The following is a 57,173-nucleotide window of genomic DNA, read 5'->3' on the forward strand; positions in this document are numbered from 1 at the left end:
ACGGCTCGACTGACCTTCGGTCGGCAGAGGGGCCGTCCTCCGGCCGACGGGTCGCTGAACTCCGGGCCACGGCTCGACTGACCTTCGGTCGGCAGAGGGGCCGTCCTCCGGCCGACGGGTCGCTGAACTCCGGGCCACGGCTCGACTGACCTTCGGTCGGCAGATGGGCCGTCCTCCAGCCGACGGGTCGGCTGGCCTTCGGGCGGCAGGTGGGCTGGACTCCGGGCGGCAGGTCGGCGGTCCTGCCGCCAGGGGGCAGCTCCCGGGCGGTGGGTCGACCGTCGCGCCGTCGGCGCAGTGGCCGGGCTCCGGGCCGCGGTCCCGTCAGCCCTCGGGGTTCTGTGGTGTGGTGTCGACCTCGCGGAGTGCCTCGTCGCGTGCGGCGACCCGGGCCTCCGTGCGGTGGCCGCGTTCGATGTAGTCCCGGACGACGAGTTCGACGGCGTCCTGGGGGTTGCCCACGCCGGAGAGAACCATGACCTCGACGACCAGCTGGGCGTCGAGGGAGACGGTGACCTTGGCCATGCCCGGACGGTAACACCCGGGCCTGCACCCGCACATCCGGCCGGCGAACAAGCTCCGAGCAACAACGGGCGTCGACAGCGCACGCGTCATGCGCCATGATCGGCCGACAGCGGCCGTCCGTGTCAGGGCCGGGGCGTGGCCCCAGGGGGTGACGGGCCCGTGGACCCGGCAGGAGTGAGCGGCCGGACAGGGCCTAGTCTGTTGCCCCTTGAACAGCTTTTCGAAGCCCGGCACTTGGAAAAGGTGACGCGCGATGTCGCTGAGCCCAGGCGATCCCGAGTCCATAGGCGGCTACACACTGGTCGGCCGACTCGGCAGCGGCGGTATGGGCGTCGTCTATCTGGGCCTCTCGGACTCGGGGCGACAGGTCGCGGTCAAGGTCGTGCACCCGCCGTACGCGCAGGACGAGGAGTTCCGGACGCGCTTCCGGCAGGAGGTCACGGCGGCCCGCCGGGTGAGCGGGGCCTTCACCGCCCCCGTGGTGGACGCGGACCCGGACGGGCCACAGCCGTGGATGGCGACGCTGTACGTCCCGGGCCGCACGCTGTCGGACATCGTGGCCAAGGACGGCCCGCTGCGCGGACGCGCGTTGCGGGTGCTCGCGCTGGGGCTCGTCGAGGCGCTTCGGGACATCCACCGGGCCGGTGTGGTGCACCGTGACCTGAAGCCGAGCAATGTCCTGATGGCCGAGGACGGCCCCCGCGTCATCGACTTCGGCATCTCGCACGCCGTCGACAACGAGGCCCTCACCATGACCGGCCGGCTGATCGGCACCCCGCCCTTCATGTCGCCGGAGCAGTTCACCGCGCCGCGCGAGGTCACCGGCGCCTCGGACGTCTTCTCACTGGGGTCGCTGCTGGTCTACGCGGCGACCGGCAACCGTCCGTTCGACGGCAGCAGCCCGTATCTGACGGGCTACCAGGTGATGTACGAGGCTCCGGCCCTGGACGGAGTCGCCGAACCGCTCCGCGGCATCGCCGAACGCTGTCTGGACAAGGACCCGGCCGCCCGCCCCGACCTCGACGAACTGCGCCGTACGCTGCGGACGTTGCCGGATTCCGAGGTGCCGGTGGAGCCCGAGGGCCCCGAGGGGCCGGGAATGCCGGGTGCGCCCGGGCCTGCGGACGAAGGGGCGGACCGGCCCCGCGCCCGTCACGGACACCGGAATCGGCGCGTCCTCGTCGGCCTCGCCGCGGCCCTGGCGGTCACCGGGCTGAGCATCGCGGCGGTGAAGATCACGTCGCGACCCCAGAACAGCGCTTCCCCCACCACCGCGCAACCCCCGTCCTCATCCCCGTCCCCGTCCCCGTCCCCGTCCTCATCCTCCTCCCCCACCCCCTCCGCGTCCCCGTCCGCATCGGGCGTCGCGGTGACGCCGCCGCCGAAGCATGTGCGGTGGGACTACCAGATAGGCGGCGCGTACGCCCCCGCGCCCGGGGTGAAGGTGGTGAGCCGCAGCCACGAGAGCGCCCCCGCGGCCGGTGTCTACAACATCTGCAACATCAACGCCTTCCAGGCGCAGGAGGGCGCGGAGGGCGACTGGGACGCCGACCTGCTGCTGCGCGACGCCGACGGGAAGGTCGTCTACGACACGGACTGGAACGAGGCGATCCTGGACATCCGTACCGACGCCAAGCGGCGACGTATCGCCGCCGAGCTGAACACCTGGATCGACGGGTGCGCGGCCAAGGGCTACCGGGCCGTCGAACCCGACAACTACGACACCTTCACCCGCTTCCCGTCCTACCTCCGGGCCGACCAGGCCGAGGCGCTCATGAAGCTGCTGGCGGCGCACGCCCACGCCGACGGCCTGGCCATCGCGCAGAAGAACACCGTCGAGCTGGTGGCCGACCGGGCGGCCGTGGGCCTGGACTTCGCCGTGGTGGAGGAGTGCGCCGAGTACGACGAGTGCGGCGCGTTCGCCGAGGCCTTCGACGGCAACGTGCTCGTGGTCGAGTACACGGCGAAGGGTCTGGCGCAGGCGTGCTCCGGCTGGGGCGACACCCTCAGCGTGGTGCGCCGCGACGAGGAGGTCGTGCCCGAGGGCTCCGCCGGCTACGTCCACGAGACCTGCTGACGCCCCGGCCGGCGTACCGGATATCCGTTCGCCCCGACCGGGCGGGCACCCTACTCTCGGGCCCATGAACAGGCCACTCGTCGCCCTCCTCAGCGGTGCCGGCATCTCCACCGATTCCGGGATCCCCGACTACCGCGGTCCGAACGGCCTGTGGCGACGGGACCCCGAGGCCGAGAAGCTCGTCACCTACGACTCCTACATGCGGGACCCGGAGATCCGGCGGCGGTCCTGGCTGATGCGGCGCGAGACCGGGGCGCTGCGGGCCGAGCCGAACGCCGCGCACCTGGCCGTCGCCGAGCTGGAGCGGTCCGGGATCCCGGTGCGGGTGATCACCCAGAACGTGGACGGGCTCCACCAGCGCGCCGGCCTGCCCGAGCGCAAGGTGCTGGAGCTGCACGGCACCGCGCACGGGGTGGTCTGTACGAAGTGTCACGCCCGCGGCCGGATGGTGGACGCCCTCGCCCGCCTGGACGCCGGCGAGGCGGACCCGCCCTGTCTGGAGTGCGGCGGGATCCTCAAGGCGGCCACCGTCATGTTCGGCGAGCGGCTCGACCCGGTCGTCCTCGGCGACGCGCTCGCGATCACCAAGGCCTGCACGGTGTTCATCGCCGTCGGCACCAGCCTCCAGGTCCAACCCGCCGCGGGCCTCGCCGGCGTCGCCGCCGACCACGGCGCCCGCCTGATCATCGTCAACGCCGAGCCGACCCCGTACGACGAGATCGCCGACGAGGTCGTCCGCGATCCCATCGGCACGGCCCTGCCCCGGCTGCTGCGGGAGCTGGAGGCGCGACCGGCCTGAGTTCACCGTTCGCCGCGGGCGCGGGCGGTGGCGTGGGCCGTTCGCAGGAGCCGCAGGACCGTCTCCGTCGTCCGGTCGGCGGGGTTGACCACCGAGATCCAGCCGAGCGCGCCGTACACGGGGTGGGGCAGCACGGTGTCGGCGGCCGTGTGGTCGCGGGGGAGGACGAGGGCGCGCGGTTCCTCCCCGGTGAGTTCGAGGAACGTCGGCCGGTCGACCTTGATGTTCACGCGCCAGCGGCCCGGCGCATCGAGGGCGGAGGCGGTGTCGCCGGGGTAGTCCTTGGTGACGATCGTGCCGTATGGCTGGGTCCGCTCGGGCATCCGGCCGTCGGGGGCGTGGTAGAAGAACGCGTCGCCCCAGGCGATCTCGGGAAGGCCGCCACCCGGGGCCGGGACGACCACGAGCGCGCCGTCGAAGGATCGCACGGTCGCGATGATCTGCTCCATACTCATGGTTCGAGCATGACCTTCAAGTGCTTGTGTGGGGTTTGGCGGGTGGAGGGGGAGGGAGGGGGGTGGACGGGGTGGGGCCGTTGCGCACGGTCGACGTCGCCCGGGAGTCGGGGTACTCGGTGCAGCAGGTGCGGGATCTGGAGCGGCTGGGGGTGATCCCGCCGGCCGCCCGCTCGGCCAACGGCTACCGCTCCTACACACCGGTCCATGTGCACGCGTTGCGCGCCTACCGGGGGCTCGCGGGGGCCGTCGGGCCCGTCGAGGCACGGGAGTTGCTCGCGCGGGTGCGGACGGAGCCGCTCGTGGAGGCGGCCTCGGCGATCAGCGCGGTGCACGTCCGGCTGGCCCGGGAACGCGAGGAGGTCCTGCGCGCCCAGGAGGCGTTGCGGGCGATCCGGCGGGAGGCGGGGAACGGTGAGCCGGAGGCCGGGAGCGACGCGATGACGATCACCGAGCTGGCGGCGGCGCTGGGTGTCCGGCCCTCCACCCTGCGGTTCTGGGAGCAGGAGGGGCTGGTCGCTCCCGAGCGGGTGACCTCGCTGCGGGCCCGTCGCTACGGTGTCACGGCGATCCGGGCCGCCCGTGTCGTCGCGGCGCTCCGCGGCAGCGGGTACGGCATCGCCGCCGTGCGCGAGATCACGGGTTCCCTCGACCGGCTCGACGGGCTGGAGGAGACCGGGCTCCTTCTGCGGCGGCGCCTCGACCGGATCGCCGACAGGACCGTGGCGCTGCTGCGGGCGGGCGCGGACCTGGCGGCGATCTGCGGGCGGTGAGCGGTCAGAACAGGGCCGTGCCGTTCTCGAAGTCCAACAGGCGCTGTTTGCGGTCCAGGCCGCCGCCGTAGCCGGTGAGGCTGCCGTTCGCGCCCACGACGCGATGGCAGGGCACGATGATCCCGATCGGGTTCTTGCCGTTGGCCAGGCCCACGGCCCGGGAGGCGCCCGGGTTGCCGAGGGCCTCGGCGAGATCGCCGTAGGAACGGGTCTCGCCGTACGGGATCATCCGGAGCTGGTCCCACACCGAGCGCTGGAACGGGGTGCCCGCCATGCGGAGGGGCAGGGTGAACTCCTTCAACCCGCCCTCGAAATACGCCTCCAGCTGGTCCACCGCCTCGCCGAAGAGGGTGTCGTCGCGCGGGCCGAAGCTCTCCTCGGGCGGTCGGTGGCGCTGGCCGGTCATGTAGAGGCCGCACAGCACGCCGTCGTCGTCGGCGACGAGGGTGAGGGGGCCGTACGGGCTGTCGGTGACGGTGTGCTTCTTCATGGAACGTCCCCACGGGCTTGCGTCGTACGTGCTTACACAGGAAGGAAGTTGATCGGGTGACCGTCGGTCGCCCACAGGTACTGGACCGCGTACGCCCGCCAGGGACGCCAGGAGGCCGCGCGGGCCGTGAGGGCCGCCGGGGTGGACGGCAGGCCCAACTCCTGGGCGGCGCGCCGGATTCCGAGGTCGGTCGGGAGGAAGCCGTCGGGGTCGCCGAGAGCCCGCATGGCGATGACGTCGACGGTCCAGGGGCCGAAGCCGGGGAGGGCGAGGAGCTGGGCGCGCGTCGCGGGCCAGTCGCTCTCCGGGCCCAGGTGGAGGGTGCCGTCGGCCAGCCGGCGGACGAGGGTGGTGAAGGTGGTGCGGCGGGTGCGGGGCATCGCCAGGGACTCGGGGTCGACGTCGGCCAGGGCCTCGGGGGACGGGAAGAGATGGGTGAGGCCGCCCTCCGGGTCGTCGACCGGCTCGCCGTACGCGGTGACCAGACGGGCCGCGTGGGTGCGGGCGGCCGCCGTGGACACCTGCTGGCCCAGCACGGCGCGGACGGCGAACTCGGCCTCGTCGACCGTGCGCGGCACCCGGCGGCCGGGCGCCTTGTCGACCAGGGGCGCGAGCAGCGGGTCCGTGCGCAGCTGGTCGTCGACGGCGACCGGGTCGGCGTCGAGGTCGAGCATGCGCCGGCAGCGGCTGGTGGCGACGGTGAGATCGCGCAGGTCGGTGAGGGTGAGCCGGCAGCCGATGTGGTCGGGGTGCGGGGTGAGCGCGACGACTGCGTGGCCGTACGGGAGCCGCAGGGTGCGCCGGAAGGCGCCGTCCCGCCACTCCTCCACACCGGGGACGCCGGTCGCGGCGAGGTGTCCGAAGAGGTTGTCGGGGTTGAGCGGGGCCCGGAACGGCAGCCGGAGCTGGAGGGTGCCGCCGGTGGCCGGTGCCGTCGGACCGGTGGCCGGGGGCCGGCCCTTCTTCGGGGTGCGGGCGCGCAGTTCGCTCGGGGAGAGCGCGAACACCTCGCGCACGGTGTCGTTGAAGGTGCGCACGGAGGCGAAGCCGGCGGCGAACGCCACGTCCGCCAGGGGCAGTGCGGTCGTCTCGACCAGCAGGCGGGCCGTCTGCGCGCGCTGGGCGCGGGCCAACGCCAGGGGTCCCGCGCCGAGTTCGGCGAGGAGTTGGCGTTCCACCTGGCGGGTGCTGTAGCCGAGGCGGGCGGCGAGTCCGGGTACGCCGTCCCGGTCGACGACCCCGTCGGCGATCAGCCGCATGGCGCGGGCGACCAGGTCGGCGCGTCGGTTCCACTCCGGGGAGCCCGGGCTGGTGTCCGGCCGGCAGCGCTTGCAGGCGCGGAAACCGGCCTGCTGGCAGGCGGCCGCGCTCGGGTGGAAGACCATGTTCTGCGGCTTGGGCGGCACGGCGGGACAGCTCGGGCGGCAGTAGATCCCGGTGGTGAGGACCGCGGTGAAGAACCATCCGTCGAACCGTGCGTCCTTCGACTGCACGGCGCGCACACAGCGCTCGCGGTCGGTGTGCATCGCGTTCTGCATGCGTCCAGCATCGACCACCGGCCGCCCCTGCGCTGGCGAGAATCCGACATGGACATCGCCGGCCCCGGGCTGCCGCGGCGCACCTATGCTGCCCGCATGGATCAGGGAGCCGTCCGCCGGCCGTGGCCGCTGTACGCGGCCGGGTTCACCACCGCGTTCGGGGCGCACGGCATCGCCGCGAACCTGGGCGGCGGCTCCGAGGACGCCGTCTCCTCGCTGCTCGTCCTCGGCGGGCTGCTGGCGTTGTACGACGGTGCCGAGGTCGTGCTGAAGCCGGTGTTCGGCACGCTCGCCGACCGAATCGGGGCGCGGCCGGTGCTGCTGGGCGGGCTCGTCGCCTTCGCGGTCGCCTCCGTGTCGTACGTCCTCGTGGACTCCCCCGGCTGGCTGTGGGTGGCGCGGCTGGGGCAGGGGGCGGCGGCCTCGGCGTTCTCGCCGGCGGCCGCCGCGCTGGTGTCGCGGCTGAGTCCGGCGGCGGGGCAGGGGCGCGCGTTCGGGCGGTACGGCTTCCACAAGTCGATCGGCTACACGCTGGGCCCGCTGCTGGGCGGGGTGCTGGTGTGGGCGGGCGGGCTGCGGCTGCTGTTCGGGGTGCTGGCGGTGCTGGGGGCGGGGGTGGCCGTTTGGGCGTGGGCGGCGGTGCCCGTCGTACCGCCGCTGCCGAAGGCCCGGCAGACGGTGGTCGATCTGGCGCGGCGGCTGGCCGATCCGGTGTTCCTGGTGCCGACGGCGGGGCTCGCCGGGGCGACGGCGGCGCTGTCGGTCGGGGTGGGGTTCCTGCCGGTGTCCGGGGCGGCGGCGGGGCTCGGGACGGTGGCGACGGGTGCGGCGGTGTCGGTGCTGGCGGCCTGTGCGGCGGTGGTGCAGCCCCGGGCGGGGCGGGCGCTGGACGCCGGGCGGATCGGTGCGCGGAGCGGGCTGGCCCGGGGCACTGTGGTGACGGCGGCCGGGCTGGGGTGCGCGATGCTGCCGGGGCTCACGGGGGTGCTGTCCGCGGCGGTGCTCATCGGAGTCGGCACGGGGCTGATCACCCCGCTGGGTTTCGCGGCCCTCGCCTCCTCGACGCCGAAGGAGCGGCTGGGGCAGACCATGGGCGCGGCCGAGCTGGGCCGGGAACTGGGCGACGCGGGCGGGCCGCTGCTGGTGGCGGGGGTGGCGGCGGCGACCACGCTGACGCACGGGTACGCGGCGCTGGCGGTGCTGCTGGTGTGCGGGCCGCTGGCCGTGCTGGGCCGACGGGCGGTGACCAGGGCCCGCTGAGGCCCTCGGCTCAGCGCGTGGTCGGTCCCGTCCGCTCCGGGAGCATGGCCAGGGACCAGATCACGAAGACGTCGATCGCCATCACTGTGACCGACCACGGCGGTTCGTACGGCAGGAACAGCCACTGGGCGACCAGGCTGAGCGCGGCGAGGAGGATGCCCGGGAAGCGGGCCCGGGCCGCGCCCATGAGGAGGGCCACGCCGGTCGCGGCGGCGAGGGCGCCGAGGACGAGATGGATCACGCCCCAGCCGGTGAGGCTGAGCTCGTAGACATAGGAGCCGACGCGGGCGTAGACGTCGTCCCCGGAGAGGGCGACCACGGCCTGGAGGACGGCCAGGAGGCCGCCGCAGAGCATCAGGACGCCGGCGAAGACGATCCCGCCGGAGGCGAAGCTGTCCCGCGCGGCGGCCGGGCCGGACCGGCGCGGACCGCCGGGCGGGACGGACCAGGCGGTGCCGATCTCGCCCTCGGTGTGGCCGGTGGGGCCGTGGGGAGAGGGGTGGGAGGTCATGGGGGCGTCCCTTCCGCTGCCGCGCCGGCGTCCGTCGCTCGGATCCTGCCGCTGCTGCCAGGACACCGCGGGCGTCGGGAGGCGGCGAGCGCGGCGGGGCCGTTCGAGCGGCGGCCTCGCCGGCCCACCGGGTTCCGCCGGGCGCGTCCGGGTCTCGGCGGGCGCGTCCGGGGCTCGGCGGGCACGTCCGGGGCTCGGCGGGCACGTCCGGGGCTCGGCGGGCACGTCCGGGGCTCGGCGGGCACGTCCGGGTCTCGGCGGGCACGTCCGGGTCTCGGCGGGCACGTCCGGGTCTCGCCAGGCCCATCGGAGGCTGGGCAGGCCCGTCTGGGGCTCGGCGGGCGCCGGAAGACCGCGAGCGCGGCGGGACCGTCCGGACGAGCGGCACCACCGAAAACCCCCGAGCCCCGCCAGGCCCCACCGGGTCCCGCCAGGCCCCACCGGGTCCCGCCAGGCCCGTCCGGGGCTGGGCAGGCCCGTCCGGGGCTGGGCAGGCCCGTCCGGGGCTGGGCAGGCCCGTCCGGGGCTGGGCAGGCGCCTAAGGGCGGCGAACGCTGCTGGACCGTTCGGGCAAGCGGCCCACCGGACCTCGCCAGGTCCATGTAGACCCCACCGGCCCCGGACGGGCCCGATGACGAGGCCGGACGGGGCCGGATGGCGAGGCCGGACGGGGCCGGATGGCGAGGCCGGACGGGGCCGAACGGGGACTACAGGTTGATCATGTGGCCGGCGAGGCCGTGGACGGCCTCCTTGACCGCTTCGCCGAGGGTCGGGTGGGCGTGGACGTTGCGGGCGACCTCGTGGACGGTGAGGTCCCACTGCTGGGCGAGGGTGAGTTCGGGCAGGAGTTCGGTGACGTCGGGGCCGATGAGGTGGCCGCCGATCAGTTCGCCGTACTTCGCGTCGGAGATGAGCTTGACGAAGCCGGTGGTGTCGCCGAGACCGTGGGACTTGCCGTTCGCGGTGAAGGGGAACTTGGCGACCTTGACGTCGTACCCGAGGTCGCGGGCCTGGGCCTCGGTGTAGCCGAAGCTGGCGATCTGCGGCTGGCAGTAGGTGGCGCGCGGGATCATCGCGTAGTCGAGTTCCATGGTCTCGGCGCCGGCGAGGGTCTCGGCGGCGATCACCCCCATGGCCTCCGCGGTGTGGGCCAGCATCAGCTTGGCGGTGACGTCGCCGATGGCGTAGAGGTGCGGGACGGAGGTGCGGCAGCGGCCGTCGACGTCGATGGCCCCGCGGTCGGTCACCCGGACGCCGGTGTTCTCCAGACCGTAACCGGTGACGTTCGGGGCGAAGCCGATCGCCTGCAGCACCTTGTCGGACTCCAGCACCTGCGGGGTGCCGTCCTTGCCGGTCACGGAGACGCGGACCCGCGGTCCGGACTCGTCGACGGCGTCGACGCGGGTGGAGGTGAGGACGTCGATGCCCAGCTTGCGGTACTGGCGGGAGAGTTCGGCGGAGACCTCGGCGTCCTCCAGCGGGGCGACGCGGTCCAGGAACTCGACGATCGTGACCTTCACGCCGTAGTGGTGCAGGACGTAGGCGAACTCGACGCCGATGGCGCCGGCCCCGGCGATGATGATCGACTGCGGGAGGTCGTCGGCGAGGATCTGCTCCTCGTAGGTGACCACGCGGGAGGTGCGGCGGGTGCCGGGGAGCAGCTTGGGGGTGGCACCGGTGGCGATGATGCAGTCGTCGAAGCCGATCGTGCGGGTCTCGCCGTCGTAGCCGGTGACCTGGAGGGTGTGCGGGTCGAGGAAGGTGCCGCGGCCGTCGTACTCGGTGATGCCGTTCTTCTTCATCAGGTAGTGGACGCCCTTGACGCGCCCGTCGGCGACCTTGCGGCTGCGGCGGTAGGCCTCGCCGTAGTCGAAGGAGACCGTGCCCTCGACCTTGATGCCGAAGGTCTTCGCCTCGTGGGTGAAGATGTGGGCGAGTTCGGCGTTGCGCAGCAGGGCCTTGGTGGGGATGCAGCCCACGTTCAGACAGACCCCGCCCCAGTACTTCTCCTCGACGACCGCGACACGTTTGCCCAGCTGGGCGGCGCGGACCGCGGCGACGTAGCCGCCGGGTCCGGCGCCGAGAACCACGACGTCGAAGCGTTCGTCCTGCTCGGTCATGAGGGGTTCCTGTTCCATGGGTACCGTTTCGTGCTCCGTGGGGAAACGGTACCCAGGGGACGGCGGGTGGCTACGGTGTTTCGGCCGTCGGCCGGCGGGAGGCCCAGGTCGCCCGGGACACGTCGGTCAGGGGGCGCAGCCGGTAGGTGTGGGTGTAGTCGCGGTCGGCGAAGAGTTTGTACGCGTCATGCGTGTGGGCGCCCCAGCTGTTGTCGCCGCCGATGCCCATCTGGCGGTGGTTCACCCGCAGGACGACCTCCTTGCGCGGGGTGAGCTGGTAGTCGTGGCGGGCGCCGACGGAGAGGTCCTCGGGGGTGAAGTGCGAGGCGTTGAACTCCAGCAGCGGCTCGCCGCTGACGAGCAGTCCCGTGCCGTCGCGGCCGGTGAGGGCGACCCAGCGGACGTCGGTCTTGTTGCCGTTCTCCTGCGGGCGCAGATAGGGGGTCCACTGGCCGGTGACGGTGCCGGAGTGGAGGCCGACGTCGGTGGCGTCGTTGCGGTCCCAGTGGTTCTCCTCGGGGCCGCGACCGTAGTAGTGCAGGTGTTCGAGCCGGGCGGGCAGGAACAGCAGGGTGCCCACCTCGGGGAGGTACGGCAGGGTGGGGGCGCCCGGGTGGAGGGTGTGGTCGACCTTGATCTCGCCGTTGCCGAAGACGGTGTAGGTGATGGTGTACGTCGACTCGGTGGTGGTGGGCAGGGTGCCGGCCACCTCGATCGCGACGGCCCGGTCGCGCAGGGCCCGGACGGTGACGCCGGTGACCGTGCGGCGGGCGCCGGCGTCGCGCCAGGTCTGGTTGCGGGTGTGCTGGCCGTTGCCGCGGTCGTTGTCGGTGGGGGCGCGCCAGAAGTTGGGGGCGGGGCCGGAGGTGATCAGGGGGCGGCCGCCGGAGCGGTAGGAGGTGATGACACCGGTCCGCTTGTCGACGGTGACGGAGAAGTCCTTGCCGGTGACGGTGACGGTGGAGGCGCTGTCCTCGTGGGTGAGGGCGGGGACGCCGGCGAGGGACACGGGGGTGACGGCGGGGCTGCCGACGTCGACCGGGAGCTGCCGCCGGGCCACTTCGAAGCCGGCCTTCGCCCACGGGGTGGGCTCGCGGGTGGTGAAGGACAGGTTCAGGAAGTACTCCGTCCCGGGCGCGGGGTCGCCGGGCGGGTCGAAGGGCACGGTGATGTCCTTCATGGACAGCGGGGGCAGTTTCAGCTGGTCCCGGCTCAGTCTGCCGCGCTGGACCGTCCGGCCGTCGGCGAGCAGTTCCCAGTGGCCGTCGAAGTCGCGGAGGTCGGTGAACAGGTACTCGTTGGTGAGGGTGACGCGGCCGCCGGAGGTGACCCGGTCGCCGGTCGCGGGGCGGGCGTCGAGGGCCTGGTAGACGCGTTTGACCTCGGCGGACTTTCCGGTGAGGCCGCGGTCGGCCAGCACAATGCCGTCGCCGGAGAAGGCGCCGTCGTTGGGGTTGTCGCCCCAGTCCCCGCCGTAGGCCATGAAGGTCTTGTCGCGGGGCCGTTTCTCGGTGACGCCGACGGTGGCGGCGTCGAACCAGAACCGCACGCCGTCGTCGCCCGGCCCGCGGCCCTCGGAGGCGAGTTCGGCGGCGGTCAGCGCGCGGGCGTGGACGCGGGCGGCGCGGATGGTGCCGCTGAACTCCCGGGTCGCGTTGTCGACGTCGGTGGCCAGGGACAGGGGCGCGGTGTTGACGGCGGGGCGCACGGTGGTGGTGCGGGTGGCCCGGACCGCGCCGTCGACATGGAGGGTGAGGGTGCCGGCGTCGGCGTCGTACACGCCCGCGACATGGTGTTCGCGGCCGGTCCAGTCGTCGGGGACCGCCCAGCTCGCGCTGATCCACTGGCCGCTGCCGTAGATGAAGAACTCCAGGGTGCGGCCCGACTGCTTCAGGGAGTAGTGGGTGTCGCCCTTGACGAGGATCGGCTGGTGGTAGCCGGTCACGTGCGGGGTGATCCAGGCCTCCAGCGTGAGGGAGCCGGTGAGGTCCAGGCGCGGGTCGCGGGCGAAGACGGTGCCGCCGAGGACGCCCTTGTCGCGGCTGAAGCCTCCGCTGGGGTTGACGATCTCGCCGGTCAGCGCGGCGGGACCGGACTCGGTGAACAGGGTGCGGACCGGGGTGGGCCAGCTCAGGGCCTGGTCGACGAAGTCCCAGATCCAGCCGCCCTGGAGGACCTCGTGACGGCGGATCAGGTCCCAGTACGCGGTGAAGTTGCCGGTGGAGTTCCCCATCGAGTGCGCGTACTCGATCATCACGTACGGGCGGGTGTCGGCCGTGTCCTTCGCCCGGGCCTCGACGCGGGCGGGGGTGTCGTACATCTCGGAGCGGATGTCGCTGATGCCGGGGCGGTCGTCGCCCTCGTACTGGATGACGCGGGTGGTGTCGTAGGAGCGGATCCAGTCGTGCATGGCGGTGAAGGTGCTGCCGCCGCCGGCCTCGTTGCCGAGGGACCAGATGACGACCGAGGCGTGGTTCTTGTCGCGGTGGACCATGTTCTGGGCGCGGGCCACGCAGGCCGCGGTCCAGTCGGGGTGGTCGCCGGGGTACTGGCCGCGGATGCCGTGGGTCTCGAGGTTGGTCTCGTCGACGAGGTAGAGGCCGTATTCGTCGGCGAGTTCCAGCCACAGCGGGTTGTTGGGGTAGTGGGAGGTGCGGACGGTGTTGATGTTGAGGCGTTTGATCAGGCGGACGTCCTCGACGAGGTTCGCCCGGGTGAGGGCGGAGCCGTGCACCGGGTGCATCTCGTGCCGGTTGGTGCCGCGCAGGGAGACCGGCTTGCCGTTGATGCGCATCAGCCCGTCCTTCAGGGCGAACTCGCGCAGGCCGACGCGGTGGGAGAGGGTCTCGATCACCCGGCCGGCCGGGTCGCGCAGCCGGAGCACGGCGGTGTAGAGGTACGGGTGCTCGGCCGACCACAGGCGCGGCGCGGGCACGGCCTTCCCGGCCTGTACGGTCCGCTCCTCGCCGGAGCCGAGTTCCACGGTCTGCCGCAGGGGCCGGGACCACACCGGATGCCCGCCGGCGTCGTAGAGCTGGGTCTCGACGGCGTACCGGCCGGCGCCCTCGCCGCCGTAGTCGCGCACGCTCGCGGTGACGGACAGCCCGGCCGCCCGGTGGTCGTCGTCGAGCGGGGTGTCGAGGCGGAAGTCGCGCAGGTGCACGGCGGGGGTGGAGTACAGGTAGACCGAGCGGAAGATGCCGCTCAGCCGGATCATGTCCTGGTCCTCCAGCCAGTCGCCGTCGGAGTAGCGGTAGACCTCCACGGCGATCCGGTTGGTGCCGGGTCTCAGGTGCGGGGTGATGTCGTACTCGGCGGGGGTGTAGGAGTCCTCGTGGTAGCCGACGAGTGCGCCGTTGATCCACACGTAGTGGGCGGACTTGACGCCCTCGAAGTGGAGGAAGGTGCGCCGGCCCGCCCAGCCGCGCGGGACGGTGAAGGTACGGCGGTACTGGCCGACGGGGTTGGAGCGGGTGGGGGCGGCCGGGGGCTGCGCGTCCTCGCCGAGGCCGTTGGGGCCCCACCACGGATAGGTGATGTTGACGTAGATGGGGCGGTCGTATCCGTGCAGCTGCCAGGCGGAGGGCACCGGGAGGGTGTCCCAGCCGCTGTCGTCGAGGTCGGGGCGGTGGAAGTCGGGGTCGCGGTCGTCGGGCCGGTCGGCGTGGGCGAACTTCCAGGTGCCGTCGAGGCTCAGCCGGTACGGGGAGCGGGTGCGGTCGGCGGCGAGGGCCTGGGCGAGGTCGGCGTACGGCATGAGGGTGGTGTGCGGGGCCTCGGTGCCGAGCCGGAAGACGTCGATGCGGCCGTTCCACTCGGGGTCGTCCACGATGGCGCCCGCGGCGGCGGCGCGGTGGGCGCCGGCCGGGGTCGACAGGGCGAGGGCGCCGAGGACGGCGGCCGATCCCTCGAGCAGACGGCGGCGGCTGACGGCCACCCGCTCGGGGCGGTCCGGCCGGTCCATGGGCGAGGCGTGCGGGTGCGACATGACCACGACCTTCCTCTGGGGGACCGTGCGGCTGCACGGACGGAGGGTGCGTGTCAGATCTTGTCGGATAGTGTTGATAAACCGAACAGGGGCGCGCCGTTGTGGCCGGATTTCAACGCCGCTCGTCCGGTCAGTACACGTCCCGCACGTACCGCTTGTCCGAGGCGAGCTGTTTGACGTACGCCGCCGCCTCGGTCTCGCCGAGTCCGCCGTGCACGACGGCGATGTCGCGCAGGGCCTCGTCGACGTCCTTGGCCATCCGGGAGGCGTCGCCGCAGACGTAGAAGTGGGCGCCGTCCTGGAGCCAGGACCACAGGTGGGAGCCGTGCTCGCGCATCCGGTCCTGGACGTACACCTTGGCGCGCTGGTCGCGGGAGAAGGCGGTGTCGAGGCGGGCGAGGCCGCCGTCGGCGAGCAGGGCGGTGAGCTCCTCCTCGTAGTAGAAGTCGGTGGACCGGCGCTGTTCGCCGAAGAACAGCCAGTTGGGGGCCCGGTGGCCACGGGCCCGGCGCTCGTGCAGGAAGCCGACGAAGGGCGCGACGCCGGTGCCGGGGCCGACCATCACCATCGGGGTGCGCGGGTCGGCGGGCGGGCGGAAGTGCGGGGAGCGCTGCACGTGCACCGGGACCTCGGTGTCCGGGGCGGCGTCGGCGAGGAACGGCGAGCAGACACCCTGGCGGGGGCGGCCGGCCAGGTTCTCGTACCGGACCACGGAGACGGTCAGCGAGACCAGGTGGGGGTCGGTCAGCGGGCTGCTGGAGATCGAGTAAAGGCGGGGCTGGAGGCGGCCCAGCGCCTCGGACCACTCCTGGGCGCCGGCCCGGATCCCGGACTCGGCGGCCACGTCGACGGCCTGCCGGCCCCAGGACCACTTCGCCAGTTCGCCCTTGTTGTCAGGGCGCAGCAGTTTGCGCAGCTCGCGCGGGTCGCGGGTGCGGTCGGCGGTGAAGCGCAGCAGGGCGGGGGTGATCCGGGTGATGTCGAGATGCCGCAGCAGGGCCTCCCCGAGGCCGACCTCGCCGACCCCGCCCACCTGGACGGCCGTTCCGGCATCCAGACCGGTGACGGCCAGCCACTCCCGGACCAGATCCGGGGAGTTGAGGGGCCGTACACCGAGGGCGTCGCCCGCCTCGTACACCAGGGGGGTCTCGCTGTCACGGGTGTCGAAGGTGAAGCGCCGGACCTCCTTGCCGGAGCCGGGCCGGCTGAGCAGGCGGTTCCCGGTGAGGCGGGCGGTGACGGGGGCGGGGCGCCTGGTGCGGGGCGGGACGGCGGGAGCGGCAGGGGCGCCGGGGGTCGAGGCGGCGGGTGTGGCGGGGGCGGTCGGCGGGGAGACCGCGCCGTCGGCCACGGTGCCACCGGCCGCCGTGTCGTCGACGGACACACCACCGGCCGGCGCGCCCCCGGCCGCCCTGCCGTCGGCCGGTGCGAGCCCGGTGTCCGTGGAGCCGTGTGCCGTGGCCTCCTTGAGTGCCGTGAGCACCTGGTCCAGCCACGCCTCGGCCTGCGGCTCGTAGTCCGGTTCGCAGTCGGTGCGCGGGGCGAGCCGGACGGCGCCGAGTTCGTCCATACGGTCGTCCAGGCGCCGTCCGTGCCCGCAGAAGTCGTCGTAGGAGGAGTCGCCGAAGGCCAGGACGGCGTACCGGCGGCCGGTCAGCCGGCCGGTGTCGAGCGCGTCGAGGCCGTCCCAGAAGCCGGCGCCGTTGTCGGGGGCGTCGCCGTCGCCGAAGGTGCTGGTGATCAGCAGCAGGTCGGCGCCGGCGGGCAGCGCGGCGGGGTCGGCCTCGTCCATGGCGACGAGGGAGGCGGCGTGACCGCCGGCGGTGAGACGGTCGGCGGTGGTGGCGGCGAAGTCCTCGGCGTTGCCGGTCTGCGAGGCCCACAGGATCACCACCCGGCGGCCGACGGGCTGCTCGGGCGCGGGTGCGGGCGCGGTGCGGGAGTACATGCCGGCGAGGGTGCCGTTGACCCAGAGCGCGTGGTCGGGGCTGAAGGGGGCGTCCGGTGGCAGGACGGGGACGCCGGGGGCGCCGGCGGGGATGCCGGCGAGGAAGCCGACCAGGTACTGGCGTTCGCGTGCGGTGAGGACCGGCGGCGGGGCGGGGGCGAGGCCGAAGGCGGAGGCGGCGGCGGGCAGCACGGCGGTGGGGGCGAGCACCTGCGGCTCCGGTGTGCTCACCGGAGCGGCCACGGTCACCGGCGTCGACACCTTCGTCAGGGACACCGCGCACACCTTCAGCTCCGGCTGGAAGGAGAGCGGGTCGACGGCGTCGCTGGTCACGGCGTTGACGCTGAGGTACTCGCCGAACAGGTCGTTCCAGTGGAACGGGGCGAAGCAGGACCCGGGCAGCACCCGGTCGGTGACGACGGCGGGCAGCACGGCCCGGCCGCGCCGCGAGGCGACCTCGACGGAGTCGCCGTCGGCGAGGCCGAGCGCGGCCGCGTCCTCGGGGTGCACCTCGACGAACGGGCCGGGGTCGAGCTTGTTGAGCTTGGCGACCCTGGCGGTCTTGGTGAGGGTGTGCCACTGGTGCTGGAGCCGGCCGGTGTTCAGGACGAACGGGTAGTCGTCGTCGGGCAGCTCGGCGGGGTCGAGGTGCGGGCGGGCGTGGAAGACGGCGCGGCCGGAGGGGGTGGCGAAGGTGAGGGTGCCGTCGGGGTTCACGTACCGGATCGGGTTGCGGTCGGGGCCGTCGGCGGTGGCGGCGGGCCACTGGACGGGGGTCTCGCGCAGCCGGTCGTAGGTGACTCCGCGCAGGTCGTAGCCGGTCTGCGGGTTGTGGAAGCGCTTGATCTCCTCGAAGATCTCCTCGGCGCTCGTGTACGAGAAGCCGTCCTCGTGGCCCATCGCGCGGGCGACGTCGGCGATCAGGCGCCAGTCGGGGGTGGCCTCGCCGGGCGGGTCGGCGGCGGGGCGGGCGAGGGTGAGGTTGCGCTCGCTGTTGATGAGGACGCCCTCGGTCTCGGTCCACAGGGCGGCGGGCAGCACGACGTCGGCGTAGGCGTTGGTCTCGGTGTCGGCGAAGACGTCCTGGGCGACGACGAACTCGGCGGCCTCCAGGCCCTCGATGACGGTCCTGCGGTTGGCGACGGAGGCGACCGGGTTGGTGCAGATGATCCAGCAGGCCTTGATGTCGCCGTCGGCCATCCGCCGGAACATCTCGATCGTGCCCTTGCCGACGCCGTCGGCGCGGATCGTGCCGGGCTCGAGGCCCCAGACCTCCTCGGTGAAGGCGCGGTCGGCGTCGACGAGGACGGACCGCTGGCCGGGCAGCCCCGGCCCCATGTAGCCCATCTCGCGGCCGCCCATGGCGTTGGGCTGGCCGGTGAGGGAGAAGGGGCCGCTGCCGGGGCGGCAGATCTTCCCGGTGGCGAGGTGCAGGTTGACCAGGGCGTTGGTGTTCCAGGTGCCGTGCGTGGACTGGTTGAGGCCCATGGTCCAGCAGCTGGTCCACTCCCCCGCCTCGCCGATCAGCCGGGCCGCCTCGCGCAGGTCGGCCTCGGGGATGCCGGTGAGCTCCGCGACGGTGGCGGGCGGATAGTCGGCGAGGAACTCCTCCATCGCCTCCCAGCCCTCGGTGTACGCGGCGACGAAGCCGGGGTCGGTGCGGCCGTTCGCGTGGAGGAGGTGCAGCAGTCCGTTGAGGAGGGCGAGGTCGGCGCCCGGCCTGATCTGGAGGAACAGGTCGGCCTTCGCGGCGGTGGCGGTGCGGCGGGGGTCGACGACGATCAGTTTCGCGCCCGCCTTGACCCGGTCCATCATGCGCAGGAAGAGGATGGGGTGGCAGTCGGCCATGTTGGAGCCGATGACGAGGAAGACGTCCGCCTTGTCGAGGTCCTCGTAGGAGCCGGGCGGGCCGTCGGCGCCGAGGGACAGCTTGTAGCCGGTGCCGGCGCTCGCCATGCACAGCCGGGAGTTGGACTCGATGTTGTTGGTGCGCAGATAGCCCTTGGTGAGCTTGTTCGCGAGGTACTGGGCCTCCAGGCTCATCTGGCCGGAGACATAGAGGGCGACCGCGTCGGGGCCGTGCTCGTCGACGATCGCCCGCAGCCGGCGCGCGGTCTCGGCGACGGCCGCGGCCACGGGGGCGGGCTCGGGTTCCTCGCCCCGGTCGGAGCGGACCAGGGCGGCGGTGAGGCGGCCGGGGGCGGCGAGCAGGTCGGCGGTGGTGGCGCCCTTGGTGCAGAGTCGGCCGGCGTTCGCCGGGTGCTCCTTGTCGCCGGACGCCTTCAGGACCGTACGGCGTCCGTCGGGTCCGCGGCCGACGTCGAGGACCAGGCCACAGCCGACACCGCAGTACGAGCAGACCGTGCGCACCTTCGTCGCGCTGTCGGTCCGCGGGTCCGGCACGGCCACGGGCGCCCCTTTCGTTCTGCCGCGTTCTGGTGAACGGCCCTGGTGGGGGCCTTGTCGAAGGTACGAAGTGTGCATTACGCAGGTGTCTCCCCGATGGGGCGCCGGGGGTTAAGCGTGCCGCACAGCGGGGGCCGCGCGGGTGTGAGCGGGCCACTTGGGGGTGTGACATACGGCTCGCTGTGCGATTCCTTTGCCTTGCCTTTTGACCCGTTGATCTGGCATGGCCTCGTCAAACCTGTCAGGCTTCCCCCACCCGTCGCACACCGCCGCTCTGCCTCCGGCACACCCCTGCCGGGGGTCCGGACGCCCCAAAAGGAGCCACGTGTGAGACCCACCCCCCGCAAGGCCCTCGCCGCGAGCGCGCTCGCTCTCGCCGCGGTGGCCGCCCTCTCCCTGCCCACCGCTGCGGCGAGCGCCGCCCCCGAGGCGGCCGAGGCCTGCACCCCGTCCCAGGCCGTCGTCAACGGCGGCTTCGAGAGCGGCGCCACCTCCTGGACCCAGTCGTCGACCGCCGTCGTCACCAACCGCACCGGCCAGAGCGCGCACGGCGGCGGCTACTACGCATGGCTGGACGGCACCGGCGGCACCCACACCGACACGCTCTCGCAGAGCGTCACCGTCCCCGCCGGCTGCGCGAAGGCCACCCTCACCTTCTGGCTGCACATCGACACCGCCGAGACGACGTCCTCCACCGCCTACGACAAGCTCACCGCCAAGATCGGCTCGACCACCCTCGCGACGTACTCGAACCTCGACAAGAACACCGGGTACGTCCAGAAGTCGTTCGACGTGTCCGCGTTCGCGGGCCAGACCGTCGCGCTCTCCTTCACCGGCACCGAGGACTCCAGCCTCCAGTCCAGCTTCGTCCTCGACGACATCGCCCTCGACACCTCCGACGCGACCACCCCGCCCGCCGACGCGACCCGGACGCCCGCCGCACCGGCGTACACCGTCAGTCTCAGCAGCAACACCGCCGGCACGGTGTGGACCGGGCACGAGACCGCGACCTTCACCAACGCCTCCGCCACCGCGCTGAGCGAGGTCTACCTGCGGCTGTGGGACAACTACCACGGCACCTGCTCCGCGCCGCCGATCACCGTCACCAACGTCACCGGCGGCACGGCCGGCGCCCTCGCGGTCTCCTGCACCGCCCTGCCGATCACCCTGGCCACCCCGCTCGCCCAGGGCCAGAGCGCCACCATCGGCTTCGACCTGGGCATCTCGGTGCCCAGCGGCGCGGACCGGTTCGGCTACGACGGCTCCTTCAGCTTCATCGGCAACGCGCTGCCCGTCCTCGCGGTCAAGGACGGCGCCGGCTGGCACCTGGACCCGTACACCAACAACGGCGAGTCCTTCTACTCCCTGGCCGCCGACTTCAAGGTGACCCTCGACCACCCGACGACCCTGCTGGTCCCGGCCACCGGCACCTCCGTCGACACGGCCGGCTCCAGCGGACGTACCGTCACCACGGCCACCGCCACCCAGGTCCGCGACTTCGCCTGGGCGGCCGGGCCCTTCACCAAGATCTCCGGCACGTCCACCGCCGGGACGCCCATCAACGTCTACTCCGTCTCGGGCATCAGCTCCTCCAACGCCTCCTCGATGCTCAGCACCGCCAAGACCGCCGTCGACGCGCACGCCGCCCGCTTCGGCGCGTACCCGTACGGCGAGCTGGACGCCGTCATCGACAACAACTTCTGGTTCGGCGGGATGGAGTACCCCGGATTCGTCCTCGACCTGGTCAGCACCACCGCGCTCACCCATGAGATCGGCCACCAGTGGTGGTACGGCATCGTCGGCGACGACGAGTACAACAGCCCCTGGCTGGACGAGTCGTTCACCGACTACGCCACCGACCTGGCCCTGGGCAGCACCGGCACGAACTGCTGGAACAGCGTCTCGTGGGCCTCGTCCGCGGAGAAGATCACCAACTCCATGGCCTACTGGGACGCCCACTCCTCCCGGTACGGCACCGTCGTCTACACCTACGGCAAGTGCGCCCTGCACGACCTCCGGCGGCTCATCGGGGACACGGCCATGGCCAACCTGCTGAAGAGCTACGCCACTTCGCACTGGTACGGCGTGTCGACCACGGCCGAGTTCAAGGCGGCCGCGCAGGCCGCCACGACCACGGACCTGACGTCGTTCTGGAGCACGCACCGCATCGAGGGCTGAGCGGGCGGCGGTTCCCCACGGGTGGCGCCGACGCGGCGTCACCCGTTCGCCTCCGAGGGCGTCAGCACGGTGAATCGGGTGGGTCAAGCGGGTGAAGCGGCTGCCACCCGAGGCGGTGTCCGCCGTGCGGGGCAATGCATGAAGATCGCGGCTCCATTCCGGTGGAGTCGGCGGATCCGACGCATGGAGGCGAGTGATGAAGGAATGACGAACGAGATGGCCGGCGGGACCGGCGGGACCGTGCACAAGGTCCCGGTCCTCATCGTCGGCGGTTCCCTCGTGGGCCTGTCGACGTCCCTGTTCCTGGGCCGGCTGGGGGTGCGGCACACCCTGGTGGAGCGCCACGCCGGCACCTCCGTGCATCCGCGCGGCCGCGGCAACAACGTCCGCACGATGGAGCTGTTCCGGGTGGCCGGCGCCGAACCGGGGATCCACGAGGCCGCGGCCACCCTCGCCGACAACCACGGCATCCTGCAGACGCCCACCCTGGTGGGCGACGCGGGCGAGTGGCTGTTCAAGGACATCGACCCGGGCGGCGGACTGGCCCGGTTCAGCCCGACCGCCTGGTGCCTGTGCAGCCAGAACGACCTGGAGCCGGTCCTGCTCGACCAGGCCGCGCGGCAGGGCGGCGATCTGCGCTTCCACACCGAGCTGATGTCGTTCGAGGCCGACGACGACGGCGTCACCGCGCTGGTCAAGAGCCGGGACACCGGCGAGCACACCACCATCCGCGCGGACTACCTGGTCGCCGCCGACGGCCCGCGCAGCCCCGTGCGGGAGGCGCTCGGCATCGGGCAGAGCGGCCCCGGCGACCTGTTCCACAACATCAGCATGACGTTCCGCTCCCGCCGGCTCGCCGACGTGGTGGGCGAGCGCCGCTTCATCGTCTGCTACCTGACCGAGCCGGACGCCGACGGCGCGCTGCTGCCCGTGGACAACCGCGAGAACTGGGTCTTCCACGCCCCCTGGCACCCCGAACACGGCGAGACGATGGAGGAGTTCACCGACGAACGCTGCATCGAGCACATCCGCCGGGCCGTCGGGGTCGCCGACCTGGACGTGGAGATCACCGGCAAGGCGCCCTGGCACGCCGCCCAGCGGGTGACCCGCGCCTACCGGTCGGGGCGGGTGTTCCTGGCCGGCGACTCGGCGCACGAGATGTCCCCCACCGGCGCGTTCGGCTCCAACACCGGGATCCAGGACGCCCACAACCTCGCCTGGAAGCTGGCCGCGGTGCTCGACGGCTGGGCGGGCGACGGGCTCCTCGACACCTACGACGCCGAACGCCGGCCGGTCGCGGAGGCCACCAGCGCCCGCGCCGCCACCCGCTCGGCCGAGCACAGCCACCCCGGCTTCGCACCGCCGCCCGGCGCCGGCGCCGGCGGACCGCAGCGCGGCATCCTGAACGTGGCCCTCGGCTACCGCTATCCGCAGGGCGCCGTCGCCGGCGCCGACCCGGCCGGCCCGGTCGTCCCGGACGGGCTCGCGCTGACCGGGGAGCCCGGCAGCAGGGCGCCCCATCTGTGGGTACGGCGCGCGGGCGAGCGGATCTCCACGCTCGACCTGTACGAGCGCACCCTGGTGCTGCTCAGCGACGCCGACGACGAGAGCGCGGGCGGTGAGCCGGGCGCCTGGCAGGAGGCCGCCGCCCGGCTCGCCGACCGGGAGGCGATCCCGCTGGCCCCGTACCGGGTGGGCACCTCGCCCGACGCCGACCTGACGCCCCTGGACGGGCCCGCCGGCACGGACTGGCGCGCCGCGCACGGCATCGGCCCCGGCGGCGCCGTCCTCGTCCGGCCGGACGGCTTCGTCGCCTGGCGCTCCCCCGGTCCGGACCCGGACCCCCAGTCGACGCTGCGTCAGGTTCTGGGCACCGTACTGTCCTTGCCCTGATCCCCGTCCCCGTGCCCCCGGCCGGCAGCCCCCGCGCTGCCGGCCGACTCGTTTGGCGGGGCCCGTTCACCCGCGTGACCGCCCCGAGTGGTGAGGCGTGCCGGGATGACTGACGGTGGATCACGTCAGGGCCGGGTCATCTCAGCTGACGAAGCACCAGCTGCCCGGCCGTGGCGGAAGGAACCCCGCACATGCGTTCTGCTCGCATCATCCTGGCCACCGCGGCGGCCTCGGCCGTCATCGCCATCACCGCGCCCGGCGTCTACGCGGCCGACGGCGACTGGGAGAAGGGCGACTCGTCCTACAGCAAGACGGACGAGTCGACGAAGGAGGACTCCGGCTACAGCAAGGACGACTCGTCCAAGGAGGACTCGTCCAAGGAGGACTCGTCCAAGGAGGACTGGAGCAAGGAGGACTCCGGCAAGGAGCACTCCGGCAAGGACCACGACAAGGACTACGACAAGCCCCACGGCGGCATGCACACCGGCGGCGGCGCCCTGACCCTCGTGACCGACGGCCACGAGAAGGGCGGCAAGGAGTGGAGCAAGGAGGACGGCTCCAAGGAGGACTCCTGGAGCAAGGAGGACGGCTCCAAGGAAGACTCCTGGAGCAAGGAGGACTCCGGCTACGGCAAGGACGACTCCTCCTGGAGCAAGGAGGACAGTGAGGACTCCTGGAGCGGCAAGGACAAGCCCCACGGCGGTGTGCACACCGGCGGTGGCGCCCTGGCCGCTCCGGCCGTGACCGCGGGCGGTCTGGCCGTCCTCGCGGTCGCCGGTGCCGGTCTGTACGGCGTGCGCCGCAAGAAGTCGGCCCACGGCCTGGCCTGACCATGCCCGACGCGATAGAGCCGCGGCCGCCACCGGTGCATCGTGTGGCGGCCGCCCGGCCGGTTCTTCGCCCCGCCCCGTCCGCCCCGTCCGCCCCACAGACCTGCCCTGCCCGAGGTGTCACCCCATGGCAGTCCCCCCGCCCTCCCCCGCACCCGCACCCGCACCCGCCGCCGACGACGAGCCGGGCGGCCAGGAGTCCCGCTCGACGCTCACCGTGCTGTGCGCCGTGGCGCTGCTGATCCTGGCGGTGAGCCTGATCGGCGGCAACGACGCGTCGTCGTCCGGCTCCCCCTCGATCCCGCCGCAGGCCCGGCAGGCGCCCCAGGACCCCGGGTCCGCGCTCTCCTCGGCGCCGCCGCTGCGGTCCTCCGCCCCCGCCGCGGGCGCCGCCCAGCCGGTGGGCAGGCGGCTGCCCCGCTCCCGGCCGGTCCGGCTGCGCATCCCCCGGATCTCGGTCGACGCCCCCTTCACGGACCTCTCCCTGAACGCCAAGGGACAGCTCGAGGCCCCGCCCCCGAACGACACCAACCTCGTCGGCTGGCACGCCGCCGGCCCCTCCCCGGGCGAGGCGGGCACCGCGATCATCGCCGGCCACGTCGACACCAAGATCTCCGCCGCCGTCTTCGCCGGGCTGCAGTACCTGAAGAAGGGCGATGTCTTCGACGTCGTGCGCGCCGACAGGAGCGTCGCGCACTTCGAGGTAGACGGCACCGAGACGTTCGCCAAGGACGACTTCCCCAGCGAGCGGGTCTACGCCGACACGCCCCGGGCCGAGGCCCGGCTCATCACCTGCGCCGGCACCTACGACCGCTCGGCCAAGGACTACAAGGACAACCTGGTCGTCTTCGCCCACCTCCGATGAACCGTCACCCCCAGGGGTGAGCGGTCACCCGCGTAGTCCCCACCGAATCGCGCGCCCGCGGGGAGCGGCCCACGATCGTGTCACGCCCACCGCGCGGCACCGTGACCTCACCTCACCCCGCGGCACCGCGGGCGAAGTTCACCGCTCCCCTCCCGCGAAGGAGATGTGCCCCGCATGACCACCACGTCCGCTCCCGCCTCCGCCCCGCTGTCCCGCCGCGTGTCGCAGCGGGTCTCCCAGTCCGTGTTCGACGGCTCCCGGCTCCGGGTCGTCCTGCTCGTGGACGTCCACGACGGCGCCCAGCAGCAGTTCCTGGAGGCCTACGAGCAGCTCTGCAACCAGGTCGCCTCCGTCCCCGGCCATGTCAGCGACCAGCTGTGCCAGTCGATCGAGAACCCCTCCCAGTGGCTCATCACCAGTGAGTGGGAGAGCGCCCCGCCGTTCCTCACCTGGGTGAACAGCGAGGAGCACGTGGAGATGGTCAAGCCGCTGCACAGCTGCGTCCGCGACACCCGCAGCCTGCGCTTCCACGTCGTACGGGAGACCGGCGGGCCGGCGGCGAACGCCGGCCGCGCCCTGCAGACGTCGCCCCGGATGGGGGACGGCGTGATCCGTCACGCGCTCACCTTCACCGTGCAGCCGGGCAGCGAGGAGAAGGTCGCCAGGATCCTGTCCGACTACGCCTCGCCCGACCCGAAGGTCGACGACACCACGCGGCTGTGCCGTACGTCCCTGTACATGCACGGCAACCGGGTGGTGCGGGCCATCGAGGTGCGGGGCGACCTGATGGCCGCGCTGCGCCACGTCGCCCGGCAGCCCGAGGTACGGGCCGTCGAGGAGGCCATCAACCCCTATCTGGAGCAGGACCGGGACCTCGACGACCCGGACTCCGCGCGGGTCTTCTTCACCCGGGCGGCGCTGCCCGCCGTCCACCACGTGGCGGCGGACCAGGAGGACCCGAAGGCCGAGCGGCACGCGCTGTTCTACCCGGCGAAGGCCGGCAGCGGCCTGGAGCTGGCCCGGCTGCTGGCCGAGCAGGACGAGGCGGCCGCGGACGACCCGAAGTGCCCGGTGCTGAGCAGCACGATCTTCCAGCGCGACGACGTCGTGGTGCGCCTGGTGGACGTACGGCACGGTGTCCGCGCCGACGACCCCGCGCTGTCCCCGAAGGCCGCCGGGCTGAAGCGGCTGCTGGACGGCCGCGCGGCCAAGGGCACCGCCGGGCCCACCCGGATGGCCCTCGTCACCGACCGCCGCTCGCCCGGCGCCTGATCCGTCCCGCACCGCCACCTCGGCAGAGCACAGCACCCGATCGGAGCAACGTCGTGATCAATTCCCGTCCAAGAATCGTGGATCTCAGCGAGGTCGAGCCCAACACCCGGCGCGGCGGCGATCTGCGCGCCATGCTCACCCCGGCCACGGTCGGCTCCACCAGCGGTTTCATGGGCGTGGCCCTCATCCAGCCCGGCGACCGCATCGGCGAGCACTACCACCCGTACTCCGAGGAGTTCGTGTACGTCCTGTGCGGACAGCTGGAGGTCGACCTGGACGGCGAGCCCGTCCCGCTCCAGCCGGAGCAGGGCCTGCTGATCCCGATGCACATGCGGCACCGGTTCCGCAATGTCGGCAAGGTGGAGGCGCGGATCGTCTTCCACCTCGGGCCGCTGGCCCCGAGCCCGCCGCTCGGCCACGTCGACACCGAGGAGACCGCCGAGGTCGTCTCATGAGCCGGCGGCGGGTGGCGGTCACCGGCATAGGCGTCGTCGCACCCGGCGGCATCGGCGCACCGGCGTTCTGGGACCTGCTCTCGCACGGGCGGACCGCGACCCGGGGCATCACCTTCTTCGATCCGGACGGCCTCAGGTCGCGGATCGCCGCCGAGTGCGACTTCGACCCGGTGGCCGCGGGGCTGGCCGCCGAGGACATCGCCCGCAGCGACCGGTACATACAGTTCGCGCTGGTCGCCGGGGAGGAGGCGGTACGGGACTCGGGCCTCGACCTCGCCCGGGAGAACCCGTGGCGGGTCGGGGTGTCGCTGGGCACCGCGGTCGGCGGCACCACCCGGCTGGAGCACGACTACGTCCTGGTCAGCCATCGCGGGCAGCGCTGGGACGTCGACGACGGGCGGGCGGAGCCGGAACTGCACCGCGCGTTCACGCCCGCCACGCTCGCGGCCACCGTGGCCGAGCGGTTCGAGGCACGCGGCCCGGTGCAGACGGTCTCCACCGGCTGCACCTCGGGTCTGGACGCCGTCGGATACGCCTTCCACACGATCGAGGAGGGCCGGGCCGACGTCTGCATAGCCGGCGCGTCGGACTCGCCGATCTCCCCGATCACCATGGCGTGCTTCGACGCGATCAAGGCGACGTCGCCGAACAACGACGACCCCGCCCACGCCTCCCGCCCCTTCGACGCCGACCGCAACGGCTTCGTGATGGGCGAGGGCGGCGCCGTCCTCGTCCTGGAGGACCTGGATCACGCGAGGGCCCGGGGTGCGCGCGTGTACTGCGAGCTGGGCGGCTACGCCACGTTCGGCAACGCGTACCACATGACGGGCCTGACCAAGGACGGCCTGGAGATGGCCCGGGCGATCGACTTCGCCCTCGACCACGCCCGGCTGGACCCCACGGCCATCGACTACGTCAACGCGCACGGGTCGGGCACCCTGCAGAACGACCGTCATGAGACGGCCGCCGTGAAGCGGGCCCTGGGGCAGCACGCGTACGCCACCCCCATGAGCTCCATCAAGTCCATGGTGGGTCACTCGCTGGGCGCGATCGGCGCGATCGAGGTCGTCGCCTGTGTCCTGGCCATGGCCCACCAGGTGGTACCGCCCACCGCGAACTACGAGACCCCCGACCCCGAGTGCGACCTGGACTACGTGCCGCGGGTCGCGCGCGAACGGACGCTGCACAGTGTGCTCTCCGTGGGCAGCGGGTTCGGCGGGTTCCAGTCCGCGGTGGTCCTGACCCGGCCGAGGGAGAGGACATGATGAGCGAACCGCATCCACGGCGCGCCGCCGTCACCGGAATCGGTGTCGTCGCGCCGAACGGAACGAGCACCCAGGCCTTCTGGAAGTCCACACAGGAAGGCATCAGCGTCCTGGACCGGGTGACCCGCGAGGGGTGTGAGCACCTGCCGCTGAAAGTGGCCGGCGAGGTCAGGGGCTTCGACGCGGCGGCCGCCGTCGAGGAGCGTTTCCTCGTCCAGACGGACCGGTTCACGCACTTCGCGATGGCCGCCGCCGATCTCGCGCTGGAGGACGCCCGGCTCGGCCAGGCCGACACCGCCGAGGCCCCGTACTCGGTGGGCGTGGTCACCGCGGCCGGCAGCGGCGGCGGCGAGTTCGGCCAGCGGGAGCTGCAGCAGCTGTGGGGCAAGGGCAGCCGGTTCGTCGGGCCGTACCAGTCGATCGCCTGGTTCTACGCGGCGAGCACCGGCCAGATCTCGATCCGCCGCGGCTTCAAGGGCCCCTGCTCGGTGGTCGCCGCGGACGAGGCGGGCGGCCTGGACGCCCTCGCGCACGCGGCGCGGGCGGTGCGGCGCGGCACCGATGTGCTGGTGACGGGCTCGACCGAGGCCCCGCTCGCCCCGTACTCGATGGTCTGCCAGCTCGGCTACGACGCGCTGAGCACCGTCGAGGAGCCGGAGCGCGCCTACCGTCCCTTCACCGACTCGGCGTGCGGGTTCGTGCCCGCCGAGGGCGGCGCCATGTTCGTCGTGGAGGCGCAGTCCTCGGCGCGCGAGCGGGGGGCGCGGGTGCGGGCCACCCTGGACGGGCACGCGGCGACGTTCACCGGCGCCGCCCGCTGGGCGGAGTCCCGGGCGGGGCTCGCCCAGGCGATCCGCGGCGCCCTGGACGAGGCGGGCTGTGCCCCGGAGGAGATCGACGTGGTCTTCGCCGACGCCCTCGGGGTGCCGGAGGCGGACCGGGCGGAGGCCCTCGCGATCGCCGACGCGCTCGGCGCGCACGGCCGCAGGGTGCCGGTGACGGCGCCGAAGACCGGGATCGGCCGGGCCTACGGCGGGGCGCCGGTGCTGGACACCGCGGCCGCGGTGCTGGCGATGGAACACGGTCTGATCCCGCCCACCCCCCATGTCTTCGACATCTGCCATGACCTCGACCTGGTGACCGAACGCGCCCGTACCGCGGACCTGCGGACGGCGCTGGTCCTCAGCCGGGGCCTCATGGGGTCGAACTCGGCGCTGGTGCTGCGGCACGGCGCCGCCCACGCCTCGTAGCGGGGCGCGGCACGCACAGCACTGCATGCACTGCACTGCACTGCACTGCACTGCACGAAGGAGAGGTATCGCATGAGTGACCGCATCACCCTGGACGAACTCGCCGGTCTGATGAAGAAGGCCGCCGGGATCACCGTGACGCCGGAGCGGCTGAGGGAGCACGCGGACGGCGAGTTCGGCGAGCTCGGCATCGACTCGCTCGGCATGCTCGGCATCGTGGGCGAGCTGGAGAACCGGTTCGGCATGGCGCTGGACCTGGACATGGAGCGCTGCCGGACGCCCCGGGAGTTCCTCGACCGGGTCAACAGCGCGCTGCCGGCGGGGGCGTGACGCCATGACCGGACACACGCAGAACGAGATCACGATCGCCGCCCCGCTCGACCTGGTCTGGGACATGACCAACGACCTGGAGAACTGGCCGCGGCTGTTCAGCGAGTACGCGTCCGTGGAGATCATCTCCCGGGAGGGCCGCAGGACCACGTTCCGGCTGACCATGCACCCGGACGACAACGGCAAGGTCTGGAGCTGGGTCTCCGAGCGCGAGCCGAACCGCGAGACGCTCACCGTCCGGGCCCGCCGGGTGGAGACGGGGCCGTTCGCCCACATGGACATCCACTGGCGGTACGAGGAGGTGCCGGCCGGGGTGCGGATGATCTGGACGCAGGACTTCGCGATGAAGCCGGACGCGCCGGTCGACGACGAGTGGATGACCGACAACATCAACCGGAACTCCAAGGTCCAGCTGGCCCTGATCCGGGACCGCATCGAGAAGGCCGCCGCGGAGCGCGGCACCACTCCGGTCCTGACCGACTGAGCCGGACGGAGGACACTCCCCCATGCACCAAGCCCTGATCGTCGCCCGTATGGCCCCGGGTTCCGCCCCCGACATCGCCAAGGTGTTCGAGGAGTCGGACCGCGGGGAGCTGCCGCACCTCGTCGGGGTCGCCCGGCGCAGCCTCTTCCAGTTCGGCGACGTGTACCTGCATCTGATCGAGTCCGAGCGCGACCCGGGCCCGGCCATCGCCAAGGTCGTGAACCATCCCGAGTTCCGGGACGTCAGCGAGCGGCTGACCGCGTACGTCAGCGCGTACGACCCGCAGACCTGGCGTTCCCCGAAGGACGCCATGGCGCGGCGCTTCTACCTCTGGGAGCGCGAACCGGCCGGCTGAGTCCGCGCCGGTGTCACCGGTCGCCGGGTCCGCGACGCTGCGGACCCGGCGACCGGTGGTTGCGGGCCGGTACGGCCGGCGGGTCAGCCGGGTACGTGGCAGTCGAAGGCGTGCAGATAGGGGTTGACGGGCCGGATGTCGTCGATGACCAGGCCCGCCTCGGTGAGCCGGCTCACCATGGACTCGGTGGTGTGCTTGGCCCCGCCGACGTTGAGGAGCAACAGCAGGTCCATGGCGGTGCTGAACCGCATGGAGGGGGTGTCGTCGACGAGGTTCTCGATGACGACGACCCGGGTGCCGGGGCCGCCCGCCCCGATGACGTTGGCGAGGGTCCTGGCGGTGGACTCGTCGTCCCACTCCAGGATGTTCTTGATGACGTAGACGTCGGCCTTGACGGGGACGGCCTTGCGGACGTCGCCGGGGACGATCCGGGCGCGGCCCGCGAGGTCGCCGCCCTCGCGCAGCCGGGGCACGGCGTTGTCGACCACGCGGGGCAGGTCGAGCAGGGTGCCCTGCATCGCCGGGTACTTGTCGAGCAGGCTGGCCACCACATGGCCCTGGCCGCCGCCGATGTCGGCGACAGACGTGCTGCCGGACAGGTCGAGGAGGGCGGCGACCTCGCGTGCGGACTGCTCGCTGGAGGTGGTCATGGCCCGGTTGAAGACCTCGGCCGACTCGGGGGCGTCCTCGTTGAGGTAGGTGAAGAACTCCTTGCCGTAGAGGTCCTCCACGACGTTGTGGCCGGTGCGCACGGCCTCGTCGAGCTGGGGCCAGGCGTCCCAGGTCCACGGTTCGGTGCACCACAGGGCGATGTTGCGCAGGCTGTGCGGGTCGTCCTCGCGCAGCAGCCGGGACATGTCGGTGTGGGTGAACATGCCGTCGGGGCGCTCGGCGAAGACGCCGTAGCAGGACAGGGCGCGCAGCAGCCGGCGCAGCGGCTTGGGCTCCGTCTTCACCGCGGCGGCGAGGTCCTCCACGGTCATGGGTGCCTCGCCGAGGGCGTCGGCGACGCCGAGCCGGGCCGAGGCGCGCAGGGCGGCGGCACATGCCGCCCCGAACACGAGCTCCCGCAGCCGCATGGGTGGGGGCGGGGCGCTTTGAGCGGTCGTCATGTGCCGCCTTTCTTCTCGAGGAGCCGGTCAGGGGGACGGATGTCCGGTCAGCACAGACCCGCGGGCCTGGACGCCTTGCAGGAGTTGCGCTCGAAGGTGTTGCCCTTGCCCTCGGTGTCGGTGACGACGAGGTCGGCCGGGGAGTTGCCGGAGAGCGTGTTGTCGCTGATCCGGTTCCGGTCGCTGGTGGTGCCCACGAAGCTCTTCAGCAGGACGATGCCGCCGGACAGCGAGGAGGTGCCGGCGTTGTCCCGGATCACGTTGCGGGTGATCACGCTGTCCTCGGCGCCGGTGAGGACGATGCCGGTGCCCTGGAGGGCGTCGAGCCGAGCGGTCTTCGGGCAGGACTTGTTGTTGGCGACGATGCGGTTGTCGCGGACGGTGACGCGGCCGGCCTTCGGCTTGTTCTCGTCGCCGACGACGAAGACGGCCGCGCAGTTGCCGGTCATGTCGTTGCGGGCGACGGTGAGGTCGCGCAGCCGGCGGACGGTGACGCCGATCCGGTTGCCCTCCAGCCGGTTGCCCAGGACCCGTGTGCCGCGGGTTTCCGTGGCACCCTGTTCCTCCTTGACGGTGTTGGCGAGGAACAGTCCGGCGTCGCCGTTGTCGCGGGCGGTGTTGCCGCGCAGCACCGTGCGCTCGGAGCCCTCGGCGGCGATGCCCCAGACCCCGTTCTTCTCCGCCGTGACCTGACGCACGGTCAGCTTGTCGGTGGCCGTGGCGTACACGCCGTTCTTGGTGAACCCGGTGACGGTCAGTCCGGCGACGGTGACGTCCTTGACCTTGTGGTCCTTGGTGCCGGTCACACAGATGCCGTTGCCGGCGGCGGCGCAGGCGCCGGGGGCCTTCTTCTTGACCGGGGCCGGCCGCAGCACGGCGCGGGGGCCGCCGGCCAGCGTGACGCCGTCGGTGGCGACGGTGACGCTCTCGCGGTAGGTCCCGGCGGTCACGTACACGGTGTCGCCGGGGGCGGCTGCGTCCACCGCCTTCTGGATGGATTGTCCCTGCCGGACCACGAGGGTCGCGTGGTGGGGGTGCCCGACGGCCGCCGGGGCGGCACCGAGCCCCGTCCCGACGATCGCGGCGGTGCACGCCAGGTACAGAACATGGCATTTCGTCATATTTCACAAGATATGCCCGGTTTCTTCGAAAGCCGCGGCATGAGCCGTCCGGCGGCGTGTCCTCTCACCCGGCCTGCCGCGCGAACGCCGCGTAGGCCCGCTCGTCGAAGAGGACGAACCGGATCTCCTCGACCCGGGTCGGGGTGGCGCGCACCGTCTCCACCGCGATCCGGGCCGCGTCGTCCATCGGCCAGCCGTAGACGCCGGCCGAGACGGCGGGGAAGGCGACGGTACCGGCGCCGAGTTCGTCCGCGACGCGCAGGGACTCGCGGTAGCAGGAGGCCAGCAGCTCGGAGCGGTCCTCGCTCGCGCTGTACACGGGCCCCACGGTGTGGATGACCCAGCGGGCGTCCAGCTCACCGGCCGTGGTGGCCACCGCCTGGCCGGTGGGCAGGCCCCGTCCGTAGTGGGAGGCGCGCAGGCGGCGGCAGTCGGCGAGGATCTCGGGGCCGCCCCTGCGGTGGATGGCGCCGTCGACTCCACCGCCGCCGAGGAGCGAGGAGTTGGCCGCGTTGACGACGGCGTCCACGGACTGGCGGGTGATGTCGCCCTGGACGAGCGTGAGGGTGGTCATGCCTGTGTATACCCGCCGGCCGCCCCGGTCGGCCCGCCCTTTTCGCGTGGGTGTCAGGGCTGGGCGCGCAGCCTCCGCCACACGGCCTTCGCCGCGTTGTGGCCCGACATGCCGTGGACGCCGGGGCCCGGCGGGGTGGACGAGGAGCAGAGGAACACGGCCGGGTGCGGGGTCGCGTACGGGTGCAGGGACAGCTTGGGGCGCAGCAGGAGCTGGAGGCCGGTGGCGGCGCCGGAGGCGATGTCGCCGCCGACGTAGTTGGCGTTGCGGGTGGCGAGTTCGGCGGGGCCGGCGATCGCGCGGGCGAGGACGCGGTCGCGGAATCCCGGGGCGAACCGCTCCAGTTGGCGTTCGATGGCGTCGGTGAGGTCGCCGGTCCAGCCGTTGGGCACATGCCCGTAGGCCCAGAACACCTGCTGGCCGGCCGGGGCGCGGGTGGGGTCGGCGACGCCGGGCTGCACCGTGATCAGGAAGGGGCGCTCGGGGGCGCGGCCCTCCTGGGACGCGGCGCGCAGGGCGGTGCGGATCTCGGCGCTGTCGGCGCCGATCTGCACGGTCCCCGCCACCCGGGCCTCGGGCGCGGTCCAGGGGACCGGTCCGTCGAGCGCGTAGTCGACCTTGAAGGCGGCGGCGCCGTAGCGGAAGCGGGCGTAGTGGCTGCCGAAGCCGGCGATACGGGCGAGGGCGGTGGGGGTGGTGTCGAAGACGTAGGCGCGGGCCGGGGGCAGGTCGTCGAGGCGCTTGACCTCGTAGTCGGTGTGGACGCTGCCGCCGAGGTCCTTGAGATGGGCGGCGAGGGCGTCGGAGATCGCCTGGGAGCCGCCGCGGGCCACCGGCCAGCCGCGGGCGTGCGCGGCGAGGGCGAAGACCAGGCCGACGGCGCCGGTGGCGAGGCCGCCGAGCGGGGCCATGACATGGGCGACGAGTCCGGCGAAGAGGGTCTTGGCCGGCTCGTCGCGGAAGCGCCGCATCAGCCAGGTGGACGGGGGCAGGCCGGCCAGGCCGAAGCGGGCCAGGGTGACCGGGTCGCGCGGGAGGGCGGTGAGCGGCAGCGACATGAAGTCGCGGACGAGGGTGTCCCAGTGGGGCAGGAAGGGCTCGACGAGACGGCGGTAGGTGCCCGCGTCACGCGGGCCGAAGGAGGCGGCGGTCTCCGCGACCGAGCGGGACAGCACGGCGGCGCTGCCGTCGGGGAACGGGTGCGCCATGGGCAGTTCGGCGTGCAGCCACTGAAGGCCGTACCGCTCCAGGGGCAGGGCGCGGAACGCCGGGGAGTTGATGCCGAGGGGGTGGGCGGCGGCGCACGGGTCGTGGCGGAAGCCGGGGAGGGTGAGCTCCTCGGTGCGGGATCCCCCGCCCACGGTGTCGCGCGCCTCGAACAGCGCCACGGAGAAACCGCGTCTGGCCAGCTCCACTGCGGCGGTGAGCCCGTTGGGCCCCGCCCCCACCACGACCGCATCGAGCATCGACGGCACTTCCGACCCCTTCGTCAGCGGGCGGCCTCCGCAGCCCGGCGGCCTCCGGGATCAGGATATGCCGGGGCTACGACACCCCGCCGAAGGGCACCCACCCCCGGCCGCCGGCCGAGGCGGAGGGCACCGCCACCCGACCGCCGGCCCGCCGCGGCTCGCACCACCCCGGCCATCGACCCGGCGCAGCTCGCACCTGCCGCCCCTCGGCGCCCGAGGCGGAGGGCACCGCCACCCGACCGCCCGCCCGCCGCGGCTCGCACCACCCCGGCCATCGACCCGGCGTGGTTCGCACCTGCCGCCCCTCGGCGCCCGAGGCGGAGGGCACCGCCACCCGACCGCCGGCCCGCCGCGGCTCGCACCACCCCGGCCATCGACCCGGCACGGCTCGCACCTGCCGCCCCTCGGCGCCCGAGGCGGAGGGCACCGCCACCCGACCGCCGGCCCGCCGCGTGCGATCCGCACGCCGCGGCCATCCGCACCCCCCAGGCAACCCGCACGCCCTGGGCCGTCAGCCCACCGCAGGCGACCTCACGCCGCAGGGACCCGCACACCGTCGGCCATCCGCACACCCCAGGCAACCCGCACGCCCTGGGCCGTCAGCCCACCGCAGGCGACCTCACGCCGCAGGGACCCGCACACCGTCGGCCATCCGCACGCCCTGGGCGGTCAGCCCGCCGCGGGCGATCAGCCCACCGTGGCAACCCGCACGCCCTGGGCGGTCAGCCCGCCGCAGGCGATCCGCTCGCCAGCAGGTCCGCCACGCGGTGGGCCGTGGCCGTGTCGCGGGCGGCGGTGAAGGGCAGGGAGTTGCCGCCGGTGATGCGGAACGGTTGGCCGGTGAGGGTCAGGTGGGCGCCGCCCGCCTCCTCGACCAGCAGCAGTCCGGCCGCGTGGTCCCAGGCGGCCTCCCAGGAGAAGGCGGTGGCGTCCAACTCGCCCCGGGCTATGGCGAGATACTCCAGGCCGGCCGATCCGCAGGGACGGGGGGCGACGCCGTCCACGCGCAGGGACAGCAGGGCGCGCTTCTGGTCGTCGGTGGTGTAGTCCGGGTGGGAGGTGGCCACCACCAGGTCACGGCCGGGCGCGGGCGGTCCGGCGAACAGCCGCTCGCCGTCGAGGAAGGCGCCCCCGCCGCGCACCGCGGTGGCGAACTGCTCGCGCGCCGGGGCGTAGGTCCAGGAGGCGAGCAGGACGCCGCGCCGGGCGAGGGCGACCAGGGTGCAGAAGCCCTCCTCGCCGCGCACGAACTGGCGGGTGCCGTCGACCGGGTCGACGATCCACACCGGCGCGTCGCCCTGGATCGCCTCGTACGTCGCCGGGTCGGCGTGGACCGCCTCCTCGCCGACGACCACCGAGCCGGGCAGCAGCGCGCCGAGGGCCCCGGTGAGGAACAGCTCGGCGCCCCGGTCGGCGTCGGTCACCAGGTCGTGGGGGCCGCTCTTCTGGTCGACCTCGTGGTCGGCGAGCTGCCGGAAGCGGGGCATGATCTCGGCCGCGGCGGCCTTGCGGACCGCTTCCTCCACGTCGGCCGAGTGACGGGCGAGAAACTCGTCGAAGCCGTCGAGGGGTTCCATCTCTTCGATCATGCCTCCCATGAGAGCACGCCCCACTGACAATCCCCACCCCGCCGGTGCACTCCGGGCGGAATCGGGATGAAGAACGGGTGCGGCCCGCACCAGGCCCCTCCGGCCGGTCAGCGGCCCACCGCGTACCCCTGCATCCCCCGCGGGTTCGCCGCCGCCGACAGGATCCCGGTCGCGGGGTCGCGGGCGACCGCGCACAGCCGCCCCTCGGACCAGGGGGCGCCCACGGTCACGTCGTGGCCGCGCCGCCGCAGTCCCTCCACCACCTCGGCCGGTGCGCGCGACTCGACGGTGACGCTGCCCGGCCGCATGCCGCGCGGATAGAAGGAGCCGGGGAAGGAGTCGGTGTGCCAGTTCGGGGCGTCGATGGCGCCCTGGAGGTCGAGGCCGCCGCGCACGCGCGCGTGGTGGGCGACGGCGAGGAAGAAGTGCAGCTGCCACTGGTCCTGCTGGTCGCCGCCGGGCGTGCCGAAGGCCAGCACCGGCAGCCCGTCGCGCAGGGCGAGGGAGGGGGTGAGGGTGGTGCGAGGGCGGCGGCCGGGGGTGAGGGAGTTGGGCAGGCCCTCCTCCAGCCAGGTCATCTGCAGCCGTGTGCCGAGCGGGAAACCCAGCTCCGGGACGACCGGGTTGGACTGGAGCCAGCCGCCGCTGGGCGTGGCCGCGACCATGTTGCCCCAGCGGTCGACGACGTCGAGGTGGCAGGTGTCGCCCCGGGTGAGGCCGTCGCCGCTGACCCGCGGCTCGGCGACGGTCGGTTCGCCGACCCCCATCGGGCTGAACCCGGGCTCGTCGCGGAGCACCAGGTGCGCGTGCGCGGCGAGCCGGGGCGGGCGTCCGCCGGGGCTGCCGGGCCGCAGTTCGTACGACGCCTTGTCGCCGACGAGGGCGCGGCGCCCGGCGTTGTAGTCGTCCGAGAGCAGGTCGGTCAGCGGGACCTCGGCCGCGTCGCCGTACCAGGCCTCGCGGTCGGCCATGGCGAGCTTGCAGCCCTCGACCAGCAGATGGACGTACTCCGCGGAGCCGTACCCGGGCAGTTCGGGCGGCAGCAGGGCGAGCTGCTGGAGGAAGGCCGGGCCCTGGCTCCAGGGGCCCGCCTTGCACAGGGTCCAGCCGTTCCAGTCGTACGTGGCCGGTGTCTCGTAGGTCGCGGACCAGGCGGCGAGATCGGCGGCGGTGAGGGTGCCGGTGCGGTGCTCGCCGCTGGTGTCCAGGGTGGGCCGGGCGGCCTGGCGGACGAGCGCCTCGGCGATGAAGCCGGTCCGCCACACCTCGCGGGCGGCCTCGATGCGCGCCTCGCGGTTACCGGCACCCGCGGTCTCGGCGAGGAGCCGCTTCCAGGTGGCGGCCAGGGCGGGGTTGCGGAAGAGGGCGCCTGGCCGGGGTGCCCGGCCGCCGGGCAGGTACACCTCGGCCGACGAGGTCCACTCCGTCTCGAACAGTTCCCGTACGGTCTCGACGGTCGCGCCCACGTTCTCCACGGGCGCGTGCCCGTGCTCGGCGTACCCGACGGCGTACGTCAGGACGTCGGCGAGGTCCTTGGTGCCGTGGTCGCGGAGCAGGAGCAGCCAGGCGTCGAACGCGCCGGGCACGGCGGCGGCGAGCGGGCCGGTGCCGGGGACGAGGTCCAGGCCGAGGCCCCGGTAGTGGGCGACCGTCGCGCCCGCCGGTGCCACGCCCTGCCCGCACAGCACCCGGACCTCGCCGCCGGCCGGGGCGAGCAGGACGGGGACCTCGCCGGCGGGGCCGTTGAGGTGCGGTTCGACGACGTGCAGCACGAACGCCCCGGCGACGGCGGCGTCGTAGGCGTTGCCCCCGTCCTCCAGGACGGCCATCGCGGACTGCGAGGCCAGCCAGTGCGTGGACGACACCATGCCGAAGGTGCCCTGGAGGGTGGGCCGGGTGGTGAAGCTCATCTCTCACCTCGCGCTGGTCGCGTGCGGGAAGGACCTGTCCGTCCATGAGGCTGTCCAGCCGGGGTGGGGGTCACGCGGGTTGCGGGGTGAGGCGTTTGTGGCCGGTGCGGTCGTAGTAGCGGGTCATCGCGAAGCCGAAGGCGAGGGCGAGGGCCGCGCCGATGGCGATCATGATCCAGGAGCGGGTCAGTCCGGCGTCGCCGCGCGCGTCGAAGTAGAGGATGGCGCGCACCCCGTCGCTGAGCTGGCGCATCGGCTCGAAGTTGGACAGGAAGCGGTAGAAGTCGGGCACCGCCTGGAGGGGGACGGTGGCGCCGGAGGACGGCAGGCCGAGGACGATGAAGACGAACACGGAGACCAGCTGGCCGATGCCGCCGAAGGCCGCGTTGATGGCCTGGACGCCGAGGCCGACGGCGAGGCACGCGCAGTAGGAGTAGATCCACAGCAGCGGCAGGTGCGAGGCGTCCATGTCGAGGATCGCGACGCACGCGAGCATCACCAGGGAGACGCTGACGAGGGTGATGCCCGCGGTCATCGCCATCTTCAGCAGCAGGGTCTGGGTGCGGTCGATGGGCACGGTGGGGCGGCGGGTGTGCCAGGGGCCGATCTCGTTGTCGGCGTAACCGAGGGCGGTGTCCACACCGTTGCTGATGACGTTGCCGCCCATGAATCCGGCGAGGACGAGCAGCAGGGTGTAGTAGAAGGCGGTCAGGCCGAGGCCGCTGTGGGTGCCGATGGGGTGGCCGACCTGGGTGACGACGTTCACGGGGTCGGCGAGCAGCAGGGCGGTCGTGGAGTCGGCGCCGGGGGTGGCGGCGGTGAGCTGTCTGCCGATGTTCAGGGAGACCTGGTGGGCCGCCTTGGTGGTGATCTGGCTCGCCAGGGAGGAGCCGAGGCTGCCCTTGCCCGGGTTGGTGAGGGTGGTGATCGTCGGCTGTGCGGTGGCGTGGGTGGTGGTGAGCGCGGTGAGGGAGTTCGTGAAGTCCGCGGGGATGACGAGCGCGCCGTACACCTTCCCGGAGTCCAGTTCGTCCTGGGCCTCGGCGCGGCCGAGGAGGCGCCATTCGACCGAGCCGCCGACGGTGTCGGCGGCGATGGCGGCGGCGACCTGGGTGCCCAGGTTCTGCCGCTGCCCGGCGGGCGGCGCGCCCGTGTCGCTGTTGACGAGGGCGATCGGCAGGTCGCGCAGGTCGCCGTTGGGGTTGACGATGCCGCCCATGTAGAGGAGGGACAGCAGCAGGGCGAGCAGTCCGGTCAGGACCGTGGGCAGCAGCCACAGCTTGGGGCGGCCCAGCAGGGTGCGGGCGCGGGCCTCGGGGGCGGCGGATTCGGGCATGGCTCTCCGTAGGTGACTGGTCGTGGTGCCAATTTATCCCCGTACACCCGAAAAATCCGACGATATGTCAGGAGGGGCGTGCCTTCTCGTGCCCCTTCGTCACCGCGCATGCACGCTGCGAGTTTTCCCTTCCGCCCCACAGGGAGTCGTGTGACACTGGCGTCCTTGTCCGCACTGCGGACTGCTGTCCGCACCGTCCCCCACGAAAGTGCGCCGTGCGTTCTCTCCCACTGCCGCTCGCCCTGACCGCCCGTCTGACCCCGGTGGTCGTGCTGGCCTGCGCGGGCTGGGCCATGACGTCCGGTCCGGACACCGACGCCCAGGACAGCGCGGGCAAGGACACCCGGCAGACCCAGTCCGAGAAGAAGGACTCCGACGGCGGCTCGTCCGGCACCGCCGCGTCCAAGACGTACGACGCCGCGATCGCGCCGTGCACGAGCGTGGCCGCCAAGACGATCACCTCGCTGGTGCCGGGCGCCAAGACGGCCGGCAAGGAGATCCCCTCCACGGACACCAAGCTGCGCCGCACCTGCTCCTGGAACGCGCTCAAGGGCTTCGACTACCGCTGGCTCGACATCTCCTTCGAGATCATGGACTCGGACGACGCGGCGCAGTCGTCGTACACGGACCGGCTGAAGGAGAAGAGCGGCGGCGGTGACGTGCCGGGGCTCGGCGACGCCGGCTACTCGGTGGTGAACCTGACCACCGAGGACAAGCAGCAGACCCGCGAGGGCACCGTCATCGCCCGGGTCTCCAACGCGCTGGTCGTCGTCACCTACAACGGCAGCGACTTCGAGTCGAAGAAGGCCCCCGGCACGGATGTGATCAACACGGGGGCCATCAAGGCGGCGAAGGAGGCCGTGGCCGCGCTGCAGAAGAGCGCCGGCTGAGCGACCCGAACGGACGGCGACGGCCGGAGGAGTCCTGTACTCCTCCGGCCGTCGCCGTGTGGCCGTATGTCAGGCGGCGCTCCGCTCCCGGCGTCCGGTGAGCGTCATCAGGACGAGGTACACCAGCGTCGAGGTGCCCAGGCCGACGGCCCAGCCGTAGTCGGCGAGGGGTTCGAGGGCCGCGATGGGCCTGCCGTCGATGATCGGCTTGAAGCTGGCGCCGCCGATCGCGAGGACGCCGCCCGTCAGGAAGGCCACCACGGCGGGCCAGTTCCAGCCGCCGTCGTACCAGTAGCGGCCGCCCGCGCGGTACAGGTCGGCCAGGTCCAGTCTGCCGCGGCGCAGGATCCAGTAGTCGGCGATGAGGATGCCGGCGACCGTGCCGAGCAGACCGCCGACCAGGCCGAGCCAGGTGAAGATGTAGCCCTGCGGGTCGGAGTACAGCTTCCACGGGAAGATCAGCACGCCGATGACACAGGTGGCGAGGGCGCCCGTGCGGAAGCTGATCCTGCGGGGCGCGACGTTGGAGAAGTCGAACGCGGGCGAGACCAGGTTGGCCGCGATGTTCACCGACAGGGTCGCCACCAGCACGGTCACCAGCGCGAACAGCAGCCCGAAGACGTTGTCCGTCTTGGCGGCCAGCTGGACCGGGTCCCAGATCGTCTCGCCGTACACGGCCTGCGAGCCGGAGGTGACCAGCACCGACAGCAGCGCGAACAGCGTCATCGTGGTCGGCAAGCCGAGGGCCTGCCCCCAGGTCTGCGCCTTCTGCGACTTCCCGTAGCGGGTGAAGTCGGGGATGTTCAGCGACAGCGTCGACCAGAAGCCGATCATGCCCATGAGGGAGGGCCAGAACAGCTTCCAGAAGTCGTCGCCCCAGCCGAGCTTGGAGGGCTGGTCGAGCAGCGGGCCGAAGCCGCCGGCCTTGTTGCTCATCCAGATGAGCATCACCAGGGCGCCGACGATGACGAAGGGCGCCGCCCAGTTCTCGAAGCGGCGGATGGTCTCCATGCCCCGGTAGATGATCGCGACCTGGATCACCCAGAAGATCGCGAACGACAGCCACATGGTCCAGGGGTAGCCGCCGATCTTCCCGGCGTCGCTCCAGCCGTTGCCGATCAGCTTCCCGGCGAGGAAGTAGATCGCCTCGCCGCCGATCCAGGTCTGGATGCCGAACCAGCCACAGGCCACCAACGCCCGGACGACGGCGGGGAGGTTGGCGCCGCGGATACCGAAGGAGGCGCGGGCGAAGACCGGGAAGGGGATGCCGTACTTCGGTCCCGCGTGCCCGGTGAGCAGCATCGGGACCAGCACGATCACATTGGCCAGGGCGATGGTGAACACCGCCTGCTTCCAGTCCATGCCGACGGCGATCAGACCGGAGGCGAGCGTCCACGACGCCGTGTTGTGGGCCATGCCGACCCACAGCGCGGAGAAGTTGTAGGTGGTCCAGGTGCGCTTCTCGACGGGAACCGGCAGCAGGTCCTCGTTGGCGTAGGGGCCGCTGGGCGGCGGCGACCCCGGGGCGAACTCCACGCGCCCGTCGGGGAGGGTGACTTGGTCGGACACGGGTATGGCCGTGGGAGCGGTGTCGGTCATGGGCAGGCCAATCAAACGAGGGGCGGATCCGGAAAGGCCGTGCGGGGCCGGCGGGGCCGGGGAAGGGCGTGCCTGCCCTTCCCCGGCCCCGCCTCCCCCTCCTCCAGGACGGCGGAGGAGGGGAGAACGGGAGTGGGGGGATGGGGAGTCGGCCGGGGGGGCCGTGTCAGCCGTTGACGGCGGGGATCACCGTCGTGCCGTACGCGTCGATGACCCTCTCGCGCGCGTCGTGCATGTCGTAGACGGCGAACTGGTCTACACCCAGCTCGCGCAGGGCGTTCAGCTTCTCGATGTGCTTCTCCACCGGTCCGATGACGCAGAACCGGTCGACGATCTCGTCGGGCACGAACGCGGTGTCGGGGTTGTCGCTGCGGCCGTGGTGGGAGTAGTCGTACCCCTCGCGGGCCTTGATGTAGTCGGTGAGTTCCTCGGGGACCTGGGAGGAGTGGGCGCCGTACTTGGACACCAGGTCGGCGACATGGTTGCCGACCATGCCGCCGAACCAGCGGCACTGGTCGCGGGCGTGGGCGAGCGCCTCGGGCGAGTCGTCCTCGGTCACGTACGCGGGAGCGGCGACACAGATCTTCACGTCACCGGGGTCCCGGCCGGCCGCGACCGCCGCCTCCTTGACCGCCTTCACCATGTACTCGGTGAGGTACAGGTCGGAGAGCTGGAGGATGAACCCGTCGGCCTCCTCGCCGGTCATCTTCAGCGCCTTCGGCCCGTACGCGGCCATCCAGACGGGGAGCTTCGCGTCCTCCTTGATCCAGGGGAAGCGGATCACCGTGCCGCCCAGGTCGGCCTCCTGGCCCGAGCCGAGGGCGCGGATGACCTTCATGGCCTCGCTGATCCGGGCGAGGGTGTTCGGGGCGCGCCCGGCCACCCGCATCGCGGAGTCGCCGCGGCCGATGCCGCAGACCGTGCGGTTGCCGAACATGTCGTTGAGGGTGGCGAAGGTGGAGGCGGTGACCTCCCAGGTGCGGGTGCCCGGGTTCGTCACCATCGGCCCGACGGTCAGCCTGCTGGTGCCGGCCAGGATCTGGCTGTAGATCACGAACGGTTCCTGCCAGAGCACGGCGGAGTCGAAGGTCCAGCCGTAGGTGAAGCCGTTGTCCTCCGCGCGTTTCATCAGCTCGACGACCTTCGAGGCCGGCGGGTCCGTCTGCAGGACGAGTCCGAAGTCCATGGGCGCCCTTCCTAGGTGAGGTACTGGCAGGTGGAGCGCGGGGTGTAGACGCCGTGACCCGCGCGTCCGGTGTACTCCCGCTCGGTGATGACGAGTTCGCCCCGCGACAGGACCGTCTCGACGCGGCCGGTGAGGCGTTTGCCCTCGTACGCCGAGTAGTCGACGTTCATGTGGTGCGTCTCGGCGGAGACGGTCTGCTCGGCGTGCGGGTCGTAGATCACGACGTCCGCGTCCGCGCCGGGGGCGATGGTGCCCTTCTTCGGGTACATGCCGAACATCCGGGCCGGGGTGGCGCAGGCGATCTCGATCCAGCGGCGGCGCGAGATGTGCCCGTCGACGACGGCCTGGTGCAGCAGGTCCATCCGGTTCTCGACGCCCGGCAGACCGTTGGGGATCTTGGAGAAGTCGCCCCGGCCCAGCTCCTTCTGCCCCACGAAACAGAACGGGCAGTGGTCCGTGGAGACCACCTGGAGGTCGTTGGTGCGCAGGCCCTGCCACAGCTTGGCCTGGTGCTCCCTCGGCCGCAGCGGGGTGCTGCACACGTACTTCGCGCCCTCGAAGTCCGGCTCGGCGAGGTTGTCCGTCGACAGGAACAGATACTGCGGACAGGTCTCGCCGAAGACGTTCAGCCCCTCGTCGCGCGCCCGGGCCAGCTCGGCCACCGCCTCCATGGCCGAGACGTGCACGACGTAGAGCGGGGCGCCCGCGACCTGGGCGAGCCGGATCGCGCGATGGGTGGCCTCGGCCTCGAGGAGGGCCTTGCGGACCTCGCCGTGGTAGCGCGGGTCGGTCTCACCGCGGGCCAGCGCCTGCTCCACCAGCACGTCGATCGCGATGCCGTTCTCGGCGTGCATCATGATCAGGCCGCCGTTGTCGGCGGAGCGCTGCATGGCGCGCAGGATCTGGCCGTCGTCGGAGTAGAAGACCCCCGGGTAGGCCATGAACTGCTTGAAGGAGGTGACGCCCTCCTCCACCAGGTGGTCCATCTCCTTGAGCGTCTCCTCGTTCACATCGGAGACGATCATGTGGAAGCCGTAGTCGATCGCGCAGTTGCCCTCGGCCTTGGCGTGCCAGGCGTCCAGGCCGTCGCGCAGGGTGTGACCGACGCTCTGCACCGCGAAGTCGACGATCGTGGTCGTACCGCCCCAGGCGGCGGCGCGGGTGCCGGTCTCGAAGGTGTCGGAGGCGAAGGTGCCGCCGAACGGCAGCTCCATGTGGGTGTGGGCGTCGACCCCGCCCGGGATGACGTACTTCCCGGTGGCGTCGATGACCTGCCCGTCGGTCCAGGCCTCGGCGGCCGCGGTGCCGGAGGCGGCGAGGGCGGCGATGCGGCCGTCCTCGATCAGGACGTCGGCGTGGATCTCGTCGGACGCGGTGATGACGAGACCGCCGCGGATGATTTTACGGCTGCTCATTTTTTTCCGGCTCCGGAGAGGTAGTGGGTCGGGTGCGGGACGTCTGTGGTTGATCGCGCAGTTCCCCGCGCCCCTGAAAGAAAAAACCTTGGTGCGCGGGGAACTGCCGAGGTCACGGGGTCGTCAGCGGGCCGTACGCCTCCGGGCGGCGGTCGCGGTAGAACTGCCAGCGGTCGCGGACCTCGCGGAGCTTGGCCAGGTCCAGGTCGCGGACGACGAGTTCGGTCTCCTTGTCGCTGGCGACCTCGCCGACGAACTGGGCCTCCGGGTCCACGAAGTAGGAGGTCCCGTAGAAGTCGTTGTCGCCGAGTTCCTCGGTGCCGACCCGGTTGATCGCGCCGACGAAGTACTCGTTGGCGACGGCCGCCGCCGGCTGCTCCAGCTGCCAGAGGTAGGCGGACAGACCGCGCGAGGTGGCCGAGGGGTTGAAGACGATCTCGGCGCCCGCGAGGCCGAGCGCGCGCCAGCCCTCGGGGAAGTGGCGGTCGTAGCAGATGTACACGCCGATCCTGCCGACAGCGGTGTCGAAGACGGGCCAGCCCGCGTTCCCGGGGCGGAAGTAGAACTTCTCCCAGAATCCCTTGACCTGCGGGATGTGGTGCTTGCGGTACTTGCCGAGGTAGGAGCCGTCGGCGTCGATCACCGCGGCGGTGTTGTAGAGGACGCCCGGCTGCTCCTCCTCGTACATCGGGAGCACCAGGACGATGCCGTGCTCCCGGGCGAGGGCCTGGAAGCGCTGGACGATCGGGCCGTCCGGGATCTGCTCGGCGTACTCGTAGAACTGCGGGTCCTGCACCTGGCAGAAGTAGGGCCCGTAGAACAGCTCCTGGAAGCACAGGACCTGAGCACCCTGCGCGGCCGCGTCGCGGACCGCCTGCTCGTGTACCTGGATCATCGATTCCTTGTCGCCGGTCCAGGCCGTCTGGAACACGGCGGCGCGGATCACTCTGCTCATCGGGACCTCCGGTCACTCGGTGTGAGAGGACCTTAGAAAGCCCGCGAGCCCGCTTTGAGTTGCACGGTGTCACGTCTGAGGGAGCTGGGCGTGCCACCGTGTCACGTCGTCCAAGTCCCATGTTTCACCGCCGTTTTCGCAGGTCGTTCCGTGTTTCGGGGGTGTTGCCCGGGGCTGCCGGGACCGGTGGGTCAGGCTTGCTGGGCGTCGTGCGCGAGGAGTGCGATGTGCACCGAGGCGGCCTGTTCGAAGTCGTCCAGGTCCACCCCGAGCCGGGCCTGTATCGCCTCCAGGCGGCGGTAGAGGGCCGGCCGGGAGACATGGTGGAGCTGGGCGGTGCGGGACTTGTTGCGGCCGGTGGCGAGGTAGGTGCGCAGCACCGCGAGGAGGTCTTCGCCGGCCGCGCACAGCAGGCCGTCCAGCTCGCGCTCGGCGAAGGCCTGGACGTGCGGGTCGTCGCGCAGCAGCCGGATCAGGCCGCGCAGATGGACGTCCTTGAGGCGGACGACGGGCGGCAGGTCGAGGGCGGCCGAGGAGTCGGCGACGGCGTCGGCGACGTGCTGGGCCTCGCGCAGCCCGGCCGGCACGTCCTCCCAGAGGGTGCGCGGTCCGGCCGAGGCGACGACGGTGCGGGCCTCACCGGACTCGGTGCGCAGCCGGGTCGCGAAGTGCGCGGCGAGCGCTTCGGCGTCCTGGTCGCGGGCGAGGCTGAGCAGCACGGCGGTGGCCCCGTCGGCGAGCTCCGCGACCAGTCCGGGCAGGCCCAGCAGCCGCAGCATGCGGTCGAGGTGGGCGGGGTCGCCGTCGCGTACGACGAGGGGGACGAAGGTGCGCCGGTTGACGGGCAGTCCGGCCGCGCGGGCCCGGGGCAGCAGCTGCCGTGCCGGTACGACGCCGGAGGCCAGGTCGGTGAGCAGGCTCTGCGCGGACTGCTCCTCCCAGGTGTGGGCGGAGGCGCCGCCGAGCATGCGGTGCAGGACGAGGGCCTCGGCGGCCCGGTCGGCGAGGAGGCGGCCGCCGGCGGTGTCGCCGCGGTAGCCGCACAGCATGATCTCCCCCCATCGTTCGCCGCGGCCGCCGAGTTCGGCGCGGATCCAGCCGTCGCCCTCGCTGCCGCCGGCCTGCCGGGCGATGCGTTCCCAGTCCCGCAGCACGTCGTCGACCGCGGACCGCTCCCCGCCGGTGGCGAGCACCCGGTGGGCGAGGTTGGTGACGACGACGGGGCAGCCGGTGTGGTGGGCGATCTCGTCGAGGAGCCGCTGCAGCGGCGCCCCGGCGGTCATCAGCCCGGTCAGGGCGGTGCGTACGGCCTCGGAGAGGCTGACGGCGGCGAACTTGCGGCGCACCAGCCGGGACTGGACCTCCTCGGTCAGCTCGGCGAACGGGAACGGCCGGTGCAGGACGACCAGGGGCAGCCCGCACCGCTCGGCGGCGCGCCGCATCGCGTCGGGCGGGGCGGGGAAGGCGCGCCCGAGGCCGAGGACCACGGCGGCGGCCTCGGCGCGGTGCAGGGAGCGGATGTACTCGGCCTGGGCGGTCTCGTCCCCGGCGAGCAGCACGCCGGTGGTGAGGACCATCTCGCCGCCGGTCAGCATCACGCCGACGTCGGGGGCCTCGGCGACGTGCACCCAGCGCACCGGCCGGTCGAGCCGGTCCGCGCCGGCCACCACCTCGGGGTCCCCGGCCAGGACGCGTTCCAGGGAGAGGACCTGACGGACCGACAGGGCGGGTTCCAGTGGCTCGACGGGGCCCCAGGTCTCCAGGGTGGTGGTCATGACGGTGTTCCCTTGCTCGACCGGCGCGGTGCCGGGACTGCGCGGCGGGCGCCGCTGCTACTGCGTGCTCCTCAGCGCGCCTTCGAGGATCGCGGCGCCCTCCTCGGCCTCCGCGACGGTCAGGGACAGCGGCGGGGCGATGCGCAGGGCGCTGGTGTCGTGCCCGCCGCCCTTGCCGATCAGCAGTCCGCCCGCGCGGGCCGCCTCCAGCACGGCGGACGCCCGCTCCGGGTCGGCCCGGTCGCTGCCGGGTTTCGTCAGCTCGACGCCGATCATCAGACCGCGTCCGCGCACCTCCCGTACGCCGGGGTCCTGGGCGGCGACGGACCGCAGCCGTTCGATGAGCAGACCGCCGACGCGCCGGGCGTTGCCCTGGAGGTCGTGTTCCAGGAGGTGGGTGAGGTTGGCGAGGCCGGCGGCCATGGTGAGCTGGGTGCCGCCGAAGGTGGAGATGCTGTTGGCGTCCAGGCAGTTCATGATCTCGGCGCGGGCGATCACACCGCCGATGGAGGAGCCGTTGCCGATGCCCTTGGCGAAGGTGACGATGTCGGGCGGGCCGCTCCGGTCGTGCGCCTGCCAGCCCCAGAAGTGGTCGCCGGTGCGGCCCCAGCCGGTCTGCACCTCGTCGGCGATCCACAGGATGCCCCGCTCGTGCAGCACGTCCCGGAAGGCGGCGTACAGGCCGTCGGGGGGCGAGGTGAAGCCGCCGACGCCCTGGATGGGCTCGGCGATGAGGGCGGCGGGCGGGCGGGTGTGCCCGAGCAGGTCCTTGAGGTCGTCGACGCAGGCCGCGATGTACGCCTCGTCGTCCATCGCGGCGAACGGTCCGCGACCGCGCACCCCGCCGTGCACGTACAGGGTCTGCAGCGGGGACAGCGAGGTCGGCGACCAGCTCCGGTTGCCGGTGATGCCGACGGCGCTGAAGGAACGGCCGTGGTAGCTGTTGCGCATCGCCAGGATCGTGTTGCTGCGCCGGTAGGCGGTGGCGAGCATCAGGGCGGTGTCGTTGGCCTCGGTGCCGGAGGTGGTGAAGAAGACACGGGCGTCCGGGACGCCGCTGAGCTGGGCGATCCGCTCGGCGAGCTCGACCATCGGGCGGTTGAGGTACAGCGTGGAGGAGTGGATGATCCGCCCGGCCTGCTCGGTGACCGCCTTCGTCACCTCGGGCAGGGCGTGGGCGGTCATCGTGGTCAGGATGCCGCCGAAGAAGTCGAGGTACTTCGTGCCGTCGGCGCCCCAGACGTGCCGTCCCTCGCCGTGGGTGATCTCCAGGGGCTCCTCGTAGTAGAGCGCCAGCCAGTCCGGCAGGACGTTCCGGTGACGCGCGTACAGGTCGCTCACGGCTGTACCAGCCCTTCGTAGGCGTCGGGGCGGCGGTCGCGGTAGAAGGCCCACTGCTGCCGCACCTGTTCGATCAGGTCGAAGTCCAGGTCGCGGACGACGAGTTCCTCGCTCCTGTCACTCGCGACCTCGCCCACGAACTGGCCTCGCGGGTCGACGAAGTACGACGTCCCGTAGAAATCGTTGTCCCCGTACTCCTCTACTCCCACACGGTTGATCGCGGCGACGAAGTACTCGTTGGCGACGGCCGCGGCGGGCTGCTCCAGCCGCCACAGGTGGCCGGACAGGCCGCGGTGGGTGGCGGAGGGGTTGTAGACGAGCTGGGCGCCGTTGATGCCGAGCTGCCGCCAGCCCTCGGGGAAGTGGCGGTCGTAGCAGATGTACACGCCGATCCTGCCGACGGCGGTGTCGAAGACGGGCCAGCCGAGGTTCCCCGGCCGGAAGTAGTACTTCTCCCAGAAGCCCTTGACCTGCGGGATGTGGTGCTTGCGGTACTTGCCGAGGTAGGAGCCGTCGGCGTCGATCACGGCGGCGGTGTTGTAGTAGAAACCGCTCTGCTCGACCTCGAACACCGGGACGACGATCACCATGCCCGTCTCGCGCGCGAGGTCCCGCATCCGGCGCACGGTCGGCCCGTCCGGCACCGGCTCGGCCCAGCGGTAGTGCTCGGGCTCCTGCACCTGGCAGAAGTAGGGGGCGTTGAACACCTCCTGGAACCCGATCACCTTCGCGCCCTGCCGGGCCGCCTCGCGGGCGTGCTCCTCGTGTTTCGCCACCATGGACCCGGTGTCGCCGGTCCAGGTGGCCTGGACCAGGGCGGCACGTACGACGTCGGTCATGAGCTGCTCCTTCGACGGGACGTCAGAGCCTCTACGCCCGTAGACGAAGGTCGTAGAGGGATGAACGTAAGCCTCCGGGAGGGGCTTGCCAAGACCATTGTCGTCAAGCCCCCGAGTCGATCACGTTTCACACTCACGTGGGTGAGTCGGGCGGCGTACGGCGTAGGGCGCGCTCCCCGTCACACGGTGAAGCCGGCCACTCTCAGGGCGTGGACCAGGTCCCAGCGGCGTTGTTCCGAGACGCCCCGGGCGGACTCCAGCAGCAGCGGGACGAGGGTGTGGGGGTCGGGTGCGGCGCTGCGGGCGGCCTCCTCCGGGGTGCGGACGCGGACGTAGGCGTCGAGCACGGCGCGGGCCTCTCGGCGGCGGCCGCCCGTGTGCAGCCCGAGGACGGCCTGCCCGATCTCCTCGGCCGGGCGGGCGACGCCCTGCCGCAGGATCCGCTCGCCGTCGGCCGTGCGCCCCACCGCGACCAGGGCGTCCGCGGCCTCCACCAGCCGGTCGGCGGGCAGCGAGGCGGCCTCCCAGAGCAGGGTGGTCCAGTCGGCGCCCAGTCCGGCGCGCTGCAGCTCGGCGGCGAGCAGCGGGATCCGGGCGGCCGGCCAGTACGCCAGCTCGACGAGCAGCGCGTGCGCCTCACCGCTGCGGCCCTCCCCGCGCAGCCGTACCAGCCGCTCCACCGCCCCCGCGGTCTCCTGCCGCGCCTCGGCGTCCAGCGGCTCCCGTCGCGGTTCCTCCCGCCGCTCCGCCCGCCCGGCCGCCCCGGCGAACCGGGCGCCCCGCAGCGTCCGCCGGGCGGCGGGAGCGGGCTCGGGCAGCACGGGCCCGGCGCTCGGCGGTACGACGACGGCGGCGTCCTCCTCATGAGCCATCCCGGCGAACCGCGCACCGCCCCGCCGCCGCTTGCGCTGCTTGGGGAGGGACCCCTGCCCGGCCTCGGGCTCGGCGGCCACCGAGGTGCTCCGGCTCCGGGCCGGGCGGGCTTCCTCACCGGGGGCGGGGGCGGAACCGCGGGTGGGAGTGGCGGTGGCGGTGGGGTGTGCGGCGGAAGCCGCGGAACCGCCCGCCGCCCCGTGCTCAGGGGCCGCAGGGCGGGGCGGCTCCAACTCGGCCATCCGATACCGGAGTTCCGCACAGCGGGCGACGGCGCGTTCATGGTCGTCGTGGGCCCAGGCCAGGTCGAGGCGGATGGCCTCGGCGTCCTCCTGGGTGGCCGCCGCGCCGAGCAGGCGCCCCAACTCGGCCTGGCGTTCGATGGCGTAGCGCTGTTCGCGGAGCATCACGTCGAGCCGGTCGCCGAGCGCCTCACGGCCGCCGGGCCGGGCGTCGTACGCGATGAGCGCGGCGGCGTGCAGGACCCGTGCGCGATCGGCCTCCTGGGCGGCGGCCGGGGTGCCGTACTCGGCGGCGAGGTCCTGGAGCACGGCTTCCACCACGTCCCAGGGCGGCACCTCACGGCCGTCGAGGCAGGCCTGCATACCGTCGGGGTCGCGCTGCCAGAACACCGCGCACCAGCCGGCGCCCTGATCGAGGCGCGTCAGCAGCCCGTTCAGGTAGTTCGCGAACTCCCGTACCTGGACCGGGAGTTGATCCACACCCATCGCACAGCTCCCGCCCGACCGGAACACTCCGGTCCGTAGAAAACACCAGCAGTGTTACAGCCGGGCTACGACGAGTTTTCAAAGCGGACGCGGACGGCGCCCCGCGCGACCTTGGCCGGAAAGAGCCCCCGCCCCGGCCGCGTTCCCGCCGGGCTCACACCACCGCGGCCAACGCGCACCGCCCGGCCAGCTCGTCCATGGACAGCCCCAGCGCGGCGGCCAGCGCGGCGACGGTGAAGAACGCCGGGGTCGGCGCCCGCCCGGTCTCGATCTTGCGGAGGGTCTCGGCGGAGATGCCGGCGCTCGCCGCGATCTCGGCCATGCTCCGGCCGCCACGCGCCTCACGCAGCAACTGCCCGAGCCGCTCGCCGCGCTCGCGCTCTTCGGGGGTCAACGGGTTACGCACCATGCCGTCATTCTAATACCGGTATAGTAATTGGCATGGTGGAACTCAAGACGAGGGCGTCGATCGACGCCATGTACGAAGCCGGCCAGGTCGTGGCACGGACCCTGACAGCGGTGCGCGAGGCGGCCGACGTGGGCGTCTCCCTGCTGGAGCTGGACGAGGTGGCACGGGACGTCCTGCGGCAGGCGGGCGCCGGCTCCCCCTTCCTCGGCTACCGGCCGTCCTTCGCGCCGACCCCGTTCCCGGCGGTGATCTGTGCCTCGGTGAACGACGCGATCGTGCACGGCATCCCCACCGGCCGGCGGCTGCGCGACGGCGACCTCGTCTCCATCGACTGCGGGGCACGGCTGGGCGGCTGGGTCGGCGACTCGGCGATCAGCTTCACCGTGGGCCGGGCCCGCCCGGCGGACGTCCGGCTGATCGAGACGGCGGAGCGGGCCCTGGCGGCCGGCATCGCGGCGGCGGTCCCCGGCAACCGCATCGGCGACATCGCCCACGCCATCGGCACGGTCTGCCGTACGGGCGGCTACGGCATCCCCGACGGCTTCGGCGGCCACGGCATCGGCCGCCACATGCACGAGGACCCCGGTGTCCCCAACGAGGGCCGCCCCGGCCGGGGCCTGCGACTGCGCGCCGGCATGGCGATCGCCATCGAGCCCATGCTCATCGCGAGCGGCCACGACGACTGGCACGCGTCCCCCGACGGCTGGACCCTCAAGACGAACGACGGCTCGAGGGCGGCCCACACGGAACACACGGTGGCCATCACGGAGGACGGACCAAGGGTCCTTACCGAGCGACGGTAGACCGGCGGACCTCAAGGGGCGCGGGGAACTGCGCGATCAACCACGAACCACCCGCACCCGCCCCACAACCGCACCCCGCAGGACATGCCGCCCCCTCCGGATCGTGCAATCGTGGTGTAGCCCGGCACGGCCAGGGCACCCGTCCGCCCGGCCACGCACGTCGATCGAACGGAACGCCATGACCAGCGGCTACATCGGCCCGGAGGGCGACCCCTTCGGTGAATTCCTGGCCCGCTTCTTCGGCGGCCCCCGCCCCGGCCCCCGCCAGATCAACATCGGCCAGCTCCTCAGCCAGCCCGCGAGGGAGCTGGTCCGGGGCGCGGCCCAGTACGCCGCCGAGCACGGCAGCCGTGACCTGGACACCGAGCACCTGCTGCGCGCGGCCCTCGCGGCGGAGCCGACCCGGAGTCTGCTGAGCCGGGTCGGCGCCGATCCCGACTCGCTGGCGGCGGAGATCGACAAGCGGTCGGGGCCGGTGCAGCACCCGCCGGGCGAGGCGCCCCCGCCCACCTCGCTGTCCCTCACCCCGGCCGCCAAGCGGGCCCTGCTGGACGCGCACGACCTGGCCCGGTCCCGCGGGGCGGGGTACATCGGCCCGGAGCATGTGCTCAGCGCCCTCGCCGCGAACCCGGACTCCGCGGCCGGGCACATCCTGAACGCGGCCCGGTTCGCCCCCGCCGCTCTGCCGCCCGAGGCCACGGAGACCGCGCAGGCGCACCCCGAGCGGCAGCGCCCCACCGGCACCCCCACCCTGGACAAGTACGGCCGTGACATCACCGAGCTCGCCCGCCAGGGCCGGATCGACCCGGTGATCGGGCGGGACGACGAGATCGAACAGACCATCGAGGTGCTGTCCCGGCGCGGCAAGAACAACCCGGTGCTGATCGGGGACGCGGGTGTCGGCAAGACCGCCGTGGTGGAGGGGCTCGCCCAGCGCATCGCGGACGGGGACGTGCCGGACGTGCTGGACGGCCGCCGGGTGGTCGCCCTGGACCTGACCGGGGTGGTCGCCGGCACCCGCTTCCGGGGCGATTTCGAGGAGCGCCTGAACAGCATCGTGGGCGAGATCCGCGCCCACTCCGACCAGCTGATCGTGTTCATCGACGAGCTGCACACGGTGGTCGGCGCGGGCGGGGGCGGCGAGGGCGGCTCGCTGGACGCCGGGAACATCCTCAAGCCGGCGCTGGCCCGCGGTGAGCTGCACATCGTGGGCGCGACGACGCTGGAGGAGTACCGGCGCATCGAGAAGGACGCGGCGCTCGCCCGCCGCTTCCAGCCCATCCTGGTGCCCGAGCCGACCGTGCCGGACACGATCGAGATCCTGCGCGGGCTGCGCGACCGCTACGAGGCCCACCACCAGGTCCGCTACACCGACGAGGCGCTGGTGGCGGCCGTACAGCTGTCGGACCGCTATCTCACCGACCGCCGGCTGCCGGACAAGGCGATCGACCTGATCGACCAGGCCGGGGCGCGGGTGCGGCTCGGGGCCCGGACGAAGGGCACGGACGTACGGGCGATGGAGCGCGAGGCCGAGCAGCTCGCCCGGGACAAGGACCAGGCGGTCGCGGACGAGCAGTACGAGCTGGCCACGCAACTGCGGGACCGGATCACCGAGTTGAAGCAGCGCATCGCGGACACCTCCGGTGAGGAGGAGGTCGACGAGGGCCAGCATCTGGAGGTCACCGCGGAGGCCGTCGCCGAGGTGGTGTCCCGGCAGACCGGCATCCCGGTCGCGAGCCTCACCCAGGAGGAGAAGGACCGGCTGCTGGGCCTGGAGGAGCATCTGCACGAGCGGGTGGTGGGCCAGCAGGAGGCCGTACGGGTCGTCTCCGACGCGGTGCTGCGCTCACGCGCCGGGCTGTCGAGCCCGGACCGGCCGATCGGCAGTTTCCTCTTCCTCGGCCCGACCGGTGTCGGCAAGACCGAGCTCGCCCGCGCTCTCGCCGAGACCCTGTTCAGCAGCGAGGAGCGGATGGTCCGGCTCGACATGAGCGAGTACCAGGAGCGGCACACCGTCAGCCGGCTGGTGGGCGCCCCGCCCGGGTACGTCGGCCACGAGGAGGCCGGGCAGCTCACCGAGGTGGTGCGCCGGCACCCGTACTCGCTGCTGCTGCTCGACGAGGTGGAGAAGGCGCACCCGGACGTCTTCAACATCCTGCTGCAGGTCCTCGACGACGGACGGCTGACCGACTCCCAGGGCCGTACGGTCGACTTCACCAACACGGTGATCGTGATGACGAGCAACCTGGGGTCGGAGGCGATCAGCCGGCGCGGAGCGGGCATCGGCTTCGGTCCGGGCGGGGCGCGGGCCGACGAGGAGGCGCGGCGCGAGCAGATCCTGCGGCCGCTGCGGGAGCACTTCCGCCCGGAGTTCCTCAACCGCATCGACGAGATCGTGGTCTTCCACCAGCTCACCGGCGACCAACTGCGGCAGATCACGGACCTGTTGCTGGAGAAGACCCGGCGGCTGCTGCACGCGCAGGGCATCGGTGTGGAGTTCGCGGCCGGGGCGGTGGACTGGCTGGCCGAGCGCGGTTACCAACCCGAGTACGGGGCACGGCCGTTGCGCCGCACGATCCAGCGCGAGGTGGACAACCGGCTGTCGCGGCTGCTGCTCGACGGGCGGGTCAAGGACGGCGACCGGGTGCGGGTGGAGGTCGAGGAGGGGCGGCTCGCGTTCCGCACCGAGCCGCCCGTCCCCACCCCGGAGCTATGACGCGGGGTGCACCACCTGGGCCGAGCCGCCGCCGCGCCGTACGGTCTCGGCGGCGGCCAGCCACTTGCCGCCGGGCAGCCGCTGCACGCCGGTGGCCGCGCCGATCTCGGCGTTCAGCTTGAACGAGTGCCCGATCGCCTCCAGTTGAGACCTGACGCTGTCCGGGCGGGTGTCGTTGAAGAGGGCGGGTTCCATCTCCGTCTGGGCCGCGTTGCGCTGGCTGACGCGCGGCGCGGCGATCGCGTCGACGAGCGGCAGGCCCCGGTCGAGGAACTCGGTGAGGGTCTGCAGCACGGTGGTGATGATGGTGGCGCCGCCGGGCGAACCGAGCGCCACGACCGGCTTGTTCTGCCGGTCGAGGACGATGGTCGGCGAGAGGGAGGAGCGCGGCCGCTTGCCCGGACCGGGCAGGTTCGGGTCGTGCACGGCCGGGTTGGCGGGGGTGAAGGAGAAGTCCGTCAGCTCGTTGTTGAGGAGGAAGCCACGGCCGGGGACGGTGATCGCGCTGCCGCCGGTCTGCTCGATGGTGAGGGTGTAGGAGACGACGTTCCCCCACTTGTCGGCCACCGTCAGATGGGTGGTGTTCTCGCCCTCGTACGTCGTCGGCGCCGCCGTGCCCCTGGTGTCGCAGGCGGCCGGGTGGCGTGGGTCGCCGGGGGCGACGGGGCTGGTGAGGACCGCGTCGTCCTTGATGAGGCAGGCCCGCGAGTCGGCGTACCGCTGTGAGAGCAGTTGCTTCGTCGGTACGTCCTCGAAGGCGGGGTCGCCGACCCAGCGCCCCCGGTCGGCGAACGAGATCCGGCTGGCCTCGATGTAGTGGTGCAGGTACTGGACCTCGCTCGCCTTCGACAGGTCCGTGTTCTCGAGGATGTTGAGGGCCTCGCCGACGGTGGTGCCGCCGGAGGAGGAGGGGGCGATGGAGTAGACGCCGAGACCGCGGTACGTCGTCCTGGTGGGCGCCTGGAGCTTGGCGCGGTAGGCGGCCAGGTCGTCGGCGGACAGCCGGCCGGGGCGCGCGTTCCAGCCCGAGGCCGGGTCCACGGGCGGGTGGTTGACGGTGTCGACGATGTCCTCGCCGACGTCGCCCTTGTAGATCGCGGCGACTCCGTTGCGGCCCAGTTCCTCGTAGGTCCGGGCGAGGTCCGGGTTCTTGAAGGTCGAGCCCACGACGGGGAGTTGCCCGCCGGGCAGGAACAGCTTCGCGGTGTCCGGGAAGTAGCGGAAGCGGGTCTCGTTGGAGGCGGTCTGGGAGCGGAAGGTGTCGTCGACGGTGAAGCCGTCGCGGGCGATGCGCTCGGCGGGCTTCAGGACCGTGCCGAGCTTGCGGCTGCCCCACTGGCCCAGAGCGGTCGCCCAGGTGGCGGGGGTACCGGGGGTGCCGACGCTCAGGCCGCTGGTGACGGCGTCGGCGAAGGCGAGCGGGGCGCCGTTCTCCAGGAACAGGTTCGTGTCGGCGGTGAGCGGCGCCCGCTCGCGGCCGTCGATGGTGTGCACCGTACGGGACTTGGCGTCGTAGTAGACGAAGTAGCCGCCTCCGCCGATGCCGGAGGAGTAGGGCTCGGTGACGCCGAGGGCGGCGGCGGTGGCGACGGCCGCGTCGACGGCGTTGCCGCCCTTTCTGAGCACCTCGATGCCGGCGGCTGAGGCGTCCGCGTCGACGCTGGCGACGGCACCGCCGTAGCCGACGGCGACGGGGACCTTCGCAGGGGTCGTTCTCCCGGCGGCGGGCGGCGCTGCGGCCCCCACCGTGACCACGGCGGCCGAGACCGCCAGGACCGACAGTTTCCGCGCGACAGGGCGACGCATCCGTACCTCCAGTCGGGAACCGTCCGCGCAGCGTAGCCAGATTCGGGGGGCCTCGACAGGCGCCTTCCGGGCACTGTCATACGACTGCCACAGCTCGAACACGGGTACGTCAAAGGCATGTCCGCCCGCTACCATGCGCGCCCATGAACGACGACGTGCGCAACATCGTCCTGGGGGTCATCGCGACCGGCCTGAGCGCCGTGCTCGGCTGGGTGGCCCGGACCTATCTGTGGCGCCGGAAACTCCGGCGCAAGCAGGCGTTCTTCGGGCTGCCGGAGCACTCGGAGTGTCTGCTCGTCGTCAACCGCGACGCGGGCAGCCCGGACCTCGCGGTGCACCGCCACGACGTGTTCGCGCTCCTGGAGCTCGCCGCGCTCATCAAGGACTGCGGGGCGGGCGCCGAGGTGGTCACGCAGGACGCGGCCCGGCAGGGGTTCGGGGAGCGGACGGAGTTCTGCGTCGGCGGCCCGGGGTCGAACCGGCGGATGGCCGCCCATCTCCAGGCGATGCTGCCGGGGGTGCGGATCAACACCGACCGGGAGCCGGGCCCGGACCGGCTCGCGTTCCGGATCGGCACCGAGCAGTACCGGATGGACGCGGGCATCACCGAGTACGTGCTGCTGGCCCGGCTGACCGCGGGTCAGCGGCGGGAGGCGCGGC

At 72.7% G+C, this 57,173-nt stretch carries 44 protein-coding genes (1 of these 44 cut by a window edge); 19 read left to right on the forward strand and 25 right to left on the reverse strand.

The window, feature by feature from the left end:
- Positions 1–324 precede the first annotated feature (324 nt).
- The gene (locus tag ABZ464_RS05070; RefSeq protein ID WP_359271083.1) at positions 325–525 is read right to left on the reverse strand and encodes a DUF2191 domain-containing protein; all 201 of its coding nucleotides are present in this window, start codon (positions 523–525) and stop codon (positions 325–327) included.
- A gap of 253 nt (positions 526–778) precedes the next feature.
- On the opposite strand from ABZ464_RS05070, the gene ABZ464_RS05075 reads away from it, so the two are divergent.
- Both ABZ464_RS05075 and ABZ464_RS05080 read left to right on the forward strand, forming a co-directional pair.
- Positions 779–2,602 carry an endo alpha-1,4 polygalactosaminidase gene (locus ABZ464_RS05075; protein ID WP_359271086.1) on the forward strand — a complete coding sequence of 608 codons (1,824 nt, stop codon included), beginning with the start codon at positions 779–781 and terminating at the stop codon, positions 2,600–2,602.
- Positions 2,603–2,666: 64 nt separating this feature from the next.
- Positions 2,667–3,401 (forward strand): Sir2 family NAD-dependent protein deacetylase, encoded by a 735-nt coding sequence (locus ABZ464_RS05080; RefSeq protein WP_359271089.1) that lies wholly within the window; start codon positions 2,667–2,669, stop codon positions 3,399–3,401.
- A 2-nt stretch (positions 3,402–3,403) separates the two neighbouring features.
- Here ABZ464_RS05080 and ABZ464_RS05085 read toward each other — a convergent pair whose 3' ends face one another.
- Positions 3,404–3,850, reverse strand: coding sequence for a DUF6194 family protein (locus ABZ464_RS05085; protein ID WP_359271434.1), 447 nt, complete (start codon positions 3,848–3,850; stop codon positions 3,404–3,406).
- Positions 3,851–3,927: 77 nt separating this feature from the next.
- On the opposite strand from ABZ464_RS05085, the gene ABZ464_RS05090 reads away from it, so the two are divergent.
- Positions 3,928–4,629 (forward strand): MerR family transcriptional regulator, encoded by a 702-nt coding sequence (locus ABZ464_RS05090; RefSeq protein ID WP_359271437.1) that lies wholly within the window; start codon positions 3,928–3,930, stop codon positions 4,627–4,629.
- 4 nt (positions 4,630–4,633) lie between these two features.
- Here ABZ464_RS05090 and ABZ464_RS05095 read toward each other — a convergent pair whose 3' ends face one another.
- Positions 4,634–5,119 carry a methylated-DNA--[protein]-cysteine S-methyltransferase gene (locus tag ABZ464_RS05095; RefSeq protein WP_359271092.1) on the reverse strand — a complete coding sequence of 162 codons (486 nt, stop codon included), beginning with the start codon at positions 5,117–5,119 and terminating at the stop codon, positions 4,634–4,636.
- A 32-nt stretch (positions 5,120–5,151) separates the two neighbouring features.
- Entirely contained in the window at positions 5,152–6,645 is a 1,494-nt protein-coding gene (locus ABZ464_RS05100; protein ID WP_359271440.1) for an AlkA N-terminal domain-containing protein, read from the reverse strand.
- 108 nt (positions 6,646–6,753) lie between these two features.
- Here ABZ464_RS05100 and ABZ464_RS05105 point away from each other — a divergent pair, with 108 nt between their 5' ends.
- Entirely contained in the window at positions 6,754–7,917 is a 1,164-nt protein-coding gene (locus tag ABZ464_RS05105) for an MFS transporter (RefSeq protein ID WP_359271095.1), read from the forward strand.
- A 10-nt stretch (positions 7,918–7,927) separates the two neighbouring features.
- On the opposite strand, the gene ABZ464_RS05110 is transcribed toward ABZ464_RS05105, so the two are convergent.
- From ABZ464_RS05110 to ABZ464_RS05125, 4 genes are all read right to left on the reverse strand, one after another.
- Complete coding sequence (locus tag ABZ464_RS05110) at positions 7,928–8,428, reverse strand: hypothetical protein (RefSeq protein ID WP_359271097.1); 501 nt, start codon at positions 8,426–8,428, stop codon at positions 7,928–7,930.
- 707 nt (positions 8,429–9,135) lie between these two features.
- Entirely contained in the window at positions 9,136–10,548 is a 1,413-nt protein-coding gene (gene lpdA, locus ABZ464_RS05115) for a dihydrolipoyl dehydrogenase (protein ID WP_359271100.1), read from the reverse strand.
- A gap of 70 nt (positions 10,549–10,618) precedes the next feature.
- Positions 10,619–14,536 carry a glycoside hydrolase family 2 TIM barrel-domain containing protein gene (locus tag ABZ464_RS05120; RefSeq protein ID WP_359271103.1) on the reverse strand — a complete coding sequence of 1,306 codons (3,918 nt, stop codon included), beginning with the start codon at positions 14,534–14,536 and terminating at the stop codon, positions 10,619–10,621.
- 130 nt (positions 14,537–14,666) lie between these two features.
- The gene (locus ABZ464_RS05125) at positions 14,667–18,893 is read right to left on the reverse strand and encodes a molybdopterin-dependent oxidoreductase (RefSeq protein WP_359271105.1); all 4,227 of its coding nucleotides are present in this window, start codon (positions 18,891–18,893) and stop codon (positions 14,667–14,669) included.
- 324 nt (positions 18,894–19,217) lie between these two features.
- Here ABZ464_RS05125 and ABZ464_RS05130 point away from each other — a divergent pair, with 324 nt between their 5' ends.
- From ABZ464_RS05130 to ABZ464_RS05180, 11 genes are all read left to right on the forward strand, one after another.
- Positions 19,218–21,068 (forward strand): M1 family aminopeptidase, encoded by a 1,851-nt coding sequence (locus ABZ464_RS05130; protein ID WP_359271108.1) that lies wholly within the window; start codon positions 19,218–19,220, stop codon positions 21,066–21,068.
- Positions 21,069–21,272: 204 nt separating this feature from the next.
- The gene (locus ABZ464_RS05135; RefSeq protein WP_359271110.1) at positions 21,273–22,961 is read left to right on the forward strand and encodes an FAD-dependent monooxygenase; all 1,689 of its coding nucleotides are present in this window, start codon (positions 21,273–21,275) and stop codon (positions 22,959–22,961) included.
- 191 nt (positions 22,962–23,152) lie between these two features.
- Positions 23,153–23,791: a hypothetical protein gene (locus ABZ464_RS05140; RefSeq protein WP_359271113.1), complete on the forward strand. Its 639-nt coding sequence runs from the start codon at positions 23,153–23,155 to the stop codon at positions 23,789–23,791.
- 127 nt (positions 23,792–23,918) lie between these two features.
- Complete coding sequence (locus ABZ464_RS05145) at positions 23,919–24,656, forward strand: class F sortase (protein WP_359271115.1); 738 nt, start codon at positions 23,919–23,921, stop codon at positions 24,654–24,656.
- A gap of 174 nt (positions 24,657–24,830) precedes the next feature.
- Positions 24,831–25,928 carry a SchA/CurD-like domain-containing protein gene (locus ABZ464_RS05150; protein ID WP_359271118.1) on the forward strand — a complete coding sequence of 366 codons (1,098 nt, stop codon included), beginning with the start codon at positions 24,831–24,833 and terminating at the stop codon, positions 25,926–25,928.
- Positions 25,929–25,981: 53 nt separating this feature from the next.
- Positions 25,982–26,383 carry a cupin domain-containing protein gene (locus ABZ464_RS05155; RefSeq protein ID WP_359271121.1) on the forward strand — a complete coding sequence of 134 codons (402 nt, stop codon included), beginning with the start codon at positions 25,982–25,984 and terminating at the stop codon, positions 26,381–26,383.
- On the forward strand, positions 26,380–27,648 hold the full coding sequence (locus ABZ464_RS05160; protein WP_359271124.1) for a beta-ketoacyl-[acyl-carrier-protein] synthase family protein: 1,269 nt from the start codon (positions 26,380–26,382) through the stop codon (positions 27,646–27,648). Before ABZ464_RS05155 ends, ABZ464_RS05160 begins: the two co-directional genes overlap by 4 nt.
- The gene (locus ABZ464_RS05165; RefSeq protein WP_359271443.1) at positions 27,648–28,898 is read left to right on the forward strand and encodes a ketosynthase chain-length factor; all 1,251 of its coding nucleotides are present in this window, start codon (positions 27,648–27,650) and stop codon (positions 28,896–28,898) included. The genes ABZ464_RS05160 and ABZ464_RS05165 overlap by 1 nt, the downstream gene beginning before the upstream one ends.
- A 72-nt stretch (positions 28,899–28,970) precedes the next feature.
- Positions 28,971–29,228: an acyl carrier protein gene (locus tag ABZ464_RS05170; RefSeq protein WP_359271127.1), complete on the forward strand. Its 258-nt coding sequence runs from the start codon at positions 28,971–28,973 to the stop codon at positions 29,226–29,228.
- A gap of 4 nt (positions 29,229–29,232) precedes the next feature.
- Complete coding sequence (locus tag ABZ464_RS05175) at positions 29,233–29,712, forward strand: SRPBCC family protein (RefSeq protein WP_359271130.1); 480 nt, start codon at positions 29,233–29,235, stop codon at positions 29,710–29,712.
- 22 nt (positions 29,713–29,734) lie between these two features.
- On the forward strand, positions 29,735–30,067 hold the full coding sequence (locus ABZ464_RS05180) for a TcmI family type II polyketide cyclase (RefSeq protein ID WP_359271133.1): 333 nt from the start codon (positions 29,735–29,737) through the stop codon (positions 30,065–30,067).
- An 83-nt stretch (positions 30,068–30,150) separates the two neighbouring features.
- Here the strand turns inward: ABZ464_RS05180 and ABZ464_RS05185 are convergent, their stop codons facing one another.
- The 7 genes from ABZ464_RS05185 to ABZ464_RS05215 all read right to left on the reverse strand — a co-directional run bounded on the left by ABZ464_RS05185 (position 30,151) and on the right by ABZ464_RS05215 (position 39,178).
- Positions 30,151–31,179 (reverse strand): methyltransferase, encoded by a 1,029-nt coding sequence (locus ABZ464_RS05185; RefSeq protein ID WP_359271136.1) that lies wholly within the window; start codon positions 31,177–31,179, stop codon positions 30,151–30,153.
- 47 nt (positions 31,180–31,226) lie between these two features.
- A complete protein-coding gene (locus ABZ464_RS05190; RefSeq protein ID WP_359271138.1) occupies positions 31,227–32,300 on the reverse strand; it encodes a right-handed parallel beta-helix repeat-containing protein in 1,074 nt (357 codons plus the stop codon).
- 64 nt (positions 32,301–32,364) lie between these two features.
- On the reverse strand, positions 32,365–32,874 hold the full coding sequence (locus tag ABZ464_RS05195; RefSeq protein WP_359271141.1) for an O-acetyl-ADP-ribose deacetylase: 510 nt from the start codon (positions 32,872–32,874) through the stop codon (positions 32,365–32,367).
- Between the two features lie 53 nt (positions 32,875–32,927).
- A complete protein-coding gene (locus ABZ464_RS05200) occupies positions 32,928–34,340 on the reverse strand; it encodes an NAD(P)/FAD-dependent oxidoreductase (RefSeq protein ID WP_359271144.1) in 1,413 nt (470 codons plus the stop codon).
- 725 nt (positions 34,341–35,065) lie between these two features.
- Positions 35,066–35,932, reverse strand: a complete 867-nt coding sequence (locus ABZ464_RS05205; protein ID WP_359271146.1) for an inositol monophosphatase family protein — start codon at positions 35,930–35,932, stop codon at positions 35,066–35,068.
- Positions 35,933–36,039: 107 nt separating this feature from the next.
- Positions 36,040–37,842 carry a gamma-glutamyltransferase gene (locus ABZ464_RS05210; protein ID WP_359271149.1) on the reverse strand — a complete coding sequence of 601 codons (1,803 nt, stop codon included), beginning with the start codon at positions 37,840–37,842 and terminating at the stop codon, positions 36,040–36,042.
- A gap of 70 nt (positions 37,843–37,912) precedes the next feature.
- Complete coding sequence (locus tag ABZ464_RS05215; protein ID WP_359271151.1) at positions 37,913–39,178, reverse strand: DUF3533 domain-containing protein; 1,266 nt, start codon at positions 39,176–39,178, stop codon at positions 37,913–37,915.
- 215 nt (positions 39,179–39,393) lie between these two features.
- On the opposite strand from ABZ464_RS05215, the gene ABZ464_RS05220 reads away from it, so the two are divergent.
- On the forward strand, positions 39,394–40,068 hold the full coding sequence (locus ABZ464_RS05220; RefSeq protein WP_359271154.1) for a hypothetical protein: 675 nt from the start codon (positions 39,394–39,396) through the stop codon (positions 40,066–40,068).
- A 69-nt stretch (positions 40,069–40,137) separates the two neighbouring features.
- On the opposite strand, the gene ABZ464_RS05225 is transcribed toward ABZ464_RS05220, so the two are convergent.
- The 9 genes from ABZ464_RS05225 to ABZ464_RS05265 form a co-directional block, all read right to left on the reverse strand.
- Positions 40,138–41,667 (reverse strand): NCS1 family nucleobase:cation symporter-1, encoded by a 1,530-nt coding sequence (locus ABZ464_RS05225; protein ID WP_359271157.1) that lies wholly within the window; start codon positions 41,665–41,667, stop codon positions 40,138–40,140.
- A gap of 166 nt (positions 41,668–41,833) precedes the next feature.
- Positions 41,834–42,853 carry a TIGR03842 family LLM class F420-dependent oxidoreductase gene (locus ABZ464_RS05230; RefSeq protein WP_359271160.1) on the reverse strand — a complete coding sequence of 340 codons (1,020 nt, stop codon included), beginning with the start codon at positions 42,851–42,853 and terminating at the stop codon, positions 41,834–41,836.
- A gap of 11 nt (positions 42,854–42,864) precedes the next feature.
- Complete coding sequence (hydA, locus tag ABZ464_RS05235) at positions 42,865–44,268, reverse strand: dihydropyrimidinase (protein ID WP_359271163.1); 1,404 nt, start codon at positions 44,266–44,268, stop codon at positions 42,865–42,867.
- A gap of 112 nt (positions 44,269–44,380) precedes the next feature.
- Entirely contained in the window at positions 44,381–45,223 is an 843-nt protein-coding gene (locus tag ABZ464_RS05240) for a nitrilase-related carbon-nitrogen hydrolase (protein ID WP_359271166.1), read from the reverse strand.
- Between the two features lie 191 nt (positions 45,224–45,414).
- Positions 45,415–46,998 (reverse strand): PucR family transcriptional regulator, encoded by a 1,584-nt coding sequence (locus ABZ464_RS05245; protein ID WP_359271169.1) that lies wholly within the window; start codon positions 46,996–46,998, stop codon positions 45,415–45,417.
- 57 nt (positions 46,999–47,055) lie between these two features.
- Positions 47,056–48,339 (reverse strand): aspartate aminotransferase family protein, encoded by a 1,284-nt coding sequence (locus ABZ464_RS05250; protein ID WP_359271171.1) that lies wholly within the window; start codon positions 48,337–48,339, stop codon positions 47,056–47,058.
- Positions 48,336–49,178 (reverse strand): nitrilase-related carbon-nitrogen hydrolase, encoded by an 843-nt coding sequence (locus tag ABZ464_RS05255; protein ID WP_359271174.1) that lies wholly within the window; start codon positions 49,176–49,178, stop codon positions 48,336–48,338. The genes ABZ464_RS05250 and ABZ464_RS05255 overlap by 4 nt, the downstream gene beginning before the upstream one ends.
- A 179-nt stretch (positions 49,179–49,357) precedes the next feature.
- Entirely contained in the window at positions 49,358–50,779 is a 1,422-nt protein-coding gene (locus ABZ464_RS05260) for a hypothetical protein (RefSeq protein ID WP_359271176.1), read from the reverse strand.
- A gap of 154 nt (positions 50,780–50,933) precedes the next feature.
- Positions 50,934–51,188 (reverse strand): helix-turn-helix transcriptional regulator, encoded by a 255-nt coding sequence (locus tag ABZ464_RS05265; RefSeq protein WP_359271179.1) that lies wholly within the window; start codon positions 51,186–51,188, stop codon positions 50,934–50,936.
- Between the two features lie 32 nt (positions 51,189–51,220).
- On the opposite strand from ABZ464_RS05265, the gene map reads away from it, so the two are divergent.
- Both map and ABZ464_RS05275 read left to right on the forward strand, forming a co-directional pair.
- Positions 51,221–51,991, forward strand: a complete 771-nt coding sequence (gene map / locus ABZ464_RS05270; RefSeq protein WP_359271182.1) for a type I methionyl aminopeptidase — start codon at positions 51,221–51,223, stop codon at positions 51,989–51,991.
- Positions 51,992–52,169: 178 nt separating this feature from the next.
- Positions 52,170–54,707 carry an ATP-dependent Clp protease ATP-binding subunit gene (locus tag ABZ464_RS05275; protein WP_359271185.1) on the forward strand — a complete coding sequence of 846 codons (2,538 nt, stop codon included), beginning with the start codon at positions 52,170–52,172 and terminating at the stop codon, positions 54,705–54,707.
- Here the strand turns inward: ABZ464_RS05275 and ggt are convergent.
- Positions 54,702–56,513, reverse strand: a complete 1,812-nt coding sequence (ggt, locus tag ABZ464_RS05280) for a gamma-glutamyltransferase (protein ID WP_359271188.1) — start codon at positions 56,511–56,513, stop codon at positions 54,702–54,704. The two genes, ABZ464_RS05275 and ggt, sit on opposite strands and share 6 nt — an antisense overlap.
- Positions 56,514–56,656: 143 nt before the next feature.
- Here ggt and ABZ464_RS05285 point away from each other — a divergent pair, with 143 nt between their 5' ends.
- A protein-coding gene (locus ABZ464_RS05285; protein ID WP_359271191.1) for a hypothetical protein crosses the window boundary here: on the forward strand, positions 56,657–57,173 show its 5' portion. 230 nt of this gene lie beyond the right edge of the window; the window shows 517 of its 747 coding nt (coding positions 1–517); it begins with the start codon at positions 56,657–56,659; its stop codon lies off the right edge, out of view.

The organism is Streptomyces sp. NPDC005820, from assembly GCF_040630255.1.
Taxonomy (GTDB): Bacteria; Actinomycetota; Actinomycetes; order Streptomycetales; family Streptomycetaceae; genus Streptomyces.

What these genes read in the sequence shown, in the direction of transcription:
- ABZ464_RS05070 (WP_359271083.1), bottom strand. Translation starts at nt 525, where the DNA reads ATGGCCAAGGTCACCGTCTCCCTCGACGCCCAGCTGGTCGTCGAGGTC.
- ABZ464_RS05075 (WP_359271086.1), top strand. Translation starts at nt 779, where the DNA reads ATGTCGCTGAGCCCAGGCGATCCCGAGTCCATAGGCGGCTACACACTG.
- ABZ464_RS05080 (WP_359271089.1), top strand. Translation starts at nt 2,667, where the DNA reads ATGAACAGGCCACTCGTCGCCCTCCTCAGCGGTGCCGGCATCTCCACC.
- ABZ464_RS05085 (WP_359271434.1), bottom strand. Translation starts at nt 3,850, where the DNA reads ATGGAGCAGATCATCGCGACCGTGCGATCCTTCGACGGCGCGCTCGTG.
- ABZ464_RS05095 (WP_359271092.1), bottom strand. Translation starts at nt 5,119, where the DNA reads ATGAAGAAGCACACCGTCACCGACAGCCCGTACGGCCCCCTCACCCTC.
- ABZ464_RS05100 (WP_359271440.1), bottom strand. Translation starts at nt 6,645, where the DNA reads ATGCACACCGACCGCGAGCGCTGTGTGCGCGCCGTGCAGTCGAAGGAC.
- ABZ464_RS05105 (WP_359271095.1), top strand. Translation starts at nt 6,754, where the DNA reads ATGGATCAGGGAGCCGTCCGCCGGCCGTGGCCGCTGTACGCGGCCGGG.
- ABZ464_RS05110 (WP_359271097.1), bottom strand. Translation starts at nt 8,428, where the DNA reads ATGACCTCCCACCCCTCTCCCCACGGCCCCACCGGCCACACCGAGGGC.
- lpdA (WP_359271100.1), bottom strand. Translation starts at nt 10,548, where the DNA reads ATGACCGAGCAGGACGAACGCTTCGACGTCGTGGTTCTCGGCGCCGGA.
- ABZ464_RS05120 (WP_359271103.1), bottom strand. Translation starts at nt 14,536, where the DNA reads ATGTCGCACCCGCACGCCTCGCCCATGGACCGGCCGGACCGCCCCGAG.
- ABZ464_RS05135 (WP_359271110.1), top strand. Translation starts at nt 21,273, where the DNA reads ATGACGAACGAGATGGCCGGCGGGACCGGCGGGACCGTGCACAAGGTC.
- ABZ464_RS05140 (WP_359271113.1), top strand. Translation starts at nt 23,153, where the DNA reads ATGCGTTCTGCTCGCATCATCCTGGCCACCGCGGCGGCCTCGGCCGTC.
- ABZ464_RS05145 (WP_359271115.1), top strand. Translation starts at nt 23,919, where the DNA reads ATGGCAGTCCCCCCGCCCTCCCCCGCACCCGCACCCGCACCCGCCGCC.
- ABZ464_RS05150 (WP_359271118.1), top strand. Translation starts at nt 24,831, where the DNA reads ATGACCACCACGTCCGCTCCCGCCTCCGCCCCGCTGTCCCGCCGCGTG.
- ABZ464_RS05160 (WP_359271124.1), top strand. Translation starts at nt 26,380, where the DNA reads ATGAGCCGGCGGCGGGTGGCGGTCACCGGCATAGGCGTCGTCGCACCC.
- ABZ464_RS05165 (WP_359271443.1), top strand. Translation starts at nt 27,648, where the DNA reads ATGAGCGAACCGCATCCACGGCGCGCCGCCGTCACCGGAATCGGTGTC.
- ABZ464_RS05170 (WP_359271127.1), top strand. Translation starts at nt 28,971, where the DNA reads ATGAGTGACCGCATCACCCTGGACGAACTCGCCGGTCTGATGAAGAAG.
- ABZ464_RS05175 (WP_359271130.1), top strand. Translation starts at nt 29,233, where the DNA reads ATGACCGGACACACGCAGAACGAGATCACGATCGCCGCCCCGCTCGAC.
- ABZ464_RS05180 (WP_359271133.1), top strand. Translation starts at nt 29,735, where the DNA reads ATGCACCAAGCCCTGATCGTCGCCCGTATGGCCCCGGGTTCCGCCCCC.
- ABZ464_RS05185 (WP_359271136.1), bottom strand. Translation starts at nt 31,179, where the DNA reads ATGACGACCGCTCAAAGCGCCCCGCCCCCACCCATGCGGCTGCGGGAG.
- ABZ464_RS05190 (WP_359271138.1), bottom strand. Translation starts at nt 32,300, where the DNA reads ATGACGAAATGCCATGTTCTGTACCTGGCGTGCACCGCCGCGATCGTC.
- ABZ464_RS05195 (WP_359271141.1), bottom strand. Translation starts at nt 32,874, where the DNA reads ATGACCACCCTCACGCTCGTCCAGGGCGACATCACCCGCCAGTCCGTG.
- ABZ464_RS05200 (WP_359271144.1), bottom strand. Translation starts at nt 34,340, where the DNA reads ATGCTCGATGCGGTCGTGGTGGGGGCGGGGCCCAACGGGCTCACCGCC.
- ABZ464_RS05205 (WP_359271146.1), bottom strand. Translation starts at nt 35,932, where the DNA reads ATGATCGAAGAGATGGAACCCCTCGACGGCTTCGACGAGTTTCTCGCC.
- ABZ464_RS05210 (WP_359271149.1), bottom strand. Translation starts at nt 37,842, where the DNA reads ATGAGCTTCACCACCCGGCCCACCCTCCAGGGCACCTTCGGCATGGTG.
- ABZ464_RS05215 (WP_359271151.1), bottom strand. Translation starts at nt 39,178, where the DNA reads ATGCCCGAATCCGCCGCCCCCGAGGCCCGCGCCCGCACCCTGCTGGGC.
- ABZ464_RS05225 (WP_359271157.1), bottom strand. Translation starts at nt 41,667, where the DNA reads ATGACCGACACCGCTCCCACGGCCATACCCGTGTCCGACCAAGTCACC.
- ABZ464_RS05230 (WP_359271160.1), bottom strand. Translation starts at nt 42,853, where the DNA reads ATGGACTTCGGACTCGTCCTGCAGACGGACCCGCCGGCCTCGAAGGTC.
- hydA (WP_359271163.1), bottom strand. Translation starts at nt 44,268, where the DNA reads ATGAGCAGCCGTAAAATCATCCGCGGCGGTCTCGTCATCACCGCGTCC.
- ABZ464_RS05240 (WP_359271166.1), bottom strand. Translation starts at nt 45,223, where the DNA reads ATGAGCAGAGTGATCCGCGCCGCCGTGTTCCAGACGGCCTGGACCGGC.
- ABZ464_RS05245 (WP_359271169.1), bottom strand. Translation starts at nt 46,998, where the DNA reads ATGACCACCACCCTGGAGACCTGGGGCCCCGTCGAGCCACTGGAACCC.
- ABZ464_RS05255 (WP_359271174.1), bottom strand. Translation starts at nt 49,178, where the DNA reads ATGACCGACGTCGTACGTGCCGCCCTGGTCCAGGCCACCTGGACCGGC.
- ABZ464_RS05260 (WP_359271176.1), bottom strand. Translation starts at nt 50,779, where the DNA reads ATGGGTGTGGATCAACTCCCGGTCCAGGTACGGGAGTTCGCGAACTAC.
- ABZ464_RS05265 (WP_359271179.1), bottom strand. Translation starts at nt 51,188, where the DNA reads ATGGTGCGTAACCCGTTGACCCCCGAAGAGCGCGAGCGCGGCGAGCGG.
- map (WP_359271182.1), top strand. Translation starts at nt 51,221, where the DNA reads ATGGTGGAACTCAAGACGAGGGCGTCGATCGACGCCATGTACGAAGCC.
- ABZ464_RS05275 (WP_359271185.1), top strand. Translation starts at nt 52,170, where the DNA reads ATGACCAGCGGCTACATCGGCCCGGAGGGCGACCCCTTCGGTGAATTC.
- ggt (WP_359271188.1), bottom strand. Translation starts at nt 56,513, where the DNA reads ATGCGTCGCCCTGTCGCGCGGAAACTGTCGGTCCTGGCGGTCTCGGCC.